Source organism: Jatrophihabitans sp. YIM 134969, assembly GCF_054456675.1.
Window position 1 is genome coordinate 57,672 of sequence record NZ_JBTJEQ010000008.1, and the last position, 56,122, is coordinate 113,793.

Annotated in this window: 57 protein-coding genes and 1 pseudogene (1 of these 58 running past the window's edge); 19 read left to right on the top strand and 39 right to left on the bottom strand. The window is 72.6% G+C overall.

Translation table 11 applies throughout. The features are described from left to right. Window positions 1-175 precede the first annotated feature (175 nt). Together ACXR2U_RS06420 and ACXR2U_RS06425 are read left to right on the top strand one after the other, a co-directional pair. Window positions 176-298: pseudogene (locus tag ACXR2U_RS06420) on the top strand (helix-turn-helix transcriptional regulator); the annotation flags it as partial. 256 nt (window positions 299-554) lie between these two features. Then, window positions 555-929: an STAS domain-containing protein gene (locus tag ACXR2U_RS06425; RefSeq protein ID WP_458824119.1), complete on the top strand. Its 375-nt coding sequence runs from the start codon at window positions 555-557 to the stop codon at window positions 927-929. A 380-nt stretch (window positions 930-1,309) separates the two neighbouring features. On the opposite strand, the gene ACXR2U_RS06430 is transcribed toward ACXR2U_RS06425, so the two are convergent. From ACXR2U_RS06430 to ACXR2U_RS06445, 4 genes are read right to left on the bottom strand one after another with little or no spacing between them, the layout of a single operon-like run. Next, complete coding sequence (locus ACXR2U_RS06430) at window positions 1,310-1,588, bottom strand: hypothetical protein (protein ID WP_458824120.1); 279 nt, start codon at window positions 1,586-1,588, stop codon at window positions 1,310-1,312. A 10-nt stretch (window positions 1,589-1,598) separates the two neighbouring features. Then, complete coding sequence (locus tag ACXR2U_RS06435) at window positions 1,599-3,545, bottom strand: CheR family methyltransferase (RefSeq protein ID WP_458824121.1); 1,947 nt, start codon at window positions 3,543-3,545, stop codon at window positions 1,599-1,601. Further along, complete coding sequence (locus ACXR2U_RS06440) at window positions 3,542-4,591, bottom strand: chemotaxis protein CheB (RefSeq protein WP_458824122.1); 1,050 nt, start codon at window positions 4,589-4,591, stop codon at window positions 3,542-3,544. Before ACXR2U_RS06440 ends, ACXR2U_RS06435 begins: the two co-directional genes overlap by 4 nt. After that, window positions 4,588-5,865, bottom strand: coding sequence for a GAF and ANTAR domain-containing protein (locus ACXR2U_RS06445; protein WP_458824123.1), 1,278 nt, complete (start codon window positions 5,863-5,865; stop codon window positions 4,588-4,590). The genes ACXR2U_RS06440 and ACXR2U_RS06445 overlap by 4 nt, the downstream gene beginning before the upstream one ends. A gap of 873 nt (window positions 5,866-6,738) precedes the next feature. Here ACXR2U_RS06445 and ACXR2U_RS06450 point away from each other — a divergent pair. The 3 genes from ACXR2U_RS06450 to ACXR2U_RS06460 all read left to right on the top strand — a co-directional run bounded on the left by ACXR2U_RS06450 (window position 6,739) and on the right by ACXR2U_RS06460 (window position 8,379). After that, entirely contained in the window at window positions 6,739-7,401 is a 663-nt protein-coding gene (locus ACXR2U_RS06450; RefSeq protein ID WP_458824124.1) for a GAF and ANTAR domain-containing protein, read from the top strand. Beyond that, a complete protein-coding gene (locus tag ACXR2U_RS06455) occupies window positions 7,398-7,631 on the top strand; it encodes a hypothetical protein (RefSeq protein WP_458824125.1) in 234 nt (77 codons plus the stop codon). The genes ACXR2U_RS06450 and ACXR2U_RS06455 overlap by 4 nt, the downstream gene beginning before the upstream one ends. A 73-nt stretch (window positions 7,632-7,704) precedes the next feature. Beyond that, complete coding sequence (locus ACXR2U_RS06460; protein ID WP_458824126.1) at window positions 7,705-8,379, top strand: HAD-IA family hydrolase; 675 nt, start codon at window positions 7,705-7,707, stop codon at window positions 8,377-8,379. Between the two features lie 42 nt (window positions 8,380-8,421). Here ACXR2U_RS06460 and ACXR2U_RS06465 read toward each other — a convergent pair whose 3' ends face one another. The 9 genes from ACXR2U_RS06465 to ACXR2U_RS06505 all read right to left on the bottom strand — a co-directional run bounded on the left by ACXR2U_RS06465 (window position 8,422) and on the right by ACXR2U_RS06505 (window position 14,886). Beyond that, a complete protein-coding gene (locus ACXR2U_RS06465; RefSeq protein WP_458824127.1) occupies window positions 8,422-9,324 on the bottom strand; it encodes a hypothetical protein in 903 nt (300 codons plus the stop codon). 34 nt (window positions 9,325-9,358) lie between these two features. Beyond that, the gene (locus ACXR2U_RS06470) at window positions 9,359-10,039 is read right to left on the bottom strand and encodes an HAD family hydrolase (protein ID WP_458824128.1); all 681 of its coding nucleotides are present in this window, start codon (window positions 10,037-10,039) and stop codon (window positions 9,359-9,361) included. Between the two features lie 30 nt (window positions 10,040-10,069). Continuing rightward, window positions 10,070-10,711 (bottom strand): cyclase family protein, encoded by a 642-nt coding sequence (locus ACXR2U_RS06475; RefSeq protein ID WP_458824129.1) that lies wholly within the window; start codon window positions 10,709-10,711, stop codon window positions 10,070-10,072. 27 nt (window positions 10,712-10,738) lie between these two features. Further along, window positions 10,739-11,302 (bottom strand): hemerythrin domain-containing protein, encoded by a 564-nt coding sequence (locus ACXR2U_RS06480; protein WP_458824130.1) that lies wholly within the window; start codon window positions 11,300-11,302, stop codon window positions 10,739-10,741. An 84-nt stretch (window positions 11,303-11,386) separates the two neighbouring features. After that, window positions 11,387-11,869, bottom strand: coding sequence for a Fur family transcriptional regulator (locus ACXR2U_RS06485; protein ID WP_458824131.1), 483 nt, complete (start codon window positions 11,867-11,869; stop codon window positions 11,387-11,389). Window positions 11,870-11,897: 28 nt separating this feature from the next. After that, complete coding sequence (locus ACXR2U_RS06490) at window positions 11,898-12,773, bottom strand: metal ABC transporter permease (RefSeq protein ID WP_458824132.1); 876 nt, start codon at window positions 12,771-12,773, stop codon at window positions 11,898-11,900. Beyond that, window positions 12,770-13,564, bottom strand: coding sequence for a metal ABC transporter ATP-binding protein (locus ACXR2U_RS06495; protein ID WP_458824133.1), 795 nt, complete (start codon window positions 13,562-13,564; stop codon window positions 12,770-12,772). The genes ACXR2U_RS06490 and ACXR2U_RS06495 overlap by 4 nt, the downstream gene beginning before the upstream one ends. Next, a complete protein-coding gene (locus tag ACXR2U_RS06500; RefSeq protein ID WP_458824134.1) occupies window positions 13,561-14,478 on the bottom strand; it encodes a metal ABC transporter solute-binding protein, Zn/Mn family in 918 nt (305 codons plus the stop codon). The genes ACXR2U_RS06495 and ACXR2U_RS06500 overlap by 4 nt, the downstream gene beginning before the upstream one ends. A gap of 153 nt (window positions 14,479-14,631) precedes the next feature. Further along, window positions 14,632-14,886, bottom strand: coding sequence for a hypothetical protein (locus ACXR2U_RS06505; RefSeq protein ID WP_458824135.1), 255 nt, complete (start codon window positions 14,884-14,886; stop codon window positions 14,632-14,634). Window positions 14,887-15,029: 143 nt separating this feature from the next. Between ACXR2U_RS06505 and ACXR2U_RS06510 the strand changes: the two genes are divergently transcribed. Genes ACXR2U_RS06510 through ACXR2U_RS06520 form a run of 3 tightly spaced genes read left to right on the top strand, consistent with a single transcriptional unit; the run spans window position 15,030 to window position 18,216 of the window. After that, window positions 15,030-16,022 carry a hypothetical protein gene (locus ACXR2U_RS06510; RefSeq protein WP_458824136.1) on the top strand — a complete coding sequence of 331 codons (993 nt, stop codon included), beginning with the start codon at window positions 15,030-15,032 and terminating at the stop codon, window positions 16,020-16,022. Next, window positions 16,019-16,969: a glycosyltransferase family protein gene (locus ACXR2U_RS06515; protein WP_458824137.1), complete on the top strand. Its 951-nt coding sequence runs from the start codon at window positions 16,019-16,021 to the stop codon at window positions 16,967-16,969. Before ACXR2U_RS06510 ends, ACXR2U_RS06515 begins: the two co-directional genes overlap by 4 nt. Continuing rightward, complete coding sequence (locus ACXR2U_RS06520; protein WP_458824138.1) at window positions 16,966-18,216, top strand: glycosyltransferase; 1,251 nt, start codon at window positions 16,966-16,968, stop codon at window positions 18,214-18,216. The genes ACXR2U_RS06515 and ACXR2U_RS06520 overlap by 4 nt, the downstream gene beginning before the upstream one ends. On the opposite strand, the gene ACXR2U_RS06525 is transcribed toward ACXR2U_RS06520, so the two are convergent. The 4 genes from ACXR2U_RS06525 to ACXR2U_RS06540 all read right to left on the bottom strand — a co-directional run bounded on the left by ACXR2U_RS06525 (window position 18,146) and on the right by ACXR2U_RS06540 (window position 21,713). Next, entirely contained in the window at window positions 18,146-18,949 is an 804-nt protein-coding gene (locus ACXR2U_RS06525) for a glycosyltransferase family 2 protein (protein ID WP_458824139.1), read from the bottom strand. The genes ACXR2U_RS06520 and ACXR2U_RS06525 overlap by 71 nt on opposite strands. Window positions 18,950-18,960: 11 nt before the next feature. Next, a complete protein-coding gene (locus tag ACXR2U_RS06530) occupies window positions 18,961-19,953 on the bottom strand; it encodes a glycosyltransferase (RefSeq protein ID WP_458824140.1) in 993 nt (330 codons plus the stop codon). Beyond that, on the bottom strand, window positions 19,950-21,023 hold the full coding sequence (locus tag ACXR2U_RS06535; protein WP_458824141.1) for a glycosyltransferase family 4 protein: 1,074 nt from the start codon (window positions 21,021-21,023) through the stop codon (window positions 19,950-19,952). Before ACXR2U_RS06535 ends, ACXR2U_RS06530 begins: the two co-directional genes overlap by 4 nt. A 156-nt stretch (window positions 21,024-21,179) precedes the next feature. Further along, complete coding sequence (locus ACXR2U_RS06540; protein WP_458824142.1) at window positions 21,180-21,713, bottom strand: class I SAM-dependent methyltransferase; 534 nt, start codon at window positions 21,711-21,713, stop codon at window positions 21,180-21,182. Window positions 21,714-21,776: 63 nt separating this feature from the next. On the opposite strand from ACXR2U_RS06540, the gene ACXR2U_RS06545 reads away from it, so the two are divergent. After that, complete coding sequence (locus tag ACXR2U_RS06545) at window positions 21,777-22,670, top strand: SDR family oxidoreductase (protein WP_458824143.1); 894 nt, start codon at window positions 21,777-21,779, stop codon at window positions 22,668-22,670. A gap of 15 nt (window positions 22,671-22,685) precedes the next feature. Here the strand turns inward: ACXR2U_RS06545 and ACXR2U_RS06550 are convergent, their stop codons facing one another. Next, on the bottom strand, window positions 22,686-23,135 hold the full coding sequence (locus tag ACXR2U_RS06550; RefSeq protein WP_458824144.1) for an SRPBCC family protein: 450 nt from the start codon (window positions 23,133-23,135) through the stop codon (window positions 22,686-22,688). Between the two features lie 45 nt (window positions 23,136-23,180). Here ACXR2U_RS06550 and ACXR2U_RS06555 point away from each other — a divergent pair, with 45 nt between their 5' ends. Then, window positions 23,181-24,182: an SDR family oxidoreductase gene (locus ACXR2U_RS06555; RefSeq protein WP_458824145.1), complete on the top strand. Its 1,002-nt coding sequence runs from the start codon at window positions 23,181-23,183 to the stop codon at window positions 24,180-24,182. Window positions 24,183-24,199: 17 nt separating this feature from the next. Beyond that, entirely contained in the window at window positions 24,200-25,597 is a 1,398-nt protein-coding gene (locus ACXR2U_RS06560; RefSeq protein ID WP_458824146.1) for a DUF1990 family protein, read from the top strand. 9 nt (window positions 25,598-25,606) lie between these two features. On the opposite strand, the gene ppk2 is transcribed toward ACXR2U_RS06560, so the two are convergent. Then, window positions 25,607-26,497 (bottom strand): polyphosphate kinase 2, encoded by an 891-nt coding sequence (ppk2, locus tag ACXR2U_RS06565; protein ID WP_458824147.1) that lies wholly within the window; start codon window positions 26,495-26,497, stop codon window positions 25,607-25,609. 55 nt (window positions 26,498-26,552) lie between these two features. Continuing rightward, window positions 26,553-28,925, bottom strand: a complete 2,373-nt coding sequence (locus ACXR2U_RS06570; RefSeq protein WP_458824148.1) for a bifunctional FO biosynthesis protein CofGH — start codon at window positions 28,923-28,925, stop codon at window positions 26,553-26,555. A 56-nt stretch (window positions 28,926-28,981) separates the two neighbouring features. Between ACXR2U_RS06570 and ACXR2U_RS06575 the strand changes: the two genes are divergently transcribed. Beyond that, window positions 28,982-29,623 carry a nitroreductase family protein gene (locus tag ACXR2U_RS06575; RefSeq protein ID WP_458824149.1) on the top strand — a complete coding sequence of 214 codons (642 nt, stop codon included), beginning with the start codon at window positions 28,982-28,984 and terminating at the stop codon, window positions 29,621-29,623. A 96-nt stretch (window positions 29,624-29,719) separates the two neighbouring features. Here the strand turns inward: ACXR2U_RS06575 and ACXR2U_RS06580 are convergent, their stop codons facing one another. The 8 genes from ACXR2U_RS06580 to ACXR2U_RS06615 all read right to left on the bottom strand — a co-directional run bounded on the left by ACXR2U_RS06580 (window position 29,720) and on the right by ACXR2U_RS06615 (window position 35,402). Beyond that, window positions 29,720-30,043, bottom strand: coding sequence for a putative quinol monooxygenase (locus ACXR2U_RS06580; RefSeq protein ID WP_458824150.1), 324 nt, complete (start codon window positions 30,041-30,043; stop codon window positions 29,720-29,722). A gap of 20 nt (window positions 30,044-30,063) precedes the next feature. Beyond that, a complete protein-coding gene (locus ACXR2U_RS06585; protein ID WP_458824151.1) occupies window positions 30,064-30,477 on the bottom strand; it encodes a cupin domain-containing protein in 414 nt (137 codons plus the stop codon). After that, window positions 30,474-30,794 (bottom strand): putative quinol monooxygenase, encoded by a 321-nt coding sequence (locus ACXR2U_RS06590; protein WP_458824152.1) that lies wholly within the window; start codon window positions 30,792-30,794, stop codon window positions 30,474-30,476. The genes ACXR2U_RS06585 and ACXR2U_RS06590 overlap by 4 nt, the downstream gene beginning before the upstream one ends. 45 nt (window positions 30,795-30,839) lie before the next feature. Then, the gene (locus tag ACXR2U_RS06595) at window positions 30,840-31,862 is read right to left on the bottom strand and encodes an alpha/beta fold hydrolase (protein ID WP_458824153.1); all 1,023 of its coding nucleotides are present in this window, start codon (window positions 31,860-31,862) and stop codon (window positions 30,840-30,842) included. Beyond that, complete coding sequence (locus ACXR2U_RS06600) at window positions 31,862-32,443, bottom strand: DUF1097 domain-containing protein (RefSeq protein ID WP_458824154.1); 582 nt, start codon at window positions 32,441-32,443, stop codon at window positions 31,862-31,864. The genes ACXR2U_RS06595 and ACXR2U_RS06600 overlap by 1 nt, the downstream gene beginning before the upstream one ends. A 117-nt stretch (window positions 32,444-32,560) precedes the next feature. After that, window positions 32,561-33,598 carry an NAD(P)-dependent alcohol dehydrogenase gene (locus tag ACXR2U_RS06605; protein WP_458824156.1) on the bottom strand — a complete coding sequence of 346 codons (1,038 nt, stop codon included), beginning with the start codon at window positions 33,596-33,598 and terminating at the stop codon, window positions 32,561-32,563. Next, window positions 33,595-34,377, bottom strand: a complete 783-nt coding sequence (locus ACXR2U_RS06610; RefSeq protein WP_458824157.1) for a metal-sulfur cluster assembly factor — start codon at window positions 34,375-34,377, stop codon at window positions 33,595-33,597. The genes ACXR2U_RS06605 and ACXR2U_RS06610 overlap by 4 nt, the downstream gene beginning before the upstream one ends. Then, a complete protein-coding gene (locus ACXR2U_RS06615; RefSeq protein WP_458824159.1) occupies window positions 34,374-35,402 on the bottom strand; it encodes an amidohydrolase family protein in 1,029 nt (342 codons plus the stop codon). The genes ACXR2U_RS06610 and ACXR2U_RS06615 overlap by 4 nt, the downstream gene beginning before the upstream one ends. A 201-nt stretch (window positions 35,403-35,603) precedes the next feature. Between ACXR2U_RS06615 and ACXR2U_RS06620 the strand changes: the two genes are divergently transcribed. After that, window positions 35,604-37,103: an AAA-type ATPase lid domain-containing protein gene (locus tag ACXR2U_RS06620; protein ID WP_458824160.1), complete on the top strand. Its 1,500-nt coding sequence runs from the start codon at window positions 35,604-35,606 to the stop codon at window positions 37,101-37,103. Window positions 37,104-37,117: 14 nt separating this feature from the next. On the opposite strand, the gene ACXR2U_RS06625 is transcribed toward ACXR2U_RS06620, so the two are convergent. Then, window positions 37,118-38,074 carry a GlxA family transcriptional regulator gene (locus tag ACXR2U_RS06625; RefSeq protein ID WP_458824161.1) on the bottom strand — a complete coding sequence of 319 codons (957 nt, stop codon included), beginning with the start codon at window positions 38,072-38,074 and terminating at the stop codon, window positions 37,118-37,120. A 122-nt stretch (window positions 38,075-38,196) separates the two neighbouring features. Here ACXR2U_RS06625 and ACXR2U_RS06630 point away from each other — a divergent pair, with 122 nt between their 5' ends. Together ACXR2U_RS06630 and ACXR2U_RS06635 are read left to right on the top strand one after the other, a co-directional pair. Continuing rightward, the gene (locus ACXR2U_RS06630) at window positions 38,197-39,033 is read left to right on the top strand and encodes an alpha/beta fold hydrolase (RefSeq protein WP_458824162.1); all 837 of its coding nucleotides are present in this window, start codon (window positions 38,197-38,199) and stop codon (window positions 39,031-39,033) included. Window positions 39,034-39,128: 95 nt separating this feature from the next. Further along, window positions 39,129-39,776: a hypothetical protein gene (locus ACXR2U_RS06635; RefSeq protein WP_458824163.1), complete on the top strand. Its 648-nt coding sequence runs from the start codon at window positions 39,129-39,131 to the stop codon at window positions 39,774-39,776. A gap of 28 nt (window positions 39,777-39,804) precedes the next feature. Here the strand turns inward: ACXR2U_RS06635 and ACXR2U_RS06640 are convergent, their stop codons facing one another. The 3 genes from ACXR2U_RS06640 to ACXR2U_RS06650 form a co-directional block, all read right to left on the bottom strand. Next, window positions 39,805-40,386, bottom strand: coding sequence for a PAS domain-containing protein (locus ACXR2U_RS06640; RefSeq protein ID WP_458824164.1), 582 nt, complete (start codon window positions 40,384-40,386; stop codon window positions 39,805-39,807). 122 nt (window positions 40,387-40,508) lie between these two features. Continuing rightward, the gene (gene tyrS / locus ACXR2U_RS06645; protein ID WP_458824165.1) at window positions 40,509-41,771 is read right to left on the bottom strand and encodes a tyrosine--tRNA ligase; all 1,263 of its coding nucleotides are present in this window, start codon (window positions 41,769-41,771) and stop codon (window positions 40,509-40,511) included. Between the two features lie 30 nt (window positions 41,772-41,801). After that, window positions 41,802-43,202, bottom strand: a complete 1,401-nt coding sequence (locus tag ACXR2U_RS06650; protein WP_458824166.1) for an NAD-dependent succinate-semialdehyde dehydrogenase — start codon at window positions 43,200-43,202, stop codon at window positions 41,802-41,804. 59 nt (window positions 43,203-43,261) lie between these two features. On the opposite strand from ACXR2U_RS06650, the gene ACXR2U_RS06655 reads away from it, so the two are divergent. Together ACXR2U_RS06655 and ACXR2U_RS06660 are read left to right on the top strand one after the other, a co-directional pair. Then, window positions 43,262-43,711 carry a nitroreductase family deazaflavin-dependent oxidoreductase gene (locus tag ACXR2U_RS06655; RefSeq protein ID WP_458824194.1) on the top strand — a complete coding sequence of 150 codons (450 nt, stop codon included), beginning with the start codon at window positions 43,262-43,264 and terminating at the stop codon, window positions 43,709-43,711. A gap of 48 nt (window positions 43,712-43,759) precedes the next feature. Then, on the top strand, window positions 43,760-44,644 hold the full coding sequence (locus ACXR2U_RS06660) for a dioxygenase family protein (protein WP_458824167.1): 885 nt from the start codon (window positions 43,760-43,762) through the stop codon (window positions 44,642-44,644). A gap of 46 nt (window positions 44,645-44,690) precedes the next feature. On the opposite strand, the gene ACXR2U_RS06665 is transcribed toward ACXR2U_RS06660, so the two are convergent. From ACXR2U_RS06665 to ACXR2U_RS06695, 7 genes are all read right to left on the bottom strand, one after another. Further along, window positions 44,691-45,479 carry an enoyl-CoA hydratase/isomerase family protein gene (locus ACXR2U_RS06665; protein WP_458824168.1) on the bottom strand — a complete coding sequence of 263 codons (789 nt, stop codon included), beginning with the start codon at window positions 45,477-45,479 and terminating at the stop codon, window positions 44,691-44,693. Window position 45,480: 1 nt separating this feature from the next. Beyond that, window positions 45,481-46,635, bottom strand: coding sequence for an acyl-CoA dehydrogenase family protein (locus ACXR2U_RS06670; RefSeq protein ID WP_458824170.1), 1,155 nt, complete (start codon window positions 46,633-46,635; stop codon window positions 45,481-45,483). A 2-nt stretch (window positions 46,636-46,637) separates the two neighbouring features. Further along, window positions 46,638-48,335, bottom strand: a complete 1,698-nt coding sequence (locus ACXR2U_RS06675; protein ID WP_458824195.1) for an acyclic terpene utilization AtuA family protein — start codon at window positions 48,333-48,335, stop codon at window positions 46,638-46,640. Window positions 48,336-48,409: 74 nt separating this feature from the next. Further along, window positions 48,410-49,216: a TIGR03084 family metal-binding protein gene (locus ACXR2U_RS06680; RefSeq protein ID WP_458824171.1), complete on the bottom strand. Its 807-nt coding sequence runs from the start codon at window positions 49,214-49,216 to the stop codon at window positions 48,410-48,412. Next, complete coding sequence (locus ACXR2U_RS06685; RefSeq protein WP_458824173.1) at window positions 49,216-49,980, bottom strand: enoyl-CoA hydratase/isomerase family protein; 765 nt, start codon at window positions 49,978-49,980, stop codon at window positions 49,216-49,218. The genes ACXR2U_RS06680 and ACXR2U_RS06685 overlap by 1 nt, the downstream gene beginning before the upstream one ends. Further along, window positions 49,973-51,961: an acetyl/propionyl/methylcrotonyl-CoA carboxylase subunit alpha gene (locus ACXR2U_RS06690; RefSeq protein ID WP_458824174.1), complete on the bottom strand. Its 1,989-nt coding sequence runs from the start codon at window positions 51,959-51,961 to the stop codon at window positions 49,973-49,975. The genes ACXR2U_RS06685 and ACXR2U_RS06690 overlap by 8 nt, the downstream gene beginning before the upstream one ends. A gap of 7 nt (window positions 51,962-51,968) precedes the next feature. Further along, on the bottom strand, window positions 51,969-53,567 hold the full coding sequence (locus tag ACXR2U_RS06695; RefSeq protein WP_458824175.1) for an acyl-CoA carboxylase subunit beta: 1,599 nt from the start codon (window positions 53,565-53,567) through the stop codon (window positions 51,969-51,971). 170 nt (window positions 53,568-53,737) lie between these two features. On the opposite strand from ACXR2U_RS06695, the gene ACXR2U_RS06700 reads away from it, so the two are divergent. Together ACXR2U_RS06700 and ACXR2U_RS06705 are read left to right on the top strand one after the other, a co-directional pair. Further along, window positions 53,738-55,414: an AMP-binding protein gene (locus tag ACXR2U_RS06700; protein WP_458824177.1), complete on the top strand. Its 1,677-nt coding sequence runs from the start codon at window positions 53,738-53,740 to the stop codon at window positions 55,412-55,414. Then, window positions 55,411-56,122 carry the beginning of an AMP-binding protein gene (locus ACXR2U_RS06705; RefSeq protein WP_458824179.1) on the top strand. Its footprint extends 884 nt past the window's final position, so the window shows 712 of its 1,596 coding nt (coding positions 1-712); it begins with the start codon at window positions 55,411-55,413; its stop codon lies off the right edge, out of view. Before ACXR2U_RS06700 ends, ACXR2U_RS06705 begins: the two co-directional genes overlap by 4 nt.

Here is a 56,122-nt window from a genome sequence, read left to right on the forward strand (position 1 = left end):
CGCCCGGCTGCTGGCGGCCGCCGCGCTGACGACGTTCGCCAACGACGTCGAGCGCGAGCCCACCGCCGACGACCGTCACGACGCCCACCCCGCGACGCTGCGACGGGCCGTCGCGTTCATCGAGGCCCACCCCGATCTGGACCTCACCGTCGCCGACATCGCCCGGGCGGCACACGTGACCACCCGCGCGCTCCAGCTCTCGTTCCGTCGCCACCTCGACACGACACCGACGGAGTACCTGCGCCGGGTCAGGCTCGACCGCGCGCACTCCGAGCTCGTCGCGGCGCAGAACGGCGACCGCACCACCGTCACCACCGTCGCCGCTCGCTGGGGATGGGCGCGACCGAGCCGGTTCACCGCACCTTCACCGCCGCGCACGGCCGGAGCCCCAGTCAGGTTCTCCGCGACGAGCCAGGACGTCGCGTGTCGGACGACATCTGACGATCCGGTTCGGGTGTTGTGCGGTGACACGCGCCCCGCGTACCGTTCGTGCTGGTTCCGCCCCGAGCCGCCACCGGCCGGAACGCTGCGGCCCCGCACGGGCGGAGCTCCCGTTGCACCCACTCGACGTCCACCCGATCCCCGCCCGCCCCCCGCTGGGTCTCGGCCTCACCGTGCGTCGCGACGGCAACACGCTGTCGGTGGCGGGCGAACTGGACATGGCCACAGCGCCGCGACTCGACCGCGTGCTGCGCGGGCTGATGGAGACCGGCCAGCCCCTGTGCCTCGACCTGCGCGACGTCACCTTCGTCGACTGCAGCGGCTGGAGGGTCGTCGTCGACGCGATGCGACGGCAGCGCCAGGCTGGCCTGCCTGACATCGAGATGGTCGACATGTCCGTGCAGGTCCAACGCTTCACGGCCCTGTTCCAGCTCTGCTCCGCCGGTGGCCACCTCCCACCGTCCCGGCGAGCCACCCCGTCGACATGAACCGTTGCACTACGCACCAGTTGGGTACGCTTCCGCAGACCTCTCGAATGGGTGCAGCGTGCGCTCCCAGGGGGCGCAGACGCGAGAGGGTGTGTACAACAGGAGCAGGGTTCGGCTACAACAGCGCGGCCGGACCCGCTCCGTCGTAGGACCTGGACCCGCGCCGACGCGGCTGCCACGATGGAGGTCCACGGAGCGCTGGCGAGGTGCAGACGTGACCGACGAGCGGGAGCGGGCCGAGCTGCGGACGAAGACAGCTCAGCTGATGTGGTGGTCGGCCCAGAACCGGGCCGTGGCCGCGGTGGTCCGCGCCCAGGCCGCGCAGGCACGGGAGTCTGCCCGGACCCTGCACCGTGCACTCCACGAGTCCCGTGCCTGGCTCATCCCGGCGTCTCGCGATCTGGCGGACCGATCCGTCGACGACGCGCACTCTCCGCCGCGGCCACCGCGGCGGCGTCCGCCTCCGCCGCCCGCCGTGTCGCGCCCTTGAGCCCGAGGCGGGCGGCCGCGGTGCTGGCCGGCGTCGACACGGCCCCCGCGGCCAACTCGGCGCGTCTCGTCGCGAGTTCGGCTGCCCGTCGACCCGCGGCCTCGGCCCGCTGACGCGCCGCCCCGACCCGCTCGTCGATCGTCGCGTTGTCGAGGCGGTCAGGGGTCACGGGCTCGCGGTCAGCTCGCTGCGGCCGCATCGTCGACCTCGACGTCGTCGCGCGAGACGTCCTCCATGAGGACCAGGGCACCGGCCGGCGTGGTCGTGCCGTCGGTCTGCAGGGCCGTCACGTTGACCCGCAACCGGACCGGGCGGCCGCGGCGGTTCACAGCGTCCACCGTGCGGCCGGTGACCGACGACTCGGCGCCGGCGATCACCGCCCGCAGCCACGGGTGCAGCGGGGTGGTCGGCAGTCCACTGTCGAGGTTCAACAGGTGCTGACCGATCGTCTCGTCCGCCCGCAGTCCCCACAGGTCGTGGGCTCGCGGCGTCCAGACCTGCACGACCAGGTCACGGTCGACCACGATGACCGCGGCGTCGAGGCTGCCGAGGATCGACTGCATGAAGGCGTTGAGATCGCTGATCTCGGCGGTGCGGTCGCGCAGTTGCTCGTTCGTCGTCTGCAGCTCGTCGTTGGCCGACTGCAGCTCCTCGTTCATCGTCTCCAGTTCCTCGTTGGTGGACTGGAGTTCCTCGTTCGTGGTCTCGAGTTCCTCGACCGTCGATTGCAGTTCCTCGTTGGTGGTCTCGAGTTCCTCGTTGGTCGACTGCAGTTCCTCGTACGCCGACTCGAGCTGGTGGTTGGTCGCCTCGACCTCGACGCGCAACTGCCGGAAGCGGGTGACGTCGGTGAAGCTCACCGACACCCCGAGGTGGTCACCGGTCGGGCTCACCAGCGGGACGATCTGGACGTCGACGTACACGGGGTCCGGGCCCGAGCGCCGCCACTCGACCTCCCGCAACCACGCCGTGGTGCGACTGTCGGCCACGGCCGCGATCTGCGAACGCAGTTCCACCGGGCGGTAGGAGACCTCGAGGTCCTGGAACGGCCGGCCGATGTCGCGATCGGACAGGCCGAGCATGGAACTGGCCCGGTGGTTCACCATCGCGAGCCGGCCGTCGTCGGTCACGGCGATCTGCGCGACCGGGTTGGTCAGGATGATCTCGTTGCGGAGTCGGACGTCGTCGCCCAGCAGGGCGCGCACCGTCGCAGCGTCCGGCACCGGCGGGGCCGATGCTCGGGTCGGCTCGCCACGGCGCCGGCGGAAGAACCGCCGCTTCAGGTCGACGGGATCGAAGACCGAGGCATGGTTGAGCAGCATCTCGGCCTTGCCGAGGAACAGGGTCCCGCTCGGACGCAGGGCGAAGCCCAGCCGACCCACCACCCGGCTCTGGGTCTCGGCGTTGAGGTACATCAGCGTGTTGCGGCACAGGAGCAGGTCGATCCGCGAGATCGGCGCGTCCCGCGTGAGGTCGTTGCGGCCGAAGATCACGCTGCGGCGCAGGTCGGGCGCGAACACCCACCGGTCCCCGACGGCGTCGAAGTACCGGTCGCGGAGGTTCTCGGGCAGCCCACGCAGCTCGCGTTCGCTGTACGACGCGCGACGCGCGTAGTCCAGGGCGTCCTCGTCGACGTCCGTGGCGTAGATCTTGACGCGCTCGCGGAACTCCGCGCCCATCGCCTCGTGCAGGACCATCGCCACCGAGTAGGCCTCGTGGCCGGCGGAGCAGCCCGCGCTCCACACCCGGATCGGTGCGCCCTCGGACTGCTCGAGCATCGCGGGGACGATCTGCTCGCGGAGGACGTCCCAGGCGTCGGCGTCACGGAAGAAGCTCGTGACGTTGATGAGGATGGTGTTGAACAGCGCCGTGAACTCGGGCGGGTTCAACTGCAGCCGGTCCTGGTACTCGTCGAAGGACTCGACGCCGATCTCGCGCATGCGGTGACGCACCCGCCGGACCAGGCTCGGCCGTTTGTACCCGGTGAAGTCGAACGCGCGGCTGTCCCGCAGGAACTCCAGCAGCCGCTCGAAGCCCGCCTCGTCGTGGGGTGCGGCCGTCTCGTCGTCGGGGTCGACCGGGTCGACGGCCTCCGACGACGGCGGACCGTCCTCGCGCTCAGTCATGAGATGACGGAGCCTAGACCCGGGTCACCGCCCAGGAGGTCGCCGATGCGCCCCTCGAGGAGTCGGCGGACGAGCTCGGCCGAGCGTCGGGCGTCGTCCGACTGCTGGCGGTACCTCTCCGCCGTCAGCGGACTGCCGCGTTCGGCCGCCCGGACGGCGAGGCCGGCGCCCAGGGCGGACTTCTCCTCGAGACTCCGCAGCGCCATCCACAACGCCGTCTCGAGCGCCTGCGACTGCTCGGCCAGCAACCCCTCGGACGACCAGGCGTGCCCCACCCGGCAGCGGTACCGGAGCGGTTGGTCCTCCACCTCGAACAGCGACCCGCCGCAGTCGGGACACCCGAATCCCGCCGGCGTGCCGGGACGCTCGTGGGCCGCCATCGCGTCCGGGTCCAGTTCGGCCATCGCGACCTCCTCCGCGTCGAGCCCCGTCGGCCCGCGTTCCGGCGCCGGGGCCGGGACCCGGACCAGCTCGCCGACCGCGGCGCCGAGACCCGCCGCGGTGTCGAGGTACAGCGCGCCCACCTCGTGGACGACGGACGCCGGCATGCTCGGGTGGAGCGCGTCGGCCGGGTCCTGGGCGAGGACGGCTCCACCGACCCGCGCGACGGCCGCGGCTCCGGCGGTGCCGTCGTCCAGCGCACCCGAGAGCACGACCGCGACCGTCCGCGCCCCGACGGCGCGGGCGGCGCTCCGGAACAGCACGTCCACGGCGGGTCGGTGACCGTTCTCGCGCGGGCCCCGCGTCAGCCGGACGTGGTCACCCTCCACCACCAGGAGGTGGTGGTCGGCCGGTGCGATGACGATCGTGCCCGGCTCGAGCGGTCGACCGTCCTGCGCCAGCACCGCGGGGAGGGCACCCGCCCGGTCGAGGATCCGTGGCAGTGCGTTGGTGCCGTGCGCGGGGACGTGCAGGACCACCAGGACCGCGGCCGCCAGGTCCGCGGGGAGAGCACGCACGAAGTCGACCAGCGCCTCGACGCCGCCGGCGGACGCGCCGACCACGACGACGTCGCGCCGGACCGCAGCTCCGGCCGGGTCGGTCACCGAGCGACGATCTGATCCGGGTCCTGACCGGTCTCGAGGACGACCCGGGCCAGGTCCCGCAGCTTGAGGTTGCCGTTCTGCGAGGCACGCACGAGGACGGCGAACGCGTCGTCGCTGGTGATGCGGCGCCGCTCGACGAGGATCCCGACCGCTTCACCGATGAGCTGCCGTGACTCCACGGCCACGCGCAGGTCGTTCTCGACGAGCGTGCGTTGCAGCGCGACGCCCGCGTGGACGCCGACGGCGGCGGCCCGGTCCACGTCGGTCACCCCGAGGGCGTCGCGCCGGTCCGCGACCAGGGTCAGCACCGTCGTCGATCCCCCGCGGCGGCTCATCGGGACGACCAGCATGCTGCCCACCCCCTGGGCCGTGGCGGCCGAGGCGAACGCCGGCCACCGCGCCTCGCTGGCGACGTCGCTGACGAGCACGACGTCGTCGGTGGCGACGCACTCCAGGGCGGGCCCCTCGCCCAACGCGGACTGGATACGGTCCAGGACCGCCACCTGCGACGAGCTGCCGTCACGCGTCGTGAGCCGTCCCCCCTTGCCGGCGACCGTCACGCCTGCCACCTCCGCGCCGGGCACCAGGGCGACCGCGCCCTCGGCGGCGAGGGCCACCACCTCCGTCGGGTCCGCACGGGCGCCGAGATCGGCCGCGAAGGCGGCGAATGCCGCGATGGCCGCGGCGGACACGCCGCCCTCCTCGGTTCCCCCGGACGCGACGACCTGGACGCCCGGCTCGACCGGGCGGAGCTCCCAGTGCAGCAGCATCTGGCCGCCGTCGTCGACCGCCCGGGCGAGGAGCTGGACCCGCCTCGGCGCGGGCCCCGGGGCGTGGAACGTGACGACGACGGGAGCGGTCGGGCGATCGTGGGTCAGCGCGGTGATCATCGATCTCACGACCGGACGGTCCGCGACGGCGAACCAGGTGGCCACCGGACGCGGCGTGGTCCGGGCCACCGGGTGGTCGAGCAGCTCCTCCGCCGCCCGGTTGACCGCTCGGACGACACCACGTCGGTCGGTGACCGCCTGCGCCGACGGCGCCGACATCCAGAGGTCGTCGCGTTGCTCGGCCATCCGCCGCAAGCTGCGGCGGGTCTCCTCGAGCGCCTCCTGCTGCACGCGGAGCTCCTCCTCGGCGACGAGGAGTTGCTCGCCGAGCTCGGTGAGTTCCTCGAGCAGGGCCGGCGGCTGGGGTTCGGCGAGCGAGAGAAGTCGGAGGCGACGGCCGCCGAGTTCACTGAGGAAGTGGTCCAGATCCGGGTCAGCGGTCATCACGTTCTCCGATCCGACGCGCGGTCGCATGTGGTCGGTGCCCGGATTTGGACATCTCCGACCGTAGCGCAGTCGGGCCGTGGCCGCGCTTCTGACGCGAATGACCAATGTTGCACGGTGCAACCCCGATCGACCGGTTCACGCTCGAACCCACCGACACACGCGTGCGGATCGCGCTCGCCGGCACGGGCGGATCTGACCTCCGCATGTCTTCGACGACGGCGCACATCGGGGTCTTCTCGGGCGGCCCGTGGTGGCGTACCGTTGCAACCGGTTACACCACGAGTGCACCCGGTTCCACCACGAGCCGTTCATGACAGGGCCGGACGACGTCCGGCGCGGTGACGGAGCGTCAGATGTCGGAACCCGCTGGGGCCTTCCTCCTTGCACCCCCCGCTTCGGTCACCCGCAGCCGTCGGCCGGTGCTCCTCCTCTCCGTGCTGTCCACGTGGTCGGCGGCGCCCGACCGACATTGAACGTTGCTCCGCGCAACAGTCATCCTGGTTGTTGCGCGCCATGCTCGTGGATGACGGGGGTTTCCACGAGCGCCGGCGGACCCGCCTTCCGTGCGGGTCCGCCGGCAACCCCCGCCCGCCGGGCCGAGCGGCCCCGCTCCAGGCGGCTGCGCTTCACGGAACCTGGCAGTTCGCTCCCTGTGCTAGCAAACACGGGTTCGCGGGTGTTGACTGTGGGCTTCGGACGCATCGTGCACGGCCCGACCCGGACGCCGGCGGTGCAGCACCGGAGGAGCTGACCCATGCGCCAGCCCGTGCAGCGTTGACGCCGGGAGAACACCCGTCACGGACGTCCGCGACCCAGCGCGACCCGGCTACCGAACCCGACGCCGACCTGTTCGCGGCGTTGGCGAGACAGATGTCCGTCGAGCAGGACCGCGACGCCGTCCTCCGTCGGGTGGTCGCCGCGTCGGTGGTCGAGATCGAGGGGGCCGAACACGCCGGCATCACCGTGCTGACGCCGAAGTCGGTCACCACACCCGTGGCCTCCAGCGACCTGGTGCGGGAGATCGACCGCGCGCAGTACGCGACCGGCGAGGGTCCGTGCCTCACGGCGGCGGCCCACCAGGAGCCGGTGGTCCGGGTGGACGACCTGGCCACGGACGCACGCTGGCCCCGGTTCAGCAGGGCGGTCTCGGGCTCCGGCGTGCGCTCGATGCTGTCGTTCCAGCTGTACACGTCCGCGGGAGCGGCCGCGGACACCATCGGTGCCCTCAACATCTACTCCTCGCGCAGCTCGGTGTTCACCGCGGACTCCGTCCACACCGGCACGCTGCTGGCGGCCCACGCTGCCGTCGCCGCCGCGGCGGCCGCCGAGAACGCCAACCTGCGGATCGCCCTGCGGTCGCGGGACGCGATCGGGCAGGCCAAGGGCATCCTGATGGAGCGGTACAAGCTCACCGCCGAGCAGGCGTTCGACCTGCTGATCACCGCGTCCCAGCACACGAACGAGAAGCTGCGTGACGTTGCGGAACGGCTGACCGCCACCGGCGAGCTCGCCGGACGAGGTGATCCACGGTGACGACGACACCGGAGCGCCCCGCGCCGGCACCCACCGCCCGGATCGGCGACCGCGGCGTGGAGGACGCCGCGGCCGCCGTGGCGGCCGCCGAGGCCCAGTTCGACGCCGCGCTCGCTCGGGGGGCGTGGATGACGGAACTGCGGGAGCTCGACGCTCGCGTGGCGGACGCGGTCCGCGCCCACCGCGCGGCGGTCCGGCGGTCGCGTGACCCGCGATCCCCGGGCGACTGACACACCGCGTCGCCCTCCTCGACGTGACCGGCCCGGTCCTGCGTCGACCTCGCCGCCCTGACAGGGTGGGGCGGTGACCCGGCCCGACACCCTGACCGTGGCGGCGGTGTTGTTCGACCTCGACGGCACGCTCGTCGACACCACCGCGGCGGTCGACACCGCATGGCGCCGGGCGGCAGCCGAACTCGGCGTGCCGTTCGAGCGTTTCGCCCACTCCTACCACGGGATCCCCGCGCAGGTCACGCTCGCGACGGTGGTGCCGCAGCTGTCCCCGGACGAGCGTCGGGACTGGGCGCGACGCATCAACGCGTGGCAGGCCGCGGACGACCTGGTGGTCGCGCCCACCCCCGGTGCCCGGGCGCTGCTCGCCTCGATCCCGGCGGTCCGCTGGGCCGTGGTCACCAGCGGCGACACCGCTCTCGCCGAGGCCAACATCCGCCGGGCCGGCCTACCGAGGCCGCTCGTGCTGGTCACCGCGGACGACGTCGCACGCGGCAAACCCGACCCGGAGCCGTTCCTCACCGCGGCGGCGGCAGTCGGCGCCGACCCCGCGGACTGTCTGGCGGTGGAGGACGCTCCCGCGGGCATCGCGGCCGCGGCCGCCGCGGGCATGCGCTGCGTCGCGTTGACGACCACGTACCCGGCGGACGTGGTGGCGCAGGCGGACTGGACCGTTCCCGACCTGCGGCGGGTCCAGGTGCGGACGATCGAGCCCGGCGGAGCCCTCGCGGTCGACATCGCGTCCTGACCGGCCGGGACCGGTCGTCACCGGCCGGTCCTCCGACCCCGCTCAGGCTCCGGCGACGAACAGGCGCTCGACGTCCGGTTCGACCTGGTTGACCGCGGCGAGCGCGGAGACGAGCTCGGCCACCCGACTGCCGCGCCGACCCGCCGTCGTGAGCCGGGCGTCGCGGACGAAGGTGAACACCCCGCTCACCGCGAACGCGGTGATGCTCGCGGCTGCGGCGCGTTGGGCGTCGAGGGTGGCGCCGAACGCGTCGGAGGCGAAGAACCGCCGCCGCGCGAGGGGGTCGGTGAACGCCAGCTCCAGCACCGCGAGTGCGGTCCGGCCGGGCTCGACCTCGTGGACCACGTCTGGAGCGGGAGGCGCCGGGTGCGCGTTGTCGTACCGGGACGGCTGGTGCACCCGCACCTTGACCACACCCTCGTCGGCCACGGCCGCCCGGGCCACGGCCGTCACCATCGCGTCGAAGGCGTCACCGGCGTCCTCGCGTCGCCCGAGGTGGACGTGCAGCCGGTCGTACGGGTCGACGCCGTTGGGCACCGGGTCGGCCTGCCGGTCGACGAGCGTGTGGGACCCGTCGGGCAGGTCGTAGGCGACCGTCTCCTCGAAGACGTTCCGCTCGTCGCCGAACAGCAGGCTGCTCGCCTCGCCGAACGTCTGCTGGTCGGCTGCCGACAGGAACCCGATCTCCACCGCGCCGTCGAGGACGTACCCCGGCAGCGGTGTGACGGACTCCGACGCGGGCCAGAGGTGGGCGTCGCGCACCCGGTCGAAGTGGTGCTGGACGTACCAGCCCAGGCCCGCGATGCGCGAACACAGCGGGCCGTGGACGTCGCGCCAGTAGGCGGCGAAGACGTCGTGCGGGACGGTCTCCCGCCGGCGGACGGTGGTGTAGGTGTTCGACGTGATCACGGCGTCACGGACGCCGATGTCGGGCGGGGTGGTCATGCCGTCACGGTGCCCAGTCCCGGCCGGAGAACCCCTACAGCGTCAGCCACTTCTCGTCGTCGTCCGTGATCGCCGCGAGCACCGCGGCGGCGTCGTCGAACACCCCGACCGCCCCGGCGGCGCGCAGCTCGGCGTCGCCGGTGCCGCCGCTGCGTACCGCGACGCAGGTGACTCCGGCCTGACCGGCGGCCTCCGCGTCCCACGTGGCGTCGCCGACGAACAGGGCGTCCGCAGCGGCGACACCGGCCCGCTCCAACGCCACCCCGACGACGTCGGGCGCGGGTTTCGCCGTCTCCACGTCGTCGGAGTCGGTCGTGGCCGTCAGCTCGGCGTCGACGTCGAGCACCTCCCGCAACCGGTCGAGTTCCTCCGGCGGCGCGGACGTCGCGAGCACCACCGCCAGGCCGGCGTCGGACAGCGACGACACCAGGTCCCGTGCGCCGGGCAGGGGTCGCAGGAAGCGGCCGAGCGCGGCGTACCGCTCGGCGTGCTGACTCTTCGCATCGTCCCCGAGCCGGTCGGCGTCGTCCCCGAGCACGGCCGACAGCAGGCGTGACGAGTCCATCCCGATCGCGCGGTGGATCCGCCACACCGGCACGGTGCGCCCGACGTCGAGGAACGCCTGGTGCCAGGCCGAGACGTGCAGGTAGTTGGAGTCGACGAGGGTGCCGTCGACGTCGAACAGCACCGCCGCGGGGCGGGTCAGGTGGCTCACGGAGTTCTCCGATCGGAGCGGTCGTGCAGGTCAGGAAGGACGGGTCGCCTCGAGCGGTTGAGGAACCAGCACGGCCCGCACGGGCGAGCCGTCGCCGTCCGCGATCTTCAGCGGCAACGCCCACAGCTCGTAGGCGCCGGCGGGGGCGTCGCTGAGATCGAGCCCCTCGAGCAGCAGCACCCCGGCACCGAGCAGCGCGTGGTGCGCCGGGCACGTCGGGTCCCCGTGCGCGTCGACGCCGAAGTAGTCGATGCCCACGAGGTTGGGGCGGCGGTCGAGCAGGACCGGAACCGTTGCAGGGTGCACGAAGACGTGGTCCGGGTGGAACACGTCGGTCGGGCGGCCGCTGTTGGCCGTGCGGAACAGCAGGTTGTGGCCCGGCGGGACGTCCGGCACGTCCTCGGGCATGACGGCGTGGCCGTCGACCTGCACCACCGTGGCCGCCCCGTGGAAGCGGTCGAGGGCGATCGCGTCGAGACTGGCGCCGTCAACGGCGAAGTGCCGAGGGACGTCGACGTGGGTGAGCAGGTGCGTCGTCCAGTTCTCCAACCGTGTCACGCGCGAGGGCGAGTCCGCGCCGATGTCGACCACCACGCTCGTCGACGGCGGGGTCGCACCCGGCGGCAGAGCGATGCCGGGTGCAACGGTCCGTGACACGTCGATCAACGTCATGCGCCCATCCTGCCGGGCGGCTCCGGCTCAGGTGTTGGCCGACCGCCCGGTCAGGGTGTCCCGGAGCCGGTCGACGAGACCGACGCCCGGACCGATCATCTTGTGGAACAGCTCGCTGTGCGGAGCCGTGGGGTGGGGACGGGTCGGAGCGATCATCTTGGCCGTCTCGACCTTCTGTCCCAGCTCCTGCAACTGCTCGGCCGGGATCTGCTGGCGCAGCAGGGGGAACTGCTCGGTCTCCTCGTCGGTGACGTGGTCGCGGAGCACGGCCTCGAGCTGGTCGAGACCGGCCAGGAACTCGTCGGTGCCGGCGTCGGCCGACTCCAACGCCTTCATGGTCTCCTCGAGTTCCTGGTGCTCCTCGATGTCGTGCTGCACGGTGGCCGCGCCGTCGGGCAGGTGCTCACGCATCGCCGGGTACACGTACATCTCCTCCGCGACGCTGTGGCGCATGAGTTCGGCGATGACGGTGTCGGTCATGTCGCGGCGGGCGGCGGCGTCGTCGGTCGCCCGGATCTGACCCACGAGGTCGAGGACCTCGTGGTGGTCGGTCGTGAGGATGTCGATGACGTCGGTGCTGGAATTGGTCATGTGGAGGTCTCTCCGGTAGGACGCACCCCTGGCTCGAGCCGTCAGGGTCGGCCTACCCACCCGCCGCCGGGTGACACCGCGAACTCAGCCCGGGTCCGGTGACCCGCCCCGCCGCCGTGAGTGCTCGGGGCACAGACCGAAGACCTCGAGGGTGTGGGTGACCTCGGTGTAGCCCGCCGCGGCGGCGACCCGCTCCGCCCACGCCTCCACCTCGGGCCCGCTCACCTCGACGCTGCGGCCGCAGACCCGGCACACGACGTGGTGGTGGTGGCCGGCGTCGCCGTACGGGACCCCCGCGACCTCACCGCACAGGCGGAACTGCGCCTCGCCCTCGGCGTTGTGGACCACGTCGGCGCGACCGGCGTCGGCGAGGGTGTTGAGGTAGCGGTACACGGTCGTCAGGCCGACCTTGCCGCCCGCGGTGGTGATGGCGGCGTGCAGTTGCTGGGCCGAGCGGAAGCCGTCCTGCTCGCGCAGCACGTCCTCGATCACGGCGGCCTGCCGCGTGTTGCGCACCCGGCCGGCGGGCGCGCGGAACGGGTCGTGGGCCGCTGCTGTCGCGCTCATCCGCTCCACCTCCCGTCTGTCGTCACCATCATGCGCGCACCGCGGCAGGCCGCCGCGACCCACGCCGTTCGCGGCGGTCGCGGACGAACGCCCAACCCCGGCACCCGAGGAAGAACAGGAACGCGATGGTCGTGACGTACGGGCTGATCGGCAACGACCCGCCGACCGCCAGCATGACGCCCCCGACCAGCGAGACCACGGCGATCCCCACCGAGACCGCGAAGGTGCGCGCCCGTGAACCCCGCAGCTGGAGCGCGGCGGCGGCGGGCGTGACCATCACCGAGAGCACCAGCAACGCTCCGACGACCTGGACGGCCGCGGCCACGGCCGCGCCGAGGACGAGCATGAAGACCAGCGACAGGGCCCGCACCGGCACCCCGCGTGCGGCGGCGACCTCGGGGTCGAGGCTCGCGAACAGCAACGGACGCCACATCACGGCGAGCGCGACGAGGACCAGCACGGCGATGACGACCAGGGCGGCGAGCTGCGGGGCGTCGACCGCGACGATCTGGCCGGTGAGCAGGCCGAACTTGTTCGCCGACCGTCCCTGGTACAGCGCGAGGAACAGCACCCCCAGCCCGAGCCCGGCCGGCATCAGCACCCCGATCACCGAGTTGCGGTGGTCCTCCCGCGCGCCGAACACCCCGATGAGCACGGCCGCGATCAGCGACCCCAGCAGCGAGCCCACCACGACGTTGGCGCCGAGCAGCAGGAACCCCGATGCCCCGGCGAACGACAACTCCGACAGGCCGTGGACCGCGAACGGCAGGTCGCGGTACACGACGAAGACGCTGATGACGCCCCCGACCACCCCGAGCACCGCGGCGGCGATCAGCGAGTTGCGCACCAGCACGAGCAGCGCGCCGTAGTCGTCGAAGACGAAGACCCGGTCCCAGACGCTCACGACGCGACCGGGTCGGGGGCCGGGGCGACGTCGGTGCCGGCGACGAACAGGCGGTCACCACGCCGGATGACCTCGACCGGTGTCCCGTAGAGCTCCGACAGCGAGCCGGAGGTCATGACGTCGTCGACGGTGCCGATACGGTGACCGCGCGGCCCGAGGTAGAGCACCCGGTCGACGTACGGCAGCACGGGGTTGATCTCGTGGGTCACGAACAGCACCGCGGTGCCCGCCTCCCGGCGCCGACGGTCGACGGCCTCCGCGACGTCGCGTTGCCGTCGGACGTCGAGGGAGGCGAGCGGCTCGTCGCACAGCAGCAGGGCGGGATCGCCCGCCACGGCCTGGGCGACCCGGACCCGCTGCGCCTCGCCGCCGGACAGGTTGCCCACCCGGCGGCCGGCGAGCTCGGGGCTGACGTCGGCGGCGGCGAGAGCCTCGCGCACGGCCCGACGACGGGCAGCCGACGGCCACGGCGGTCCGAACCGGTGCCCGTCGACCCCGAGCGCGACCAGGTCCGACCCGCGGGAGTCGGCGGCGTGCTGCAACGTGCGGTGCTGCGGCACGTAGCCGATCCGGTGTCGCGCCTCGCGGGCCGACCTCCCGTCGACGAGCACGGACCCCGCCCGCAGCGGCTGCGAGCCGATCACCGTGCGCAGCAGGGTGGTCTTGCCGGACCCGTTCGCCCCGAGCACGGCGACGAACTCACCGCGCTGCACGACGAGGTCCAGCCCCGACCAGAGCGTGCGGGACCCGAAGCCCGCGGCCCCCTGACGGAACTCGAGCGCCGGGCTCATGCGCCCACCGCCGCGCCCAGGGCGTCGAGGTTGGCGCTCATCCAGCTGAGGTAGTCCTTGCCCTCCGGCAGGGTCTCGGTGACCGGCACGACCGGCACGCCGCCCCGCTTCGCCGCCGCGAGCACGGCCTCGGTCTCCGCGCCGGTGGTCTGCTCGTTGTAGGCCAGCACGGCCACCTCGCCGTCGGCGAACTGCGCCTCGGTGGCGGCCAAGACCGCGGGCGGGACGTCGGTGCCCTCCTCGACGGCCTCGCTGAACTCGGCGGGTGTCTTCACGATCAGGCCGCAGGCGTCGAGCATGTACACCGGCACCGGTTCGGTGATCGCCGCGCCCTTGCCGGCCGCGCCCTTCGCGATCGCGGCCTCCCGCTGCTCCAGGGCCTCGACCTTCGCGACGAACGCCTGCTCGTTGGCCTGGAACGTCGACGCCGCCGACGGTTCGGCCGCCGCCAGGGCGTCGGAGATCCGCCCGGCCACCTTCACCACCGAGGGCAGGTCGTACCAGACGTGCTCGTTGAGCTCCCCACCCGCCGGGGCCGTCCGGCCCGACACGTCGACGGCGTTCACGACGGTCGGGTCGCCGCCGACGGTCTTGAGCATGGTGTCGACGAAGTCGTCGTAGCCGCCGCCGTTCTCGATGACGACCCGCGCCCGCGAGAGCTTCAGCTGCACCTGCGCGTTGGCCTCGAACGAGTGCGGGTCGGCGTCGGGGCTGGTGATGATCGACGTGACGTCGACCTCGCTGCCCCCGATCTGGGAGGCGATGTCGCCCCACACGTCGGTCGAGGCCACCACCGCCACCTTCCCGCCGCCGCCACCGGCGTCCGCCGTCGCCGACGAGCACGCGGTGAGTGACGCGGCGACCACCGCGGCCGCGGCGACGGAGACGAGGGCACGGACCCGACCTGACGACACGGCGACCTCCTGCTTGATGTCAACGACAACCGTTGTCAACACCATTGGAGCACAGCATGCCGTCCCCTCGCACGGGAGGGGTCGGAGCAGTGAGGAGGGGAGCAGGAAGGAGTGGAGCGGGGGTGAGACGGGAGGAGCAGGAGGAGCGGAGGCTCAGCTGCGGCGGTCGCCGGACCCGTACACAGCCCGGGCGCACACGGGGCACCGGCCGAGCGGGGAGTCCCAGACCGTGGCGTCGGCGGGCCAGGCCGTGCCCTCGACACCGGTGCCCATGCCGCACAGGGCGATGCGGAAGCCGGAGTCGACCGCGTGGGTGAGCTGGTGGCGGTTGTCCGCGGGGGACTCGACCCACGCCTTGGCGAACAGGGAGTCGACGACCCGACGGGGGGTGACGGTGGTGACGGTCATCTCGGCCTCGGTCCCGCGCGTGGGCGACACGGTCGGGACGACTGGTGGGGGCACCCGGTGCTGGGGTGTCGCTTTGGTGACGTTATGTGCAGGCCCGGCCCAGGTCAAGGGTGGCGGGGGCCGGGAGAGGGTAGGGACACGGTGTGGACGTCGTGACCTTCCCGACCACCCACCCCTACGTCGACGCCGTCGTCCCCGAGGGCGTCGTCCACGTCGGCCGCGCGACCCCCGACGGACCGTGGGCCCCCGACCCGCTCTGGGACCCCGAGGTCTGGCAGGCGACGGCGGTCACGGCCGACGTCGTGCACGTCCACTTCGGGTTCGACCACGTCGCACCGGACCAGTTGGCCCGCTGGACCGAGGTCACCCGCGGCCGCGGCACCCGCCTGGTCGTCACGGTCCACGACCTGCGCAACCCGCACCTGCGCGACGCCGACCGCCACCTGCAGCAGCTCGCGGTGCTGGTCGGGGCGGCCGACGTCGTGCTGACCCTGACCCCGGGCGCGGCCGCCGAGATCCGGCGCCGGTTCGGCCGCGAGGCCACCGTCGTCGACCACCCGGCGATCTTCACCGGCCCGGCGCCGGTCGAGCCCGAGCCCGGGCTGGTCGGCGTCCACCTCAAGTCGTACCGGACCAACCTCGGCGACGACGTCGTCCCGGCCCTGCTGGCGGTCGCCGAGGGCACCCGCGACGCGGGCGGCCGACTCGAGGTCGGCGTGCACACCGAGGTCGAGGACGATCCGCGCACGCTGGCGCTGCGGGCCGCCCTCGCCGGCCGGTCGTACGTCACGGTCGCGGTACGGGAACGGCTCGACGACGACGAGTTGCGTGCCTACCTCACCGGGCTCGCGGTGTCGGTGCAGCTGCACCGGTGGGGCACGCACTCGGGTTGGGTCGAGGCGTGCCACGACGTCGGCACGACCGTGGTCGCCCCCGCCGTCGGGTACGCGTCCGAGCAGTGGGACCGGGTCGTCACCTACCCGGTCGACGAGGTGGCGGGCCCCGACCTCGCGGCCCTGCGCCGTGCGGTCGCCACGGCGGTGGCGGCGCCCGCGCCCGCCGCGGCCCCGCCCGAGTGGCGGCGCAGGCAACTGGAGCACGTCCGCGCGGTGCACGCGGCGGCGTACGCCTCGTGAAGGCCGTCGCCCTCGTGGTCGGCCCGGCCGAGCACGGCGTGGTGCGCCACGCCCGCGCCCTCGCGACGACCGCCGGCTGGCCGGTCCTCGACGACCCCGCGGACGCGCCCCCGGGCTCCTGGGTGGTCCTCGACGTCACCGACCGGCTGTGGGGACGCACGGCCGAGGTCAGCGGGCCGGCCGTGGCCCGGGCCCTGGACACCGTCCACGCCCGCGGCGGTCGGGTCGCCGCGGCCCTGCACGACGTGCCGTTCGACGGTGACGGCCCGGTGGCCGAGCGCCGCGCCGCGGTGTACCGAGGCATCATGCAACGGTCCGACGCCGTGTTCGTGTGCAGCGAGACCGAACGCCGTCGCCTCGCGGCGATCGCACCCGCCCACCCCCGGGTGGCCGTGCTCCCCATCCCCGTCCCGCCGCCCACGGCCCGCCCGGCCCGACCCGTCGGGGCGCCACAGCGCTCGGTCGGGGTGCTGGGTTTCCTCTATCCCGGCAAGGGTCACGACGAGGTCCTCACCGCCATGGCCGACCTCCCGGCGGAGGTGCCGCTGGTGTGCCTCGGACGCCCGGCCGACGGTCACGCGGACCTGGCGGCGGCCCTCGCCCGGCGCGGCCGCGAGGTGCTCGTCACCGGGTTCCTGCCCGACGACGACCTCGCCGCGTGGGCGGGCGCGGTGACCATGGCCGTGGCTCCGAACCGCGTGGTCTCGGCGTCGGCGTCGATCGCCACCTGGTGGAGCTGCGGCCGGCGACCCCTCGTGCCCGACGTGCCGTACACCCGCGAGATCGGCGACGACCGCAGCCTCCTGCGCTACGACGACCTCGCCCCCGCGCTGCGGGCCGCGTTCGCCGACCCGGCCTCCACCTGGATCACCGGCCCCGCGCCCGGACCGTCGGTCACCGAGGTCGCCGCGCGGCGCGACGCCTTCCTCGCCGGGTGGGACGCGTGAGCGCGCCGGTGCGGGTGGGCGGGACCCTTGTCGTGGCGGCCAACCGCTGGGACCTGCTGCCCGAGCCCGAAGAGCCGCCCGAGGTCACCGCCGTCGTGCTGCACTACCGCGACCCGGGGCGACTCGCCCTCGTCCTGGCGGCGCTCGACGCCCAGACCCACCCGGCCGCGCGGCTGCAGGTGGTCGTCACCGACGACGGCTCCCCCGAACCGCCGGTCGTCCCGCCGCACGTCACGCTCGTCCGGCAGGAGGACCGCGGCTTCCGGGCCGCGGCCGCCCGCAACCTCGGCGCGAGCGTCGCCGACGGTGACGTCCTGTGCTTCCTCGACGGCGACACGGTTCCCGAGCCCGGGTACGTCGCGGCCGCGAGCGCGCTGCCCGCCGTGGCCTCCGACGTGCTCGTCGTCGGACGGCGCCGGCACGCCGACCTCACCGGGTTCGGGCCGACCGACGTCCTGGACTGGTTCGCCGGCCGCACCCCGCCCCCGACCGAACTCACCGAACCGGGATGGCTGCGGGACGCCTACGCCGCGAGCCGCGACCTGCTCGACGTCGACGCCCGCTCCTACCGGTTCGTCATCAGCGCCGTGCTCACCGTGCACCGCGACCTGTACGCCGCGGTCGACGGCTTCGACGAGACGTTCACGGCCTACGGCGGGGAGGACTGGGACTTCGCGCACCGGGCGTACACCGCGGGCGCCGTGCTCGCCCACCGCCGCGACGCCGTCGCGTGGCACGACGGCCCGGACTGGGCCGATCGCGGCGACGACGCCGACCGCCGGGCCCAGAAGGACCGCGAGGCCGCGGTGTTGGCGCGACGTATCCCGGACCGTGCCGCGCGGGGCACCGGCTCGTTCCCCACCGCCCCGCGGGTCCTGGTCGACCTCGTCGGCGGGAGCGGTGCCGACCACGAGCGCTGGACCGAGGCCGCCACCGATGCGCTGCCCGACGCCGTGGTGGGCGAGGTGGACCGGTGCATCATGCAACGGACGCCGTGGCGGGCGCGGGTCGACGTCACCGCGGGAGTCGACCCTGCGACGCTGGACGCCGTGGTGAACCAGGCCGAGTCCGACGGGGCCGGCCGGGTGGTCGTGCCGGGCGTCGAGGTGACGGCCGCCCGCGCCGCGAACCGGGCCGCCCGGCACGGTGTGGCGCTGGACCGACTGTTCCCCGTGCTCAGCGGCTCGGGGTCCGCTCCCAACCCGCTCCGACCCGGCGTACCAACCCCTGCGCCTCGAACGCCCTGAGCCAACCGGCCATCGGCCACCGCCCCCACCGCTCGGCGAACCGGCGGCCGTTGCGCAGGATGTCGTCGAGGTGCTCGACGGGTGGGTCCGACACCGGGTGGTACTGGTGGTAGCCGACCGCACCGCCGAGCCAGGCGAACTCGACCCCGGCCGCGGCGGCCTGCTGGGCGAAGTCGGTGTCCTCGCCGCCGTAGCCGTCGTAGCCCTCGTCGAAACCGCCGCTCCGGCGCCAGGTCTCGCGGTCGACCGCGAAGGACAGCGACCAGAACAGGTCGAGGTCGGTCATCGGCACGATCTCCCCCGGCGGCGGGACCGGACGGCTGGTGTGCGGCGGGTGGTCGGCGAACTCCTTTGGGTCGGTGACCCCTTCCGGCAGGTAGGCCACCGGGCCGCAGAGCACCGTCGGTCGCTCGCACCGGGCGAGTCCGTCGACATACCGTTGCACCAAACAACGGTCGGGGATGACGTCGACGTCGAGGAAGATCAGGATGTCGGCGTGGTCGGCGAGCCCGACCACCGCTCCGGCGTTGCGGGCCCCGGCGACCGGCAACCGACCGGACGGAGGGAGGCGGACGTCGGCGACGTCCGCGGGGGGGACGTCGTGGTCGAGGTCGGCCGCGAGGTTCGGTTCGCCCATCGCGGCGAGCACGTGCACGTCGGGAACGCGGGTCTGGGCCCGCAACCCGTCACGTTGCCGGCGCAGGTGCTCCCGCCGGCCGGCCACGGGCGTCACCACGGCCACGGTCACCACGGCGGACCGCCCGTGGCGACGCGGTGCACGACGTCCGCGGCCCGCGCCGCACCGTCACCGGGCGACCACCGGGCCCACCCGGCGGGGTCGAGTGCCGTGGCCGCGGCCAGCAACGCCGGCCACTCGCCGGGAGCCGGCCAGGTCGGGGTCGACACGGCGATCGATGCCTGGTGCAACGCTCGGGCGGTCTCCTGCTGCTCGCCGAACGGGCGGGCCTGCGGGATGACGATGGTGGGGCGGCGGGCGGCCGCGACCTCGGCCACCGCGTTGAGGCCGCCGTGCGAGACCACGACCTCGGCGTCGCAGAGCGCGGTCCAGGGATCGTCGGAGCCGGTCGCGGCGTCCAGGACCTGCCACCGCCACGCGCCGAGGTCGGAGGGCGGCCGCGCGTCGTCGGCCCACCGTCCGCCCGCGCCGGACAGCACGGCGACCGTGCCGGGCTGCGAGCGGGCGGACCGCGACCGGGTGGACCCTGACCGGTCGTCGTACCGGGAGATCGCCCCGGTGTAGACGGTCTTGTCGCTCCACGGCGTCAGCCACTCCGGGGCGTAGACCTCCTGCGCCCACGGGGCGATGATCGCGTCGGCGAGTCGGTAGCCCCAGGCGTGGACGTCGTCGGACCGGTCGCCCGGTTGCGCCACCACCACGACCGGGACGCCGGCCAGTCGGCAGGCCACGGCCGCCTCGACCGAGACGTCGACCACGACCGCACGCGGCCGGTCACGGGCGATCCAGGCGGTGAGGGCGGCGATGCGGGCCGCGGACGACGCGTCCCGCACCGGTGCCCAGTGCAACGCTCCGTGGGCGGTGTGGTCGCCGGGATCGGTGGCGAGGTCGTCGGGCGGCAGGCGCACCCAGTCGTCGAACGTCCCGCCGGGGTCGGGCAGCGAGGACAACCCCACCACCGGCTCGTCCAGCAGCGGGGCGACGCACCGGGCGCGGGTGAGGTGGCCGCGCCCCTGGTGGTGCACGTACCACCCGATCACGACGCGGCGATCTGCTCGTAGACCTGCTCGTACCGCGAGGTCATGACCGCCAGCGAGCAGACCTCCTCCGCCCGGGCCCGGCAGTCCGCGCGGGAGAGCGACCGGGCGGACAGGATCGCGCGAGCGAGGTCGTCGACGTCGTCGGGAGCCGCGAGCACCGCCGAGGACTCGTCGACGATCTCGGGGATCCCGCCGCGGCGGAACGCCGCCACGGGCGTACCCGACGCCAGCGACTCGGCCACGACGAGCCCGTACGGCTCGTCCCAGCACGGCGTGACCAGGGAGACCGAGGCGTGCCGCACCAGGCGCGAGAGATCGGCCCGGCCGAGGTGGCCCGCGTAGGTGACGTGCTCGTCCAACTGCGGAGCGATGTGGGACTCGAAGTAGTCCTCGTCGGAGCGCGGGCCGACCAGCACCAGGTCGACACCCGCGGCCCGCGCCGCCTCGACGGCGAGGTGCGGGCCCTTCTCCGGCACCAACCGCCCCGACCACACCGCGGGGCCGCCGCCCGGACCCTCGGGCCACGCGGCCAGGTCGACGCCGTTGGCGATGGTCTCGACCGGACCGGCCGACTGCTGCCAGGCACGCGCCGTGTGGGCGCTGACGGCGACGAACCGGCCCGGGGTGCGGCCGTAGCGGGTCTGCAGCGCCGACTCCAGCCACGGCGTCGGTGGCGTGTGCAACGTCGTGAGCATCGGACGGCGCAGCGCCGGGGCCATCGCGAGGGGCAGGTGGTGCAGGCTGTGGTTGTGGACGACGTCGAAGTCGTCACCGCGGGAACCGGCGAGGTCCAGCATCAACCGCAGGTAGGCGTGGTGCTCCGCCATCACCCACTCCGCGGGCATCGAGACGTCGGCGCGCGCCTCCCGTGACAAGCGGGGCGCCGCGGGCACGATGGCCTCCACCCGGGCTCCGTTCGCGGTGGTCCTCGAGCCTTCGGCGGCGAACACCGAGACCTGGTGACCGCGTCCGGCCAGTTGCTGGGTCAGGTGCCAGACGTGCGACTCCAGCCCGCCGGCGAACGGGTCAGCAACGGGATAGCGACTGGACGCGATGATGGCGACCCGCAACCGAGGGTTCCTCCCACACCGGGGCGTGAACCGCACACACCGACGTGGGCGAGGCAGGCAGGAACTCCGGCGACGAGCCATCCCGGCGAGGCGGCCTGGTCTGGACCGGCACGGGGTGACACGGGAACCGTACCCACCCCCCCACCCCCCCTGACATCAGTCTCCGGTCGAGTCCATCCGACGCTCGTAGACCCCCACCTCACGGCCGGTCTCGAACGCGCCGATGCCCTCGAACCGGGCGAGGACGGCCTCGTGGTCCCAGTCCTCGACCACGTGGACCTCGTGCGGGTTGCCCTCGATCTCACCCTGCGGGTAGTGGACCACCGGGATCGACAGGTAGACCGCGTGCCGGGCGGCGCGGGTGGCCGCGGCCCAGACGTCGACGGCCTCGGCCTCGCTCATGTGCTCGACGACGTCACCGAGGACCACGACGTCGCACGCCGGCACCGGTGTCGTGCGGATGTCCCCGAGCACGATCCGGTCGTAGTACTCGTGCAGGCGGTAGGTCTCGACGTACGGCTCGAAGACCTCGATCCCGGTGATGTGGGCGACACCGGGACCGGCGAGCAGCTTGGCGTACGTCCCGACGCCGGGGCCGACGTCGACCACCTCGAGCGGGCCGTACTGCTGGGCCAGCTCGTCGACCCGGGCGCGGATCCAGGACTTTCCCTCCTGGGAACTCATCGGCATGACGACGTCATGCCCGTTCCGGCGCATGTGTGAGCCCTCTGCTCACCGGGGCAGGCCTTCCACATGCCCGATCAGTACACGTGGACCGATCCCACCACCCGCTACCCGACTCCGCCGTTCCCCGAGCAGCCCCAGAACGCGCCCGGCCTCGCGCGCAAGATGGACCCGACCCCGGACCACGGCGAGACCAGCTACCGCGGATCCGGTCGCCTCGCCGGGCGCACCGCGATCGTCACCGGCGCCGACTCCGGCATCGGCCGGGCCGCGGCCATCGCCTACGCCCGCGAGGGTGCGAACGTCGTCCTGAGCTACCTGCCGAGCGAGGAGGCCGACGCCCGCGAGGTGCTCGACCTGCTCGGCGCCGAGGACGTCACCGTGGTCGACGCGCCGGGCGACCTGCGCGACGAGCAGGCGTGCGTCGACCTGGTCGCCAAGGCCCTGCAGGAGTGCGGGTCGCTCGACATCCTCACGATCGTGGCGGGGCAGCAGCAGGCGTTCGAGTCGGTCACCGACATCCCGAGCGAGCACTTCGACTCGCTGATGAAGACCAACGTGTACGCGTTGTTCTGGCTGGTGAAGGCGGCGGTGCCGCACCTACAGCCCGGGGCCTCCATCATCACGACCTCGTCGGTGCAGGCGTACTCGCCGTCGCCGAACCTCGTCGACTACGCGTCGACGAAGTCGGCCATCAACACCTTCAGCAAGGCGCTGGCGCAGCAGTTGGGTTCGAAGGGGATCCGCGTCAACGTCGTCGCCCCCGGTCCGGTGTGGACACCGCTGCAGCCGTCCGGCGGCCAGCCCGACGACGCCATCCCCGAGTTCGGCGGGCAGACACCCCTCGGCCGTCCGGGGCAGCCCGCCGAGTTCGGGCCGATCTACGTGTTCCTCGCCTCGCCGGAGTCCAGTTACGTCACGGGGGAGACGCTCGCCGCCACCGGCGGCATGCCGACCCCCTGACCGGGGACCACCGGATCAGGACGGCTGAGGCGGCTGGCGGTGTTCGGCGAGCACCGCCAGACGGGCGAGGGTCTCGACGTTGCGGCGGTCGATGAGCGCGTGACCGACCGGGTTGCGCATGAGCCGGCCGGGCCCGGAGACGGGCACCTCGGTGATCGCGACGCGGCTGCCCGTGGCCGTCGCTTCGACGTCGAGGGCGACTCGGGCGTCGCCCAACGGGCCACCGTGCGCGATCAACACCAGCCGCGACGGGGGTTCGGCGGCCTCGACCTCGGTGCTGTCGCGCAGCACGAACGGCCAGACCCCGGTGGCGTGCTCGAGCTGGCTGCCGGGTTCGGGCCAGTGCGCGTCCACCGAGCGCATGTGGGAGGTCCCGACCACCCAGTTGCTGTACCGCCAGCCGTCGCTCAGGACTTCCCAGACCTGGTCGGGACTCGCTGACATGTCACGACGAACCGTTGCCATCTGCACCACCGTAGACCTGCACCGCCATTCCACGAGGAGCCGAACATGAGCCCAGCACCCGTCGCCGTCGTCACCGGGGGCTCAGCCGGCATCGGCCGCGCCGTCGTCCGGGAGTTCGCGAAACGCGGCGTCGACGTCGCCGTCCTGGCCCGCGGTGAGGCCGGCATCGCCGCGGCCGTGGCCGAGGTCGAGGAGCAGGGACGCCGCGGTCTGGCGGTCGTCTGCGACGTCGCGGACCCGGCCGCGGTCGACGCCGCGGCCGAGCGGGTCGAGGCCGAGCTCGGGCCGATCGCGTTCTGGGTCAACGACGCGTTCGTCGGTGCGCTGTCGACCAGTTGGGACCTCACCGACGACGAGTTCGACCGCATCACGCGGGTCACCTACTTCGGACAGGTGCACGGCATGCGCGCGGCGCTGCGGCACATGCGGCCGCGGCGCGCGGGCTCCATCGTCAACGTCAGTTCCAGCCTGGCCCACCGCGGGATCCCGTACCAGGCCGCGTACTGCGGCGCCAAGCACGCGATCAAGGGCTACACCGAGTCCGTGCGGGCCGAGCTGCTCGCCGACGACAGTCCGGTGACGGTGTCGATGGTGTCGCTGCCCGGGGTCAACACCCCGCAGTTCGACTGGAACGCCGTGCACGGCGACGACGACCGGCACCCCATGCCGGTGGCGCCGCTCTACCAGCCGGAGGTGCCGGCGCGGGTGATCGTCGACGTCGCGTTCCGGCCGCGGCACGACGCCTGGGTGGGGACCCCGACCGCCCTCTCGGTGCTGGGCAACCGGCTGGCCCCGACGGTCGTCGACTGGTACCTCGCCCGGACCTCCTACGACGCCCAACGCAGCGACGATCCGTTGCCCCGTGCAGCGGAGAACCTCGACTCACCGTCGGACGACACCCACGACCACGGCGCCCACGGCGCGTTCGACGAGATCGCCCGGACGACCGACCCGGTCTCGTGGATCGGCGCGCGGGTCGGGCGCACGGTCGGCCGGAGCGTCCGGGTCGGCCTGAAGGTCGCGTCGGCCGTGTTGGACCTCCGGTGACCGGCCGCGTCGTCCTCGTGACCGGGGCGACCTCCGGCATCGGCCGGGCGACCGCGCGGCGTCTCGCGGCGTCCGGCGACCACGTCGTGCTGGTGGCCCGCACGACGGCCGCGGTCGGATCACACGCCGAGTTCGGGGGAAACGCCGAGCAGCACGCCGTCGACATCCTCGACGAACCGGCACTGCAGCATCTGGTGACCGACGTGGTCGTGCGGCACGGGCGACTCGACGCCGTGGTCCACGCGGCGCAGACCATGGCCTACGGCCGCATCGAGGACGTGCCCGCCGAGGTGTTCGACCGGGTCACGAGCACGGCCCTGTCCGGTACGGCCAACCTCGCCCGCGTCGTGTTGCCGGTGTTCCGGCGTCAGGCCCGCGGCACGCTCGTCGTCGTCAACTCGTTGCTGGGGCAGATCGCCACGCCGCGGATGGGGGTCTACGACTCCGCCAAGTGGGGGCAGCACGGGCTCGCCCGGGTGCTCCAGCTCGAGACCCGCGACGCGAGGGACGTGCACGTCTGCATCGTGTCCCCGGGCGCCATCGACACCCCGATCTACGACCAGGCCGCGAACTTCGCCGGGCGCGGTGGCTTCCCGCCGCCGCCGGTGGTCGCGCCGGAGCGCGTGGCGGCCGCCGCGGTGAAGCTGCTCGACCGGCCGCGCCGGATCGTCGAGGTCGGACCGGCGAACGGCATCGCCAAGCTGGGTTTCCGGTTCATGCCCGCGATCTACGACCGGATCGTCGGACCGCTCGTGGATCTCGCCGTGTTCCGGGGTGAGCCGACCGCGGACAACCCTGGCAACGTCCTGCTCCCGCAACCCGCGGGCGAGGCCCGCACCGGGGGTTGGACGGTGCTCGGACGGCGCCGCCGTGCCCGGCGGGGCGAACCGCACCACCTCTCCACGGACGACGCCGCCCGCCTCGCCGCGTTGGCGGTGACCGCCCCCGACGTCGGTGTCACCCGAGGTGAGGGCGGCGCGGTCGAGCGCCACGTCGTCGAGATCGGACGGGGCGAGGCGGAGTTCGCCGAACTGGTCCACCGCGTGCGGCACTGGCAGGTGCACACCCGGGCCGGCCTGCACGTGGCCGTCGACCGGGCCGAGATCGCCGAGGGCGCGGACGTGGTGCTCGCGTACGGACCGGGGAAGCTCGCCGTGCCCGCGCCCTGCCGGGTGGTGTGGACCGTCGACGAACCCCGCCGGTTCGGCTACGGCCTGGGCACCCTGGCGGGTCACCCCGAGCGCGGCGAGGAGTCGTTCGTCGTCAGCCACGAGCCCGACGACCGTGTGCTGCTGACGGTCGCCAGCGCGGCCCGCCCCGCGACCTGGTGGGCCAAGGCCGGTGCGCCGGTCACCGAGGTGCTGCGGCGTCACCTGGTGCAGCTCTACCTGCACGCGTTCACGCCGGGGCGGTGACGCCCGCGGTCAGTCGCCGACGGCCTCGATGCCGCGCTGCACCAACAGCGGGTCCGGGGTGGCGACCACCGCGGCGTCCTTGCCGTCGTAGTCGAACTGCGCCAGGAAGAAACGCATCGCGTTGACGCGCGCGCGCTTCTTGTCGTTGGACTTGATCGTCGTCCAGGGAGCGGCGTCGGTGTCGGTCCGGCGGAACATCTCCTCCTTGGCGGCGGTGTAGGCGTCCCACTTGTCCAGGCTCTTGAGATCGATCGGCGACAGCTTCCACTGCCGGACCGGGTCGACCTGCCGGATGATGAAACGGGTGCGCTGCTCCGACCGCGTGACCGAGAACCAGAACTTGGTGAGGTGGATGCCGCTGTCGACCAGCATGCGTTCGAACTCGGGCGCCTGGCGCATGAACAGCTCGTACTCGTCGTCGGTGGCGAAGCCCATGACGCGTTCGACGACCGCGCGGTTGTACCAGCTGCGGTCGAACAGCACCGTCTCCCCGCCCGCCGGCAGGTGCGCGACGTAACGCTGGAAGTACCACTGCTGCTGCTCGCGTTCCGACGGCTTGACCAGCGCGACCACCCGCGCCGAGCGTGGGTTGAGGTGCTCCATGAACCGCTTGATGGTGCCGCCCTTGCCGGCGGCGTCGCGACCCTCGAACACGATGACGTGACGGCCGCCGGTCTCCGACGCCCAGTGCTGGAACTTCAGCAGCTCGACCTGCAGCAGGTACTTGGTCTGGTCGTACTCCTCGCGGCTCATCCGCTCGTCGTACGGGTAGTTCTCCCGCCAGGTGTCGACCGCCCGGCCCGAGGCGTCGAGCAGCACGGGGTCGTCGTCGTGGTCCTCGCCGACGTGGTGACCCTCGATGCGCAACCGGTCGATGTACTCGCGGACGTCCTCCAACACGGGACGCAACGTAGAGCAGCCGGGTGAACGCCCGGCGAACTCGCGGCCCGGGGTGCTACGCGGGGGTGGCGACCTCGCCGTACATCGTCGAGCGCTGCACGACCGGGCGGCCGACGGACTCGGCGATCGACCGCAGGCCGGCGACGTCGAGCGTCTGACCGTGGGTGGCGCCCGCGGCGCGGCTGATGTTCTCCTCCATCAGGGTGCCGCCGAGGTCGTTGACACCGGCGCGCAGCAGCTGGGCAGCACCCGACGGTCCGAGTTTCACCCACGAGGCCTGGATGTTCGGGATGAAGCCGTCGTACGCGAGCCGGGCCACGGCGTGCACCAGCACGACCTCGCGCCACGTCGGTCCTCGTCGTGCCCGCCGCTTGAGGTAGATCGGTGAGGCCATGTGCACGAACGGGAGCCCGACGAACTCGGTGAAGCCGCCGGTCTCGGCCTGCAGGTCGCGCGTGACCACGAAGTGCTTCGCCCAGTGCCGCGGGGTCTCGACCGCGCCGAACATCATGGTGACGTTGCTGCGCAGACCGACGCCGTGGGCGGTGCGGTGGGCGTCGAGCCACTCCTGCGTGGTGATCTTGTCGGGGCAGAGGATGGCCCGCATGTCGTCCGAGAGGATCTCGGCGGCCGTCCCGGGCAGGGTCTTCAGGCCGGCGTCGCGCAGCCGGGTCAGGTACGACTCCAGCGGTTCGTTCAGCCGGCGCGCCCCTTCGGTCACCTCGAGCGCCGTGAACCCGTGGACGTGCATGTCCGGTACGGCCGCGTGCACCGCCTGCGTGACCTCGACGTAGAAGTTGCCGTCGAACTCGGGGTGGATGCCGCCCTGCAGGCACACCTCGGTCGCACCGAGCTCGGCCGCCTCGCGTACCCGATCGGCGATCTGGTCGAAGGTCAACAGGTAGGGCGTGCCGCGCAGGTTGAGCGAGAGCGGCCCCTTGGAGAAGCCGCAGAAGGTGCACTTGTAGGTGCACACGTTGGTGTAGTTGATGTTGCGGTTGACGACGTAGGTGACGTCGTCACCGACGGCGCGGCGCCGGAACTCGTCGGCGAGTTCGGCCACCGCGGCCACCTCCCGGCCGCGGGCGTGCAGGAGCACGGTGAGGGCGTCCTCGTCGAGCTGTTCGCCGCTCTCGGCCGCACGCAGGACGGCCGCGACCTCGCCGCGCGCCGCGGGGTTCCCGGGCAGGATGGTCGGCGGGGTGGCGTCGGCGCCCGAGTACCAGGCCGTGGAGCGACGGCCGGCCTGGACGACCTCGGCCCCGGTGCCGACGTTGGCGGCGTCGCGGTGGCGTTCCGGCCAGGTGGCGCCGGGATCGTCGCGGCCGAGGCTCGCGGCGTCGGACCGGTCGAGCACCGGGAACCGGGTGGGTTCGGCCAGCCAGCGGGCCGGATCCGCCGCGAACTCCGGGTAGATCGTGAGCCGGGGTGCGAGTTCGAACCCGGCCGCTTCCGTTGCACCACGCAACAGATCGAGGGAGGGCCAGGGTCGTTCGGGGTTGACGTGGTCGGCGGTGACCGGCGAGACGCCGCCCCAGTCGTCGATGCCCGCGCCGAGCAGGTCCGGGAGCTGGTCGAGGTCGGACAGGTTGGGCGGGGCCTGCAGGTGGACGTCGGGCGGCAGGATCAGGCGGGCGAGCGCGACCGCCCGCAGGTGCTCCTCGGGCGGGCAGGGCGGGGCGTCACGCATGGCCGTCCCGGGCTTGGGCAGGAAGTTCTGGACGATCACCTCCTGCACGTGCCCGAAGCGGGCGTGGCTGGCGGCGATGGCCTCCAGCGCCGCCACCCGGTCGGCCTCGTCCTCGCCGATGCCGACGAGGATCCCGGTGGTGAAGGGGATCGCGAGGTCGCCCGCGGCGTCGAGGGTGGCGAGGCGCCGCGCGGGCACCTTGTCGGGAGCGCCGCGGTGCGCGGCGAGATCTTCACGCAGCGACTCGATCATCATCCCCTGCGACGGCGCCACGGCCCGCAGGCGGGCGAGGTCGTCACGGGAGATCGCGCCTGCGTTGGCGTGCGGCAGCAGCCCGGTCTCGGCCAGCACCAGTCCGGCCGTGGCGAGCAGGTGGTCGATGGTCGAGGAGTGCCCGTGCGCGTCGAGCCACTGGCGCGCCTCCGGGTACCGGCGCTCCGGGTCCTCGCCGAGCGTGAAGAGGGCCTCGTGGCAGCCCTGCTCGGCACCGGCGGCGGCGATCGCCAGCACCTCGTCGTCGCTGAGGTAGGCCGACGGCAGGTGGCGGGGCGCCTCGGCGAACGTGCAGTAGCCGCAGCGGTCCGCGCACAACCGGGTGAGCGGGATGAACACCTTGGGCGAGTACGTCACGCGGGTGCCGAAGGCGGTGTCACGCACCGCCGCTGCGGCGGCGAGGAGGTCCGCGGTGGGAACCGCGGTGAGGTCGACGCCGCGCAGGTCGCTGTCGAGCAGGGTCACCGACGCATTGTGTCCGACCGACCTGGGACGTGGGGACGCGCCTACCGTCGGGACCCGTGACCCTGCTGCCACTGGATCCCGACCAGCTGCTCTCGACCACCCGCGCCGTGCGCCGGCGCCTCGACTTCGACCGGCCGGTGCCGCGGGAGCTCATCCGCGAGTGCGTCGCCCTGGCGCTGCAGGCACCGAGCGGCTCGAACATCGTGACGATGGGGTTCGTGGTCGTCACCGACGAGTCGCTGCGTCAGGCGGTCGGCGAGGTCTACGGGCGGGTGTACGCGGGCTACAAGGCGTCAGCCAGTCACCCGCTGAACCGGCCCGCGGCGTCCGAGGCCGAGCGGGCGCAGCAGGAGAAGGTGGCCCGGTCCGCCGACTTCCTCGGCGAGAACATGGGCCGGGCGCCGGCCCTGGTGCTCGCCGTGAACCGCGGCCGCGACCGGGCGTCGGCCGCCGCCGGGCTCGGCAACGTCCTGCCCGGCACGTGGAGCTTCATGCTCGCCGCCCGGGCACGCGGCCTGGGAACCGCGTGGACCTCGATGCACCTGGCCCGCGAACGCGAGATCGCCGACATCCTCGGCATCCCGTACGACACCGTGGCCCAGGCCGTCCTCACCCCGCTGGCCTTCACCCGCGGCACCGACTTCCGGCCCGCCCGCCGCCCCGACCCGGAGGAGGTCATCCACTGGGACCGGTGGTGACGCCCCGACGCAGGCGCACCCACACGACAGGGGTCCGAGTTCGCGGGTGGTGGCCGACGAACCGCGAAGTCGGACCCCCGTCGTGCGGGGGTGGGGTCAGTCGACGGCGAGTTCGCCGAGGTCGTTCCAGTCGTCCTGGTCGAGGTCCTGACTGATGATCTTGGGTGTGGCCTGCAGGTGGGGCGGGAGGTCGCGCTGCGCCTGCTTGAAGTGGTCCGAGTTCACGTGGGCCGCGCCGGCGTCGCCGTCGACGAAGGCCTCGATGAGCACGTACTGGTTCGGGTCGGTCACACTGCGCGACCACTCGAAGAACCGGCAGCCCGGCTCGGCGTTGCAGGCCTCGGTGAACGCGCGGCTGATCTCGGGCCAGGCGTCGGCGTCCTCGGGCTTCACGAGGAACTTCGCGGTGATGAAGATCAAGACGGTCTCCTGTGGCGGGGTCAGCGGGCGTGGGGCGGGGCGTGCGGGTGGTCCTCGACGGCCACGACGATCGCCTCCTGCGTGCTGCGGGCGACGATCATCTCGACCGGTTCGGTCTCACTCGCGTTCTGCTCCCAGTGCACGATGCCAGGAGGGATGAACACGAAGTCACCCGCCTTCGCCTCGCGGACCTCGTCGAGGTGGTCACCGACCCACCAGCGGGTGACGCCGGACACGATGTAGATGGCCGTCTCGGACTCGCCGTGGTGGTGGACGCCGGTGAGCCCGCCCGGGTCGAGCACGGCGTACCCCATCCACATCCGCTGCGAGCCCGTGAGCGCGTTCGACACCGCCTCGAAGCGGTGGAGGCCGCCGGGCGTCTGCCCGGTGTTCCCGCTCCGCTCGTCGGGGCCGACGATCCGGACGTCGGTCATGCCACCCGCTGCACGCGGTTGATGGTGAGGCCGCCCTCGTCGAGCAGGTCACCGAGGCGGCCCGCGAACTCGACCAGGTGCGGCGCGGCGAGGTGGTCGTCGAGCTTCGCCGGTGACTGCCAGTTCTCGTAGAACGTGAAGAAGTCGGGGTCCTCCGTGCCCTGGTGCAGGTCGTAGTTGACGCAGCCGTCCTCGGCGACCGTCGTCGGTACCAGCGCGGCGAGCGCCGATTTCAGCTCCTCACGCTTGCCGGGAGCGGCGCGCATGTAGGCGATGACGGTGAGCAACTCGCGGTTGTCGTCGGTGGGCGTGGGCATGCAGGGGTTCCTCCTGAGGACGGGTTCGATGCAATGTGCAACGGTTCAGGCGAGGGCATCGCGGTAGACCGCGTCGATCTCGGCGGTGTCGGCCTCGCGGAGGTTGAACATGCTGAAGTGCCCCCACACGCTGCCGATCTCGCGGTACTCCGCGCCGGGGATCTTCCCGGCGTCCGCGCGGATGTCCTCCGGCGGGAAGAACAGGTCGCCGGTGAACGCGACGTCCGTGACCGCGGCGGTGATCCGACCGAGCGCGGCCACGGTGTCGCCGCCGGTGACCGCCCCGACGTCCGCGTTGCGCCACTTGCGGGCCTGGCAGAGCAGGTCGTTCGGGTCCATGGGGCGGAAGTACCCCTGCAGGAACCCCTGGACGAAGCCGTCCAGCGAGCCGAAGCCCAGTTCGCGCCACACCTCGGCGCGGTACATGTGCGAGCTCGCACCCATGAGCGCGAAGGCCTGAGCGTGCCGGCGGAGACCCAGGTGGACGTCGGCACGGTCGGCGTAGAAACCGTCGGCGAACGCGGGATCGCTGCGCAGCGCGTCGATGTGCAGGTCGCAGAACACCCGGCAGTGGTCGGGGTTGCGGGCGGTCGCGGCGAACGGCACCGCACGTTCGACCATCTCGGGGTGGCGGACCGCCCACTCGAGGGTCTGCTGACCGCCCATCGACCACCCGCTCACCAGGGCCAGGCGCTCGACGCCGAAGACCTCGGTGAGCAGGCGGTGCTGGGCGCGGACGTCGTCGCCGGTCGCCACCGCGGGGAAGGCCCCGCGGTCGTACGGCAGCGGGGTGTTGCTCGGCGAGGACGACTCCCCACCACCGAACTGGCCGGGCAGCACGAAGAAGAACCTCGAGGGGTCGAGCGGTCGCCCCTCCCCGACGAACGCCGTCATGAACTCCGAGGTGCCGGAGTACATGTGCGGGAGCAGCACCACGTTGTCCTTGGCGTTGTTCAGCGTGCCGAGCGTGCGGTACGCGATGAACGCCTCGGGCAACGTGTGCCCGCTCGCCAACTCGAACGCGCCGAGGTCGTGGCGCTGCAGTGCGGGGAGGGACGGTTCGCTCATCAGGCGTGGGCTTCGCGGTTCGGCGTCTGGTGCGAGCCGCCGGCCTGCTCCGGGTCACCGGCGGGCAGGCCGAGCATCTTCTCGATGACGTCCGCGCCCTTCTCGGACAGGAAGGCGAGCACGGTGCCACCGATGATCGACACGACGACCGTCCAGAAGCCGGGCCCGGAGAACCCGGCCGCGCCCTGCAGGCCGAAGTAGCTGGCCGCTCCGACGAACGCACCCGGGATGAACCCGAGCGCGGGTACCGAGGCCTGCACGCACATCGCGAAAGCCCCGACGGCCACGGCGATCCCGAGCAGCGCGAACGACGTGTGCTGCCCGGTCGAGGCGCCGGTGACGGCGAGCCAGGCGGCCGCGATCAGCCACCCCCAGACGGCTCCGGACAGTGTCGAGGCGCCGCTGACGCGCAGACCCGTCATGCCACCGCCCTTGGCGTAGAACATGGCCCAGGCGGCGAAGCCGATCCACACCGAGAACGGTGCGGTCCAACTCCCGATGTGCGTGATGCTGAACGCGACGAACGTGTACAGCCCGGCGAGGACCCCGATCGAGATCCCGAGTGCGACGAGACGCTTCATGCTGCTCTCCTGCTCTTCACTGAACAGCCCGACCGCGCCCCTCCCCCGGCCGATTCTGTGTACTTCCGCGGCGTCAGGCCGCAGGAAGACACAGAATCCGCCACGAGCGGGGTGTGGTCAGGGGATGAGGATGGCGCGACCGCGGACGCGGCCCGCCTGCAGATCACCGATCGCCGTGGCGTAGTCGTCCAGCGCGTACGTCGCCGTGTGCAACTGGACCTTCTGCTGGGCGGCGAGCGCCATGAGTTCCACGAGGTCGTTGTACGAACCGACGAGGTTGCCGACGATGTTGATCTCGGTCGACACCAGGTCGATGGTCGGGACGTCGATGTTCTCGCCGTACCCGATGATCATGTAGTCGCCGGCGCGGCGGGTCATCGCGAGGCCCTGCGCCGTCGAACCGCCCTCGCCGACGTAGTCCATGACCACCTCGGCGCCGTGGCCGCCGGTCAACTCCATGACCTGCTCGACCTGGGTGCCGTCGGCGACCACCCCGTGCGTGGCGCCGATCTCGAGGGCCAGCTTGACGGCGTCCGGGTTGCGGTCGACCACGATGAGCTCGGCCGGGCTGATCGCCGCCATGACCTGGATGCCGATGTGGCCGAGACCTCCGGCCCCGATGACGACGCAGCGGTCACCCGCCCGCAACCGGCGGGCGGCCTTGGTCGCCGCGTGGTACGCGGTGAGGCCGGCGTCGGCGAGCGCGGCAACATCCTTCGGTTCGAGGGAGGGGTCGAGCTTGACGCAGCTGCGGGCCGAGGTCTTGAGGTACTCGGCGTAGCCGCCGTCGGTGTCGATGCCGGGGAAGGCGCTGTTCTCGCAGTGGACGTCGTCACCGAACCGGCACGCGCGGCACAGGCCGCAGGTGACCAACGGGTGCAGGATCACCTTGTCGCCCTCGGCCACGTTCGTGACGGCACTGCCGACCGCGTGCACCCAGCCGGAGTTCTCGTGGCCGATCGTGTACGGCAGCACGACGTTCGTCTTCGGCGCCCACTGCCCCTCGATGACGTGGATGTCGGTGCGGCACACACCGGCAGCCCCGATCCGCACGATGACGTCGTGCGGGCCGGTGATCTCCGGCATCGGGACGTCGTCCAGGCGCATGTCCCGGCTGACGTCGTTGTGGTATCCGAGGATGCGCACGGCCTTCATGAGCGGGAACCTCCGGGAGTTGCGAGCAGGGGGAGGGTGCGGCGGGCGGCGCCGTCACCGTCGGCCCGTGGGGCCTGGTCGGCCTCCGAGCCGGGGTAGCGGGTCTGCAGCAGACCGCGGCAGAAGTGCGCGTTGCCGTCGATGCTGATGCGGACCGAGCGGGCCATCCGCAGTCGCTTGACCGCGTCGGCCGGCGCCACCGCCGTGCCGTCGGGCTCGACGAGCACGGGCGCCGACGGCGCGAGCGACAGGCCCAGCGACGCGCGGCGCGTCAGCAACGCGTCGTGCTCCCGACCCGGTGGGAGGTCGCCCAGGGTCACCTGCGCGACCTCGGTCTCCGAGCGCGACGCGTCGGCGTGCAGCCACGACGTCAGAGCCCGTTCCATCGCCGCCACGTGGGCCTTGCGCCGGAACACCAACCGCAGCTCGTCCAGGCTGTCCTCCGCCTCGTGACCGAACGTCCCCTTGTAGTCGTCGCCGCGGGCCAGGCCCGCGTTGATGAGGTCGGAGTCGTGGTGGTCGTCGAGTTCGACGGTCACGGCCGTCACCCCGGGGACCTCGGCCACCGCCTCACGCGCGTCGCCCGCCATCAACCATGCGAAGTTCGGCGCGCAGAACGAGGTCGGCAGACGCAGGTGGACGACCGTTGCACCGTGCACGTCGACCTCCACCGAGCGGACGAACCCCAGGTCCGTGACGGGTTCGTCGAGCTCCGGGTCCAGCACGGTGTCGAGCGCGGCGACCACCGCGTCGCGCACCGACGTGAGGACGGCGGTCATACCGCCGCCGCCACCGCGGGCTGGGGCACCTCTTCCGGCGCCGGCGTGACCTGCAGGTGCTCGGGGACGTCGATGTCGTAGATCGCGGCGGCGTTGAGGCCGAGGACCTTCTTCTTCTGATCGGTCGTGAGCGGCGCGTACTCCGTCATGTCGTCGGGGATCTGGAAGTCGACGAACCGCTCGACCAGCCACTTCGGCGTCCAGATCGCGTAGTCGGAGGAGAAGAAGATGCGCTCCTCGCCGATCCAGTAGAAGAGTTCGCCGATGATCTGGGCGAAGTAGCGCGGCCGGGTGTGGATGAACGGCATCGCCACCGCGAGACCCGCGTAGACGTTGGGTTCCTGCGTCGCGATCCAGCAGAAGTCCTCGAGCCGCGGGAGCCCGCAGTGCTCGACGATGAAGTTGAGGTCGGTGAAGTCCGTCGCGATGTGGTCGACGTCGGCGACGTCGAACGCGTCGCGGTCGAGCGGCCGGATGGTCGGGCCCTTGTGGATGTGGATGTTCTTGACGCCGAGTTCCTGACACGCCTCGAGGTACTTGTAGGTCCACGGGTCGGTCAGCTTGTAGCCGCGCGACTCGCCCTGCCACTCGGCGGTGTAGAGCTTGACGCCCTGCAGGTGCATCTCCTGCGCGTCGCGGCGGAACTGCTGCAGACCCTGCTCGCCGAAGCGCGGGTCGAAGGCGTGGTTGTAGGTGAGCTTGTCGGGGTGCTTCTCCGCGAGCTCGAACGCCTCACGCGTCTGGCCGAACCCGCGCTCGTAGAACTCGGTGAGCAGCGCCGGCTGGAAGATGGCGTGGTCGACGTACCCGTCCTCGAACAGGTCCTTCATGAGGCGGTCACCGCCCTGGTACAGGTACTCGTCGTACGTCCACACCTCGGACTCCGGCGAGAGGTTGCGGTGGTAGTCGTAGAAGCAGTCGATGAACTGCTTGCCGTGCACGTTGCGCTGGTTGTCCTCACGCGCATCCCACAAGGCGACATGCGCGTCGACGATGAAGTAGTCGGTTCCGTCCTTGCTGTACATCGGGCCTCCGTTGGCAGGTCTGGCGCGTGCGGTGAGAGGGGACGCTAGGAGTGATCACCAGGACACGGAACCCGTTGCGTGTCTCAAAGTGAGACGCCGCCGTCTCCCGCGCGTCACGGACCGGAAACGGAGGCTGTCGCCCGGACCCCGATCGACCTACAGTCAGGGACACCGACCGCTCGACGAGGAACGGGGGGTGCCGTGGCGCACCGAGGTCCACGTCCGTCGCCGCGCGACCTGTTGCCGGCCGGTGGCCGCACCCCCGAGGACCACCACGCCCCCGGAACGCTCGCACCCGCGCGCCTGCGGGCGTCGTGGCAACGCAGCCGCGGCTACGGCGTCCCGCTCGACCGGCCCAGCCCGGTGTTCGTCGGCGACGTCGACAGCGAGAGTCTGTTCTACGAGTGCGGCTCGGAGGTCCTGCACGGCCTCGCCCGCACCGTCGCGAACGAACCGATCAGTTTCATGGCCACCGACGCGGACGGCCTGGTGCTGCTGCGGATCTGTGAGGACGCCACGATCACCCGGTCGCTCGACCGGGTCCACCTCGCCCCCGGCTTCGGGTTCGACGAGCGGGCGGCGGGTACCAACGGCCTGGCTCTCGCGCTGGCCGACCGCGCGGCGTCGCTGGTGCGGGCGGGTGACCACTTCTGCGCGGAGCTGCGGGCGTACACGTGTGCGGCCGTCCCCGTCACCGCCCCGGGCGGCGAGCTCGCCGGCACGATCAACCTCACGACGTGGTCCGACGCGTCGTCGGAACTGCTGCTCGCCCTGGCCCAGGCCGCCGCGGGGACGACGTCGGCGCTCATGCAGGCCCGCACCGGCAGCGCCACGACCTCGCAGCTGCACCGCGGCGAGGTCTACCGGATGGTCGTCGACGGCTGGCCCGGCCCCGGACCCGATCCGTGTTCGTCGCGGCCGTGGCGCCAGGCCGTCGCCAAGGTCCGGGAGGCGATGCTCGCCGGCCGGGTGGTCGCGCTCGTCGGGGAACGGGGTGCGGGCAAGGGCGCGGCCGCGGCCCGGGCGCTGCGCGACGTCCGCCCCGGTCACCAGATCGTGCGCGCACGGTGGCAGCCGGACGACGACGCCGCGGCGTGGCTGGCCAGGTGGACGCCGGAGCTCGCGGTCCGCGGGACGACCCTGCTCGCCGGCGGCCTCGCCGGCCTGCCCGCCTGGGCGGCCGACGAGTTCGCGGCCGCGGTGGGGGCGGTCGGGACCCCCGCGCCGCTGGTGATCGCCGAGGCCTCGTTCGACGACATCCCGCGCCCGCTGGTCGAGCGGGTCGGCGCGGTCGTCGAGATCCCGCCGCTGCGGCAGCGCCCGGCCGACATCCTGCCGCTGGCCGCGGACTTCGCCCGCCAGGAGCGGCGCCGGGACATCGCCTTCGCCCCCAGCGCCCGCCACGTCCTGCTCGGCTTCGACTGGCCGGGCAACGCGGGCCAGCTGCGCGCCGTGGTGCGTGGAGCCGCCACCCGCACCGACGTCATCGAGGCCGCGCACCTGCCCGCGGACATCTTCACCGGGCGGGCGCGCCCGATGTCCCGCCTGGAGCGGGTGGAGCGGGAGGAGATCGTCCGCTGCCTCACCGAACCGGGCGTGACGGTCACCGAGGCCGCCGAGGCGCTCGGGTTGTCGCGCGCCACGCTCTACCGCAAGCTGGCGCACTACGGCCTGGAGCTGCCGGGTCGATCCAGGTCGTGAGAGGTGGGTGGGCGTCAACCACCCGCGCGGGTCCGCCGCACGCTCGTGCCCCGGCGACGACGCAGCAGCGCCCGCAGGGCGTCGGCGCTGCGGTACCCCACCGCCTCGGCCACCGAGGCGGTGCTGCGTTCGGTCGTCATCAACAGGTCGACCGCCTGCTGCAGGCGTAGTTCCTGGAGGTAGGCGTGCGGACTCATCCCCAGCGCGTCGGCCGTCGACCGTTGCAGGGTGCGCTCGCTGGTCCCGATCGCCGCAGCGATGTCGGCGATGCTGGAGGCGTCGGCGAGGTGGGCGCGGGCGAAGCGCTCGAACGCGAGCACGAGCGGCGGCGCGTTCACCAGCCCGGCGCCACCCGGAACGCCGGTCTGCACGCCCCGTCGACCGACCACGAGGTAGGCCGCGGCGAGGTCGGCGAGGACCGGACTCACCTGAGCGACGAGCGCGAGTGCGAGGTCGACGTGGCCGTAACCCGCGCACCCGGTGGTGATGTTGTCGACGACGACGGTCTCGGTGTCCTCGAGCTGCACGGCCGGGTAGCGCTCGCGGAAGGCGTCGGCGAGCCACCAGCTCGTCGTGGCTCGGCGGCCGTCGAGCAGGCCCGCCTCGGCGAGGAAGAAGGTGCCGCTGCACGCGGCGGCCATCCCGACACCGGCCTCGCACCACTCGACGACACTCGCCAACGCCGGGTGGCGCCGCACGACGTCGACCACACCCGCCGGCGCGAACACCCCGATCGACGGCATGACCAGCAGGTCCGGCGGCTCCTGCCGTGCTCTCGCCCACGGGACGGCCGGCACGGAGAGGCCGTGGGCGGTGTGCACGCGGCTGGTCCGGGCCACCACCGTCACCTCGAACGGGTTCGCCCGCAACGCCGCCTCCGCGTGCAGCACGGCGGCGGCCGAGAAGACGTCGAGCACGCTCGTGAAACCGGAGTCGAGCATGCCGTCGACGGCGAGGACGGCCACGCGCATGGCGCGAACGGTACGCAAGTTGGCGGGATCCGGCGGTCCGAGTGGGCGCTCACCGAGCACCACGGAGGGTGAGGGCCGGGAGACACCGGCCCGGTCAGCGAAGACTCCAGGAGGAACCACCCATGCCCGAGGTCACCGCCCACTCCGGCCTGCTGTCGAAGGTGCAGGTCCACGTCGAGGATCCCGGCGGCCCCGGCCGTCCCGTCGTGCTCATCCACGGTTGGCCGCTGTCCGGCGCGTCGTGGTCGGAGCAGATCGGACCACTGCGCGATGCCGGCCTGCGCCCGATCACGTACGACCGCCGCGGGTTCGGCCGCAGCGACAAGCCGAACAAGGGCTACGACTACGACACCCTCGCCGACGACCTCGCCGCCGTTCTCGACGAGTTGGAACTGCAGGACGTCTCCCTGGTCGGTTTCTCCATGGGGGGCGGCGAGGTCGCCCGCTACCTCGCGCGCCACGGTGCGGGGCGCATCCGCAGCGTCGTGTTCGCCGCGGCCGTCCCGCCGTACCTGGCGAAGACCGACGACAACCCGGACGGGCCGTTGGACCAGGCCGCGGCCGACGAGATGGAGAACGGGCTGAAGTCCGACCGCGACGCGTTCTTCCCCGAGTTCGTGAGGAACTTCTACTCGGTGAACGGTGAGCTCGAGGCCACCCCCCAGCAGGTCGACGAGGCGGTCGCCCTCGCGCAGCAGTCGGACCAGGACGCCGCGATCGGCTGCATGGAGGCGTTCGCCACCACCGACTTCCGCGACGACCTCACCACGGTGACGGTGCCGACCCTGGTCATCCACGGTGACAGCGACGCCGTGGTGCCTTTCGAGGGTTCAGGCCGCCGTACCCACGAGGCTGTCGCGGGGTCGGAACTGGTCGTCGTCCGCGACGCCCCGCACGGGTTCAACGTCACCCACGCGGCGCAGTTCAACGAGGCCCTGGTGGCGTTCCTGCAGAAGTGACGCCCCGGCGTCACCTCCGTGATCCGCGCCGGGCGGAGTGGCACCGGCGCGGGCACGGGGGTGACAGCACCGCGCGTCCGGGGTAGGCGACAGAGGTGGAGGACATCGAGATGCCGGCCGTGCTGGACGCCCACGAAGCCCGGCTCGGGGGAGCGTTGGCGGCGGCCGGGGACGACAGCGCCCGCGTGACGCTGCTGCAGTCGGAACTGGACGCGGCGTGCAGCTACGGGGCCCGGCTGTGGCACGAGCTCGACCGCGCCCGCCGGGCGTTCCTCGGCGCGCTGCCGGACCCGGACGCCCCTGACGAGCCACGCCGCTTCCTCACGGCGCCCCGGGGGCCGGACGACGAGGAGGGGTGGGAGGCGTGGCGGAGCGCGTACGCCGGCGCGACCGCGGCGCTGGCCGGACCGTCCGGTGACAGCGGGTTCGGGTACCACGAGGCCGCCCGCGAGGCGCAGCGCCGGCGAGGCGTCTTCCACGCCGGCCCCCGGACGGCCGAACTCGGCCGGCGGGCCGCCGAGGCCGCGAGCCAGGTCGAGGCGGCACGGTCGGCGGGCCGGGTGCAGGAGGCCCAGCAGCTCGACCGGTCGCCGACCGCCGAGGCGAGCCCGGCCCGTGACGACCACGCGCCGGAGCCGTCTCGCGCGCTCCCGGCCCGGGTCGTCGTGTCGGCCGCCCTCGCCGCGGGAACGGCGGTGGCCGGGTACCTGCTCGGCCGGCGCCGCCCGGCCGCGTCCCGCTGACGCGCGGTGGCGGCTGAGGAACTCGGCGTCAGGCGGCGACCTGGTCGGCGAGGACGCGGCCGACCAGGACCTCGGCCGGGCCCGGTTCCCGGACGACGTGCATCACCACCGGACGCATCGCGCCGTCGGTACGGATGATGCGTTGCGGGAACACCACCGGACCGTGCTCGGTCGCGGCCGTCAGCACCAACCGCTCGACGCTCACCCGGTCGTCGACGTACTTGTGCGACTGGTGGCGACCGATCGTGGGGGCGACGGATCCGCGCGGGTAGCCGTACAGGTCGTACATGCCGCCGGACCACTGCATCGACTGGTCGGAGGTGTCCCACCGCCAGGACGCGACCTCGACGCGGGCGACCCGGCGCAGCGTGGTCGCGACCGCGGCCACCGGCGGGACGGCGGGTGGGGCGTCACCGGGTTCCGGGGCGAGCAGCGCGGCCGCCACGCTGCGGTAGGCCGTGTGCAGGGCACGGCCGACCTCGGCGCGGGACAGCTCCAGCTGGCGCGCGGTCTCGGCGATGGACCGGTCGTGGACGTACACGCTGCGCACCACCGTGCGCTCCACAGCGGACAGGCCTACCCACGTCGTGACGAGATCGGTGGCGACCACGGGCGATTCCTACCGCAGGTCGCGTTCGTCCGCATCTCGGCGACCAAGATCATCTCACGACAACTTCTCGAGAGGACGATGTCCGCCGGCGAAGCGTGGGCGGACGCCGCCGCGCCGACGTGTCAGCCCACCTCGACCGCGGCGAGGGAACGACGACCGTGGCGCAGCAGGACCCAGCGACCGTGCAGCAGGTCGTCCGGCCCGACCGTGGCGTCCTCGTCGGCGACCTTGACGTTGTTGACGTGCACCGAGCCCTGTCCGATGGCACGCCGGGCCGCCGACTTGCTGGCGGCGAGGCCGGTGGCGGCGAGCAGGTCGACAACCGGGTGCGGGCCTGCACTCACCGTTGCAGAGGGCAACTCAGCGGCCGCGTCACGGAGAGTCTCGGCGTCGAGGGCCGCGAGGTCGCCCCGGCCGAACAGCGCCGAGCTGGCGTCGCGCGCCCGCTGCATCGTTGTTGCACCGTGCACCAGTGTCGTGACGTCCTCGGCCAGGGCGCGCTGGCCCTCGCGGGCGGCTGGGCGCTCGGCCGTCGCCGTCGCGAGCTCGTCGATCTGCTCGCGGGACCGGAACGTGAACACCTTGAGGTAGTCGGGAACCTTGGCGTCCTCGGCGTTGAGCCAGAACTGGTAGAAGGCGTACGGCGAGGTCATGGTCGGGTCGAGCCAGATGGCGCCGCCCTCCGTCTTGCCGAACTTCGAGCCGTCGGCCTTGGTGATGAGCGGGGTCGCGATCGCGTGGACGGCGACCCCCTCGGTGCGGTGCACGAGGTCGGTGCCGGCGGTGAGGTTGCCCCACTGGTCGGAGCCGCCGGTCTGCAGCACGCAGCCGAAACGGCGGTACAGCTCGTGGAAGTCCATGCCCTGCAGCAGTTGGTAGGAGAACTCGGTGAAGCTGATGCCGGCCTCGCTGGTGAGGCGGGCAGCCACGGACTCCTTGGCGAGCATCCGGTTGACCCGGAAGTGCTTGCCGACGTCGCGCAGGAAGTCGATCGCCGACATCGGCGCGGTCCAGTCGAGGTTGTTGACCACCCGCGCCGGGTGTGAGCCGTCGAAGTCGAGGAACCGTTGCACCTGCGAACGAATCTTCTCGACCCAGCCCTCGACGACGTCACGCTCGTTGAGCACACGCTCGCCGGACATGCGCGGGTCGCCGATGAGACCGGTCGCGCCGCCGACGAGCGCGAGGGGGTCGTTCCCGCCGTCCTGGATACGCCGCATCGTCAACAGCTGCACCAGGTTGCCGATGTGCAGGCTCGGCGCGGTGGGGTCGAACCCGCAGTAGAAGGTCAACGGCCCGTCGGCGAAACGCTTGCCGATGGCGTCGAGATCGGTGGACATCGCCACCAGTCCCCGCCAGGTCAGGTCGTCGAGCACGTCGGTCACCCGTCGAGTATCCCGGACGGGCGCGAGCGACTACTTCGGCGGTGCAGCCTCGAACGTGCGGACCAGGCGGCGGTTGGCGAACTCGAACATGCCGAGCTCGGACAGCTCCCGGCCGTAGCCCGACCGCTTCACCCCACCGAACGGCAGCTCCGCCGACGACCCGGAGGGCTGGTTGATCCACACCATCCCGGACTCGAGCCGGTCGGCGACCTCCCGGGCCCGTTCGGTGTCGCCGCTGTAGACGACGGCCGACAGCCCGTAGGTCGTGTCGTTGGCGAGGCGGACGGCGTCGTCCTCGTCGGCCGCGCGGTAGACCACCGCGGCGGGGCCGAACAGCTCCTCGGAGTACGCCCGCATCTCCGGGGTGACGTCGGCGAGCAGCGTGGCGTCGACGAACGCGCCCGCGTGCTCGGGGCGCCCGCCGCCGGCGAGCACGGTCGCGCCCTTGTCGACGGCGTCCTGGATCTGCGCGGCCAGTTCGGCGGCCGCCGCTTCGGTCGACAACGGCCCGAGGGTGGTCGCCGGGTCGGACGGGTCGCCGGGGGCGAACGTGCCGAACGCCTGCTGCAGGCCGGCCACGACGTCGTCGTACACGCTGTCGAGCACGATGATCCGCTTGGCGGCGATGCAGGCCTGGCCGGTGTTGGCCATCCGTCCCATGGTCGCGGCCTTGACCGTCTTGGCGAGGTCGGGGGTGTCGAGGACGACGAACGGGTCGCTGCCGCCGAGTTCGAGCACCGACTTCTTGAGGTACCTGCCGGCCAGCGACGCGACACTCGAGCCCGCCCGCTCGCTGCCGGTGAGGGTGACGCCCTGCACGGCCGGGTGGGCGATGACCTGTTCGACGTCGTCGATCGCGAGGAACACGTTGGTGTAGACGCCCTCGGGAACCCCGGCGTCGAGGAACAGCTGCTCGAGGGCGAGGGCGGTCTGCGGGTTGAGCTCGCTGTGCTTGAGCAGCACGGCGTTGCCGAGCGGGAGGTTGGGGGCGACCACCCGCACCACCTGGTAGAGCGGGTAGTTCCACGGCTCGATCGCGAGGATCACGCCGACCGGCTCGTTGAGAACGACCGCCTCGCCCTTCATCACCTCGATCGTGCGCGGCGCGAGGAACTTCTCGGCGTTCTCGGCGTAGTACCGCAGGATGCTGACCGCCAGGGCGACCTCGCCCGCGGCCTCCTTGATGCGCTTGCCCATCTCCTTGGTGATGAGGGCGGCGAACTCGTCGCGGCGCTCCTGCAGGAGGTCGGCCGCCCGGCCGATCACGGCCGCGCGGTCGGCGACGCTCCGCCCTCGCCACTGCAGGTAGGCCGCGTGCGCCCGCTCCACCACGCCCGGCACCGCGTCCGACGCGAGGAACGCGAACTCCTGCTCGGTCTCGCCCGTGTACGGGTTGACGGTGGCGAACGGACGCGAAGCCGTGGCGGTCATGTGCTCAGGTCTACTCGATCGGCGTCGCCACCGCACGGACCGGGCGCGGCCGTGGTTGGCTGCGGCCCGTGAGCGACTTCAACACCAGGATCATGGACCAGTTCCACGCCGACGACGGCCGGGTCGGCCCGCCCTTCGGGGGCGCGCCGATGGTGATCGTGCACCACCGGGGCCGCAGGAGCGGGGCCGAGCACGTCGTGCCGATGGTCTACCTGCGCGACGAGACCGACCCCGACACCGTTTACGTCTTCGCGTCGAAGGCGGGCGCGCCGACCAACCCCGACTGGTACCTCAACCTGGTGACGGCCGGGACCGGCGAGGTCGAGGTCGGGCCGCCCGGCGAGGCCACCGGCATCGAGCGGTACGCCGTCGCGGTGCGGGAACTGCACGGCGAGGAGCGCGACCGGGTCTACGCCGCCCAGGTCGCGGTCATGCCGGGCTTCGCCGACTACGAGGAGAAGACGAAGGGCATCCGCACCATCCCGGTGTTGGGGCTCACCCGGGCCTGACCACCCGAGTGGTTGAACCTTCAACCGCTTGTCCGTACCGTGGCGGTCATGCCGATCTCCACGACCGCCGCGGCCGACGCCGCAGTGCCGTCGTCGCACCCGTTCCGGGCCCACCTGGAGCGGGCGGCGGCGGCCGCGCCCCACGTGACGTGGACGCCCGACGACGGCCCGCTACCCAGCCTCTACCTCTCCCACGGCGCACCGATGCTGTTCGAGATGGCCGACTGGATGACCGAGCTGCACACCTGGGCGCATGCGCTGCCGCGGCCGCGGGCCGTCCTCATCGTCTCGGCGCACTGGGAATCGGCGCCGCTCGCGGTCAGCGCGAGCGCCCCGGCGGAGCTGGTCTACGACTTCGGCGGCTTCGCGCCGATGTACTCGCGGATGCGGTACGACACCCCCGATCCCTCGGCGCTCGCCCGCGAGGTCGCCGCGCTGATGCCGGACCGTGAACCGTTGCACCAGCACCCGTCGCGCGGGCTCGACCACGGCGCGTGGGTGCCGCTGAAGATCATGTACCCCGAGGCCGACATCCCCGTGCTGCAGCTGTCGATGCCGACCCACGACGCCACCCGGCTGCTCGCGCTCGGCGAACGGCTGCGGGTGCTGCGCGAGAGCGGGGTGCTGGTCATCGGGTCGGGCTACATGACCCACGGGCTGCCGTTCATCGACTTCCACGACCTCGACTCCGTTCCCGGCTGGTCGTCGGACTTCGACCTCTGGGCCGCCGACGCACTCGAGCGCGGCGATGTCGAGGAACTCGCCCGCTACCGCGCGTCCGCCCCCGGCATGCCCTACGCGCACCCGACGGCCGAGCACTTCACCCCACTGTTCGTCACCCTCGGCGCCGCGACCGACCCGACCGCCCCGGTCACCACCACCGTGGACGGCTTCCGCATCGGCCTGTCCAAGCGGTCGTTCCAGGCCGCCTGACCGCGCCTCGCGCACGTCCCTCCACTCACAGGAGTGCAGGGGTGGTTCAGGGGAAGCGGGCGTCGCGACCGGCGGCGTAGGAGCGGACGCCCTCGAGCATGTCGGGCGAGGCCCACCCGCGGTGGAACTCCGCCAGGTCGGCGTTGACCTGCTCGTCCCAGCCGGCGTCGTGACGGCGGTGCAGCATGCGCTTCACCGCGGCGAGGCTGGCGCGGCTGCGGCTCGCGAGGGTCTCGGTCAGCCGGTCGACGGTGGTCTCGAGGTCGGCGGCGGGGACCACCTCGGTCACCAACCCCCAGTCGGCGAGGGTGGCCGCGGGCAACGTCTCCGACAGCATCAGCACCCGCGCGGCCCGGCCGGCGCCGACCTTGTCGACCAGGGCCGCGGCGGCGCCGACGGCGGGCGCGATGCCGCGGCGGGCGTGCGCGTCGGTGAACGTGGCGTGCTGGGCCGCCACGACGAGGTCGCAGCACAGCACCAGTTCCAGACCGCCCGCAGCGCACACCCCGTTGACCGCGGCGACCACCGGTGCCGACAGGGTGCGCAGCCGCGAGAACGTGGCGGCCAGCGGATGCAGGAAACCGCTCTCGAACGCGGCGAGACCGTCTGGTTCCCCGAGGGCGGCGGACATGGCCACGAGGTCGGCGCCGGCGCAGAACGCCCGACCGGCGCCCGTCAGCACCACCACCCGGACGGCCGGATCGGCCTCGACCCGGTCGAGGGCCTCCGCCATCGAGGCGACCATCGCCGGCGTGATCGCGTTGAGCTTGTCCGGGCGGTCGAGCACCAACCACGCCGCTGCGCCACGCCGCTCGTACCGGAGATCGCCCGGCACGTCAGTAGGAACGCGGCAGGGCGAGGCTGTGCTGCGCGACGTAGTTGAGGATCATCTCGCGGTTGACCGGTGCTATGCGCAACAGTCGGGCGATGCCCCACATCGGCACGAGTCCGTACTCCGTGCTGATCCCGTTGCCGCCGTGGGTCTGGATCGCGGCGTCGACCGCGGCGAGCGCCGCCTCGGCCGCGGCGTACTTCGCCATGTTGGACGCCTCCCCCGCGGGCTCGCCCTGATCGTGCTGCCAGGCGGCCTTGGCGGTCATCAGCGCGGCCAGCTCGACCTCGATCTTCGCCTTGGCCAGCGGGTGCGACACGCCCTGGTGGCTGCCGATCGGAGCGCCCCAGACCGCCCGCGTGCGGGCGTACGCCGCGGCCTTGTCCAGGGCGTACCGCCCGACCCCGACGCACACCGCGGCCCCGGTGATCCGTTCCGGGTTGAGGCCGTGGAAGACCTGCGCCAGGCCGTCGCCCTCGGTGCCGACCAGCGAGCCGCTCGGCACGCGGACGTCGTCGAAGAACAGGGTGAACTGCTGCTCGGGCAGCGCCGCGCTCACGGGCAGTGGCGCGGCGACCAGCCCCGGTGCGTCGGTCGGCACGATGAACAGCGAGAGTCGACCTCGGCCGGACGCCTCGTCGACCCCCGTCCGGGCCACGACCAGCACGGCTTCGGCGTCGTCGACCCCGGAGATGTAGTACTTCGTCCCCGACAGCAGCCAGTCGTCGCCGTCGCGCCGCGCGGTGGTCGACAGCTGGTGACTGTTCGTGCCGGCTTCCGGTTCGGTGATGGCGAAGACCATCTTGGTGTCGCCGCTCGCCATCGGCGGCAGCCACCGCTGCTTCTGCTCGTCCGAGCCGTACCGCGCGAGCACCTCGGCGCTGATCGCCGCCGACACCAGCAGCAACAGCAGCGGCGCGCCGGCCGCCGCGGTCTCCTCGCAGACCACGGTCAGTTCGGCGAGGCCCGCCCCGCCCCCGCCGTACTCCTCGGGGATGTTGATGCCGACGAACCCCTGCGCACCGAGCGCCTTCCACAACTCGGTGGTGGGTTCGTGCCGCTCGGCGTGCTCGGCGTAGTACCGCGGTCCGAACGACCGCGTGACCTCGCCGACCGCCTCCCGGAGCGCGCGGTGGTCGGGGTCGGTACGGAAGTCCATCGTCACAGGCCTTTCGGGAGCAGGGAGATCGGGATGTCGACGTGGCGCGAGCGCAGGAACTCGCCGAGGCCCTTGGCCTGCGGGTCGGGCCGCGTGGACGAGGCCACACCCTCGCCGAGCAGACCGACCACGACGAAGTTCAGCGCCCGCAGGTTCGGGAGTTCGAAGCGACGGACGACCAGGTCCGTTGCTTCGGGCAACAGTTCCCGGAAACGATCGATGGTGAGGTGTTTCCGGAGCCAGGCGTGGGAGGTGTCGTCGCGCGTCCACAGCCCGACGTTGGCGTTGCCGCCCTTGTCACCGGACCGGGCGCCGCAGACCGTCCCGAGCGGGACGCGGGCGGTCGGTCCGTCCACCGAAGAGACGGCGGCCGCGGCCTCGACCGGAGTGTGGCGGCCCGGCCCTGTGGGGGTCGGGGGCACGACGACGGTCCGGCCGTCCGGGAGCGTGACGGTGTGGGTCAGCACGTCGACCGGGACGGTCGTCGGCCAGTACACGCCGTAGGCACTCTCGGCGCTCGGCACGGTGGTGGTGTGGAAGCCCGCGTACCCGCCGAGAGCGAGCTCGTTGACCGCCGCCGGGAAGCGACGTCCGACCTTCCCCGGATCGGGGTCCTTGACGGTGACGCGCAGGTGCGCCGTCGCCTCGGGGTTGCTCGGGGCGTCCGGGTGGTCGAAGCGCAGCAGGCGGACGTCGACGTCGGCGAACTGCTCGCGCCCGCCGAGGATCTCGAACAGTTCGCCCTCCGCCCACGCGGCCTTCTCCTCGATGTCGAGGCCGGTCAGCACGAGGGTCATGGTGTTGCGGAACCCGCCGACGAAGTTCACGGCGACCTTGGCGGTGTCCGGGGGCGGGCTGCCCACCGCTCCGCTGAGGCCGACCCGGTGCTCACCGACCTGCGTGACGCGCACGGTGTCGAAGTGCGTGACGACGTCAGGGTTCGCGTAGGCCGGCTCGGCGATCTCGTACAGCAGCTGGGCGGTGACCGTGCCGGCCGAGACCAACCCGCCCGTGCCCGGGTGTTTCGTGATGACACTGCTGCCGTCGGCCGCGACCTCGGCGATCGGGAAGCCCGGGTAGCGGCGGTCGGTGATCTCGGCGAGGAACGAGTAGTTGCCGCCGGTGGCCTGCGGCCCGCACTCGATCACGTGTCCGGCCGCGACCGCGCCCGCGAGCGCGTCGAAGTCGTCACGCGCCCAGCCGTGCCACCACGCCGCCGGACCGACCACGAGCGAGGCGTCGGTGACGCGCGGGCAGACCACGATGTCCGCGCCGGCGTCGAGAGCGGCGGCGATGCCCCAGCCGCCGAGGTACGCGTTCGCGGTCACCGGTCGCGCGCCCGACTCGGTGAGCGTCACGCCGGTGTCGAGGTTCGCGAGGTCGTGGCCGGCGGCGAGCAGCTCGGGCACGCGGTCGACCAGGTCGTCACCGCTGACGTGGGCGATGCGGGGGTGCAGCCCGAGTCGTTCGGCCAGGGCGGCGAGGTGTTCCGCGAGGCCCGCGGGGTTCAGCCCGCCCGCGTTGTTCACGATCTTGATGCCCCGGTCGAGGCAGGTGCCGAGGACCTGCTCGAGCTGACCCAGGACCGATCGCGCGTAGCCGGCCGACGGGTCCTTGGCCTTGGCCTTCCAGAGGATCAGCATGGTGAGCTCGGCCAGGTAGTCGCCGGTGAGGACGTCGATCGGGCCGCCCTCGACCATCTCGCGGGTCGCGGCGTCGCGGTCGCCGTAGAAGCCGGAGGCGTTGCCGATGAGCACCGGCCGGCGCGGCGTGGTCACGACGCGCCACCGGTCGTCGTCCGGGGCGCTCGACCGTCGGACGGGGCGCCGGCGAACACCTGCGCGATGCCGATCCACGCGGTGGCGGCCGGTCCGCGGACCTCGAGGTCGGTGTCGGTCACGTGTCGACGCTGGGCCACCACGAGACAGAAGTCCAGTGCCGTGCCCGTGACACGGTCGACCGCGTCCGGCGGACCCCACGCCCACGGCTCCCCCGTGGGCCCGGTCAGCTCGACCCGGACGGGTGTCTCCGGCGCCGGTCGACCCCGCAACGCGAAGGCGAACCCCCTCGTCCGCACGCCGAGGTCGGCGACGTGGCGCAGGCGGGTGGTCGCCGGTCGGGCGAGGCCGAGCGCATCGACGACGTCCTGACCGTGCGCCCAGGTCTCCATCAGCCGAGCTGTCAGCGAGGACGCCGGACCCATGTCCGGTCCGTACCACGGCAGTCGGGCGCCGAGGTCGACGTCCCGGAAGGTCGCGAGCAATGCGGCCCGACTGCTGCGGAACCAGGCGAGCAGGTCGGCCGGCGGGTCGTCGTGGTGACGCGCGGCGATGCGGTCGGGGAAGTCCGTCCCGCCTCCGACGAGGGTCGCCGCCTCGGCGCGGAAGCGGTCCGGATCGGTGACGGCCAGGGTCGCGGTGTCGTCGAAGTAGGCGAGGTGGCTGACCTGGTCGGCGACGCTCCACCCCTCGGCGGGCGTCGGCAGCGACCACTGCACGACGTCCAGGGACGCGAGGACCGCGTCGAGGTCGGCGGATTCGGCAGCGAGGTCGTCGAGGAGAGCAGGGAGGTCGACCGGCATCAGCGGCCGGTCCAGACCGGCGCCCGCTTGTCGCGGAACGCCGCCGGGCCCTCCTGGGCGTCGGCGGAGCGGTACACCGGCTCCCAGATCCGCTCGGCCTCGTCGAACGCGTCGGCGAGCGACATCCGCACGGACAGTCCCACGGTCGCCTTCGCCGCGGCGACCGACAGCGGCGCGTTGGCGGCGATGCGCTCGGCGAGGGCCTGCACGGTGTCGGTGAGCGCGGCGAGCGGCACCACCTCGTTGACGAGGCCGACCTCGTAGGCGCGCTGTGCGGTGACCGGGTCACCGGTGAGCAGGATCTGCATCGCGATGCGCGGGGGCAGCCACCACGACAACGGCACCGCCCAGGGCGAGCCGCGCCCGACCTTGACCTCGGTCACCGCGAACGACGCCGTCTCGGCGGCCACGACGAGGTCGCAGTTCTGCGCGAGCAGGAAGCCACCGGCGAACGCGACGCCGTTGACCGCGGCGATGGTCGGCTTGGTGATCTCGACGTTGCGACCGAACTGGGGCAGGAAGTCCGGCGGCGGAACCGTCAACGCGGTGTCGGCCATCTCCTTGAGGTCGCCGCCGGCGCAGAACGCGCGGTCACCCGCTCCGGTCAGCACCAGCACCCGGGCGTCGTCGTCGGCGTTGAAGCGGCGCACGCCGGCGAACAGGCCCTCGCGCACGGCGCGGCTCAGCGCGTTGCGCGCCTCCGGCCGGTCGATGGTCAACCAGGCGACCCCCCGGCGTACCTCGTACGTGACGACCTCACCCATCGGCGGCGACCTCCTCGATGACGGCGAGTACGGCGCCGGTGTCGACCTGGGCGCCGACGGCCACCGCCAGTCCGGTCACCACGCCGTCGCTCGGCGCGTTGACGGTGTGCTCCATCTTCATGGCCTCGACGGCGAGGATGGTCGCGCCGGCGCGCACGGTGTCGCCGATGCTCGCCTCGATCCGCACGACGGTGCCGGGCATCGGCGCCAGCAGCGACCCGGGGTGGGCGACGGCCGACGGGTCGGGGAACCGGTCGACGACCTCGAACGCGGTGTGCCCGAGCGGGCTGTCGACGAAGACCGCGCTCCCGGACGTGAGGACGGTGAACGCACGTCGGACGCCCCCCACGACCAGTTCGACCAGGTCCGGACGGGCCGTCACGACGGTGATCTCGCCCAGGCCGACGCCGTCGACCTCGGCCGTGAGCGCGTCGCCGTGCAGCCCGTACCGGACCTCGACCGGGTCGCCCGCGACGCGGTAGCCGACCACCTGGGGCGAGCTCCGGTTGTTGCGCCAACCGGACGGGAGGGTCGCGAGCACCGGGGCCGCGGCTCGGTGTGACGCCTGCGCAGCGACGGCCGCCGCGACCGCGTGCCGCGCCGTGGTGGCCGGGTCGACGACCGGGCGGCGCAGGTCCTCGTGCCGGTCGAGGTAGCCGGTGTCCATGTCGCCCGCGGCGAACGCGGATTCGCGCAGCACGCCGACCAGCAGGTCGCGGTTCGTGGTGACGCCGTGCAGGCGGGCGCGGTCCAGGGCGGCCGCCAAGATGCGACGGGCGTCGTCACGGGTCGGGCCGTGGGCGATCACCTTGGCCAGCATGGAGTCGTAGAACGTGCTGACCCGGGTGCCCGACGCGAACCCGGCGTCGACCCGGAGCCCGGGCCGGGCGGGGATGTCGAACGTGACGACGTCACCGCTGGTCGGCAGGTAACCACCGGGGACGTCCTCGGCGTAGAGGCGGGCCTCGACCGCGTGACCCTGCAGCCTGGCGTGCACGACGTCGTCGGCCAGCGGACGGCCGTCGGCGACCTCGAGTTGCACCCGCACCAGGTCCAACCCGGTGACCGCCTCGGTGACCGGGTGCTCGACCTGCAGGCGGGTGTTGACCTCGAGGAAGAAGAAGTCACCGTGGCGGTCGAGGACGAACTCGACCGTCCCCGCCCCGACGTAGCCGATGGCCTCCCCCGCCGCGACCGCGGCGCGGCACAACGCGTCCCGCAGGATGTCGTCGACCGCGGGGGACGGCGCCTCCTCGATGATCTTCTGGTAGCGCCGCTGGATCGAGCACTCCCGCTCGAACAGGTGGACCACGGTGCCGTGGGTGTCGCCGACGATCTGGACCTCGACGTGGCGGGGTGCGTCGACGAAGCGTTCGAGGAACACGGTGCCGTCACCGAACGCCGATGCGGCTTCGCGCCGCGCGCCCGCCACCGCGTCGACCACCTCGGAGACCGACCGGACGATGCGCATGCCGCGGCCGCCGCCTCCGAAGGCAGCCTTGACGAGCAGGGGGAAACCGACCCGCTCGGCGGCAGCGACGACCTCGTCGTCACCCGGCTCGTCACCGGCTCCGAACACCGCCCCGGGCAGCACGGGGACGCCGGCCGCGGCCATGAGTTCCTTGGCGGCGGTCTTCGACCCCATGGCCTCGACGGCCTCGGGGGTGGGACCGACGAAGGTCAGTCCGGCGGCGGCGCACCGGCGGGCGAAGTCCGCGTTCTCGGAGAGGAACCCGTACCCGGGGTGCACCGCGTCGGCGCCGGTCGCGGCGGCAGCCCCGAGCACGGCGTCGACGTCGAGGTAGGTCTCGGCCGGCGTGGACCCCGGCAGCCGGACGGCTTCGTCGGCCGCACGGACGAAGGGCAGCCCGGCATCGGGATCGCTGTACACAGCAACGGTCGCGATGTCCATGGCTCGCGCGGTGCGCATGACGCGGGCCGCGATCTCGCCGCGGTTGGCGACGAGCAGCCTGGTGATCACCGGGCGCTCACATCCGGAAGACGCCGAAACCACGGCGTCCGGCGACCGGCCCGGAGTGGGCGGCCGAGAGGGACATCCCGAGCACCGTGCGGGTGTCGCGGGGATCGATGACACCGTCGTCGTAGAGCCGGGCGGTGATGAAGAAGGCGTGCGACTCGGCCTCGATCTGCTCCTCGATGGCCTTCGTGCGGCGGACGTCGGCCTCGACGTCGAACTCACGCCCCGCGGAGTCGGCGGCCGCGCGCCCCACGATCGACATGACGCCGGCGAGCTGCCCGGCCCCCATGACCGCGAGTTTGGCGTTGGCCCACGCGAACATCAGCCGTGGGTCGTAGGCGCGTCCGGACATGCCGTAGTTGCCGGCGCCGAACGACGCCCCGATGTTCATCGTGATGTGCGGGACGTCGGAGTTCGTGACCGCGTTGATCATCTTGGCGCCGTCCTTGATGATCCCGCCCTGCTCGTACCGGGCGCCGACCATGTAGCCGGTCGTGTTCTGCAGGAAGACCAAGGGGGTGTCGGTCTGGTTGGCCAGCAGGATGAACTCGCTCGCCTTCTTGGCCTCCTCGCTGAACAGGACGCCTCGCGCGTTCGCGAGGACCCCGACCGGGAAACCGTGCACGGAGGCCCAGCCGGTCACGAGGCTGGTGCCGTAGCGGGGTTTGTACTCACTGAACCGCGAACCGTCGACCACCCGGGCGAGGACCTCGCGCGGGTCGAACGGCACCCGGAAGTCACCCGAGGCGATGCCGAGCAGTTCCTCGGGGTCGTACAGGGGTTCGTCCGCGGGCTCGGTCGGGCCGGGTCCGCGCTTGCGCCAGTGCAGGTCGGCGACGATCTGGCGCCCGATGCGGATCGCGTCGACCTCGTCGACCGCGAAGTGGTCGGCGACGCCGGACACCCGCGAGTGCATGTCCGCTCCACCGAGGGACTCGTCGTCGGAGTCCTCGCCGGTGGCCATCTTCACCAGCGGCGGGCCGCCGAGGAAGACCTTGGCCCGGCCGTCGACCAGCACCGAGTAGTCGCACATGCCCGGGACGTAGGCGCCGCCCGCGGTGGAGTTGCCGAACACCAGCGCGATGGTGGTGATGCCCATCGACGACAGTTCGGTGAGGTCGTGGAAGATCTTGCCGGCGTTGACGAACAGGTCGGACTGGGTCGGGAGGTCGGCACCGCCGGACTCGACGAGGTTGATCACGGGCAGCCGGTTGCGGCGGGCGATCTCGAGAGCGCGGAGGTTCTTGCGCAACGTGTAGGGGTTCATCGCCCCGCCTCGGACGGTCGGGTCGTGCGCGATGATCACGCACTCGACGCCCGAGACCACACCGATCGCGGTGATGATGCTCGCCCCGACCGAGAACTCGGTGCCCCACGCGGCGAGGGACGAGAGCTCGAGCAGCGGCGAGTCGCGGTCGACGAGCAGCTCCACCCGTTCCCGGGCGAGCAGCTTGCCGCGGGAGCGGTGGCGCGCGGCGTACCGCTCGCCGCCCCCGGCGCGGGCCAACTCGAGCTGCTCGTCGAGGGCCGCGATCGCGGCGAGTTGGATGGCGCGGTTGCGACGGTGGTCCTCGGACGAGGTGTCCACGTAGGAACGCAGGACCGGCACGTCCGAGATGTTAACCGTCGTTCACTTGACTGCCAAGAACCACGGGTGCCGAACTCGGGGACGCGCGGTCTTCCATCGGCGCCGTGCGCGGCCCTAGAGTGGTCGGCACTGTGAACGGCGGATCACATCCGTCGTCGGGCCAGACGTCGGTTCGTCAGAGAGGACGAGACGTGGATCCGGAGTTCGACGTCACCAGCCTGCACCACCGACGTGCGACGCACCGGTGGGAGCGCACCAGCGTCGGGGACCTGCTGGAACGGCTCACGTGGAGCCTGCCGGACAAGGAGGCGATCCGGGGCCGACCGGGCGCGTTCACGGAGCCCGCGTACGAGAGCCTGACCTACCGCCAGGCCGACGAGTTGGCCAACCGGCTCGCCCACGGGTTCCTCGCCCGCGGCCTGCACCGCGGCGACGTCGTCATGATGTTCTGCGAGAACTCGGTCGAGGCGTTCGTGACCAAGATCGGACTCGCCAAGGCCGGGCTGGTCGCGGCCCCGATCAACCCGTCGATGGCGCCGGACATGCTCTCCGCCATGACCGCCCTGGTCGAGCCCGCCACCGCGATCGTCGACGCCGAACTCTGGCCCCGGATCGCCGCCGTCTTCGCGGCCGCGGGCGTCGAGGTCGCCGTGACGATCCCGCTCGGCGGCGGCGCGGTTCCGGGCAGCGTCACCTTCGCCGAGTTCGAGGCCGGACAGCCGTCCACCGAGCCCGACGTCGAGATCCACGGCGACGACATCTGGGAGATCCTGTTCACCTCGGGCACGACCGCGTTGCCCAAGGGCGTGATGATCTCGCACACGACCAGCTACATGGCCGGCTTCGGCTTCGCGCTCTCGCTGACCCGGGGGTTGCAGTTCGAGTCCGACCTGCGGGTCGGCACCGGGCTGCCGATGATCTACCACGTGGGCGATCAGCCCTTCACGTACTCGGTGTTCCTGTCCGGCGGCAGCCTGGTCCTGTGCCGGCGGCCCGAGCCGACGGCCCTCGCCGAGATGGTGGTCGAGGAGGCCGTGACCGCGTGGTGGGCGGGCTCGCCCGCGATGGTCGGGGCGATGGACGCCACGCTCACCGCCCGGCCGGATCTCTCCGCGACCACCCTCGGCGTCATCGTCTACGGCTGGGCCGAGCTCGCACCGGCGGTGCTGGCCTCGATGAAACGGCACTGCGGCGACGACCTGCTGGTGTTCGAGATCTTCGGCCAGACCGAGTCGATCTCGTGTCACCGGTTCTGGCCGGACAAGTGGGCCGAGCTCTACGCCCGCACCGCGCCGCAGGACAACTACGTCGGCATCCCCAGCCCGATCCTGGCCTCGACCGTCATGGACCCGCTCGGCGCGGACCTCGCGGGTTCGCCCGGTGTGGCGGGCGAAGCCGTGTACCGCTCGCCGTCGATGATGGCGGGCTACTACAAGGACGAGGAGGCGACCCGGACCGCCTTCCGCGACGGCTGGTTCCACTCCGGCGACAGCTGCGCGTACGACGACGACGGGCTGCGCATCATGCTCGACCGGTACAAGGACATCGTGAAGACCGGCGGGGAGAACGTGTCCAGCCTGCGGGTCGAGGCGGTGCTCAACCTGCACCCGGACGTCGAGAAGGCCGTGGTGATCGGGCTTCCCCACGCCCGGTGGGGCGAGGCGGTGACGGCCGTCGTGGTCCGCAAGCCGGGGACGGACCCCTCCGAGGCCGAACTCGTGGCGCACTGCCGGACCACGCTCGCGGGCTTCGAGACGCCCAAGGGCGTCGTGTTCGTCGACGGCCTGCCGGAGACGATCGGCGGCAAGGTGCTGAAGTACAAGCTCCGCGCGAACCACGCCCACACGTTCGACGGGGTCACGGCGTGACGGACGCGGAGCTGGCCGACAACCTGATCCACCGGGTCAACGTCGGTGACAGCCTGACCCGGACGGCCGCGCGGTACCCGGGACGCACGGCGCTGGTCGAGGCCGGCCGGAGCGTGACGTACGCCGAGTTCGACGCGCTGGTCAACCGGCTGGCGCAGCGGCTGGACGCGAACGGCTACGAGCGCGGCGACGCCCTCGCCCTCGCCTCCGGCAACAGCATCGACTTCCTCGTCGTGTACTACGCGTGTGCCAAGCTCGGCCTGGTCTGCGTGCCGGTCAACCTGCAGTGGAAGTCGCCCGAGATCGCCTACGTCCTCGGCCATTCGCAGGCCCGCGGCATCATCCTGGAATCGCAGCTGGTCGACCTGGTCGCACCGGCGTTGGCGGAGACGCCCTCGGTGACCGACGTCGTCGTGGCCCCGGGCACCGGCGCCGACTGGCGGTCGCAGGTGGAGGGCGCGGACTGGCCCACCCTCGCGGAGTACGTCGCGGACGCGCCGGCCACCTCACCGGAACGGTTCGTCGGCGACCGTGACCCGCTGACCTACCTCTACACGAGCGGGACGACCGCGGCGCCGAAGGGCGTGGTCGGCAACCACACGGCGATCCACCTCGAGTCCCTGACGATGTGCGTGGAAGCGCAGTTCCGCGACACCGACCGGTTCGTGGCGATGCTGCCGATGTTCCACACCGCGCAGCTCAACTGCT

Bases quoted from the DNA above. Each gene is read 5' to 3' on its own strand.
- ACXR2U_RS06475 (WP_458824129.1), bottom strand. From the start codon at position 10,711: ATGACGTTGATCGACGTGTCACGGACCGTTGCACCCGGCATCGCTCTG.
- ACXR2U_RS06445 (WP_458824123.1), bottom strand. From the start codon at position 5,865: ATGACCGCTGACCCGGATCTGGACCACTTCCTCAGTGAACTCGGCGGC.
- ACXR2U_RS06435 (WP_458824121.1), bottom strand. From the start codon at position 3,545: ATGACTGAGCGCGAGGACGGTCCGCCGTCGTCGGAGGCCGTCGACCCG.
- ACXR2U_RS06610 (WP_458824157.1), bottom strand. From the start codon at position 34,377: ATGACCGCCGTCCTCACGTCGGTGCGCGACGCGGTGGTCGCCGCGCTC.
- ACXR2U_RS06495 (WP_458824133.1), bottom strand. From the start codon at position 13,564: ATGAGCCCGGCGCTCGAGTTCCGTCAGGGGGCCGCGGGCTTCGGGTCC.
- ACXR2U_RS06685 (WP_458824173.1), bottom strand. From the start codon at position 49,980: ATGGGTGAGGTCGTCACGTACGAGGTACGCCGGGGGGTCGCCTGGTTG.
- ACXR2U_RS06540 (WP_458824142.1), bottom strand. From the start codon at position 21,713: ATGCCGATGAGTTCCCAGGAGGGAAAGTCCTGGATCCGCGCCCGGGTC.
- ACXR2U_RS06650 (WP_458824166.1), bottom strand. From the start codon at position 43,202: ATGACCGCCACGGCTTCGCGTCCGTTCGCCACCGTCAACCCGTACACG.
- ACXR2U_RS06600 (WP_458824154.1), bottom strand. From the start codon at position 32,443: ATGAAGCGTCTCGTCGCACTCGGGATCTCGATCGGGGTCCTCGCCGGG.
- ACXR2U_RS06555 (WP_458824145.1), top strand. From the start codon at position 23,181: ATGAGCCCAGCACCCGTCGCCGTCGTCACCGGGGGCTCAGCCGGCATC.
- ACXR2U_RS06450 (WP_458824124.1), top strand. From the start codon at position 6,739: ATGTCCGTCGAGCAGGACCGCGACGCCGTCCTCCGTCGGGTGGTCGCC.
- ACXR2U_RS06615 (WP_458824159.1), bottom strand. From the start codon at position 35,402: ATGTACAGCAAGGACGGAACCGACTACTTCATCGTCGACGCGCATGTC.
- ACXR2U_RS06625 (WP_458824161.1), bottom strand. From the start codon at position 38,074: ATGCGCGTGGCCGTCCTCGCCGTCGACGGCATGCTCGACTCCGGTTTC.
- ACXR2U_RS06595 (WP_458824153.1), bottom strand. From the start codon at position 31,862: ATGAGCGAACCGTCCCTCCCCGCACTGCAGCGCCACGACCTCGGCGCG.
- ACXR2U_RS06585 (WP_458824151.1), bottom strand. From the start codon at position 30,477: ATGACCGACGTCCGGATCGTCGGCCCCGACGAGCGGAGCGGGAACACC.
- ACXR2U_RS06545 (WP_458824143.1), top strand. From the start codon at position 21,777: ATGCCCGATCAGTACACGTGGACCGATCCCACCACCCGCTACCCGACT.
- ACXR2U_RS06660 (WP_458824167.1), top strand. From the start codon at position 43,760: ATGCCGATCTCCACGACCGCCGCGGCCGACGCCGCAGTGCCGTCGTCG.
- ACXR2U_RS06605 (WP_458824156.1), bottom strand. From the start codon at position 33,598: ATGAAGGCCGTGCGCATCCTCGGATACCACAACGACGTCAGCCGGGAC.
- ACXR2U_RS06480 (WP_458824130.1), bottom strand. From the start codon at position 11,302: ATGACCAATTCCAGCACCGACGTCATCGACATCCTCACGACCGACCAC.
- ACXR2U_RS06465 (WP_458824127.1), bottom strand. From the start codon at position 9,324: ATGACCACCCCGCCCGACATCGGCGTCCGTGACGCCGTGATCACGTCG.
- ACXR2U_RS06670 (WP_458824170.1), bottom strand. From the start codon at position 46,635: ATGGACTTCCGTACCGACCCCGACCACCGCGCGCTCCGGGAGGCGGTC.
- ACXR2U_RS06680 (WP_458824171.1), bottom strand. From the start codon at position 49,216: ATGCCGGTCGACCTCCCTGCTCTCCTCGACGACCTCGCTGCCGAATCC.
- ACXR2U_RS06485 (WP_458824131.1), bottom strand. From the start codon at position 11,869: ATGAGCGCGACAGCAGCGGCCCACGACCCGTTCCGCGCGCCCGCCGGC.
- ACXR2U_RS06630 (WP_458824162.1), top strand. From the start codon at position 38,197: ATGCCCGAGGTCACCGCCCACTCCGGCCTGCTGTCGAAGGTGCAGGTC.
- ACXR2U_RS06675 (WP_458824195.1), bottom strand. From the start codon at position 48,335: ATGGTCGAGGGCGGCCCGATCGACGTCCTCACCGGCGACTACCTGGCC.
- ACXR2U_RS06550 (WP_458824144.1), bottom strand. From the start codon at position 23,135: ATGGCAACGGTTCGTCGTGACATGTCAGCGAGTCCCGACCAGGTCTGG.
- ACXR2U_RS06590 (WP_458824152.1), bottom strand. From the start codon at position 30,794: ATGCCCACGCCCACCGACGACAACCGCGAGTTGCTCACCGTCATCGCC.
- ACXR2U_RS06505 (WP_458824135.1), bottom strand. From the start codon at position 14,886: ATGACCGTCACCACCGTCACCCCCCGTCGGGTCGTCGACTCCCTGTTC.